This is a genomic window from Pseudomonas sp. ATCC 43928 (genome assembly GCF_005938665.2).
GTDB lineage: Bacteria > Pseudomonadota > Gammaproteobacteria > Pseudomonadales > Pseudomonadaceae > Aquipseudomonas.
Genome location: NZ_CP041753.1, coordinates 6,349,279 through 6,405,526, shown reverse-complemented (window position 1 = coordinate 6,405,526; position 56,248 = coordinate 6,349,279). Strand labels below are relative to the sequence as shown.

Annotated in this window: 55 protein-coding genes and 1 other RNA gene (2 of these 56 running past the window's edge); 26 read left to right on the top strand and 30 right to left on the bottom strand. The window is 60.3% G+C overall.

The genetic code is table 11. The features are described from left to right. The 3 genes from FFH90_RS29605 to FFH90_RS29595 form a co-directional block, all read left to right on the top strand. Positions 1-601, top strand: partial view of an ATP-binding cassette domain-containing protein gene (locus FFH90_RS29605; RefSeq protein WP_064621055.1) — the end only. It extends 1,310 nt beyond the left edge of the window; 601 of the gene's 1,911 nt are visible here — the last part of the coding sequence; its start codon lies off the left edge, out of view; its stop codon occupies positions 599-601. Further along, complete coding sequence (locus tag FFH90_RS29600; protein ID WP_019650132.1) at positions 601-1,191, top strand: mechanosensitive ion channel family protein; 591 nt, start codon at positions 601-603, stop codon at positions 1,189-1,191. Before FFH90_RS29605 ends, FFH90_RS29600 begins: the two co-directional genes overlap by 1 nt. 117 nt (positions 1,192-1,308) lie before the next feature. After that, positions 1,309-1,941 (top strand): LysE family transporter, encoded by a 633-nt coding sequence (locus tag FFH90_RS29595; RefSeq protein WP_018927553.1) that lies wholly within the window; start codon positions 1,309-1,311, stop codon positions 1,939-1,941. 70 nt (positions 1,942-2,011) lie between these two features. Here FFH90_RS29595 and FFH90_RS29590 read toward each other — a convergent pair whose 3' ends face one another. From FFH90_RS29590 to FFH90_RS29570, 5 genes are all read right to left on the bottom strand, one after another. Next, positions 2,012-2,755 (bottom strand): hypothetical protein, encoded by a 744-nt coding sequence (locus FFH90_RS29590; protein ID WP_018927554.1) that lies wholly within the window; start codon positions 2,753-2,755, stop codon positions 2,012-2,014. 3 nt (positions 2,756-2,758) lie between these two features. After that, positions 2,759-3,346, bottom strand: a complete 588-nt coding sequence (gene lpoB / locus FFH90_RS29585; protein ID WP_007941608.1) for a penicillin-binding protein activator LpoB — start codon at positions 3,344-3,346, stop codon at positions 2,759-2,761. A gap of 38 nt (positions 3,347-3,384) precedes the next feature. Then, positions 3,385-3,756 carry a YcfL family protein gene (locus FFH90_RS29580; protein WP_018927555.1) on the bottom strand — a complete coding sequence of 124 codons (372 nt, stop codon included), beginning with the start codon at positions 3,754-3,756 and terminating at the stop codon, positions 3,385-3,387. Between the two features lie 15 nt (positions 3,757-3,771). Next, complete coding sequence (locus FFH90_RS29575; RefSeq protein WP_064621052.1) at positions 3,772-5,166, bottom strand: COG3014 family protein; 1,395 nt, start codon at positions 5,164-5,166, stop codon at positions 3,772-3,774. Positions 5,167-5,373: 207 nt separating this feature from the next. Next, positions 5,374-6,771 (bottom strand): COG3014 family protein, encoded by a 1,398-nt coding sequence (locus FFH90_RS29570; protein WP_064621051.1) that lies wholly within the window; start codon positions 6,769-6,771, stop codon positions 5,374-5,376. 153 nt (positions 6,772-6,924) lie between these two features. On the opposite strand from FFH90_RS29570, the gene FFH90_RS29565 reads away from it, so the two are divergent. After that, positions 6,925-8,823, top strand: coding sequence for an FTR1 family protein (locus FFH90_RS29565; protein ID WP_086944363.1), 1,899 nt, complete (start codon positions 6,925-6,927; stop codon positions 8,821-8,823). A gap of 106 nt (positions 8,824-8,929) precedes the next feature. Continuing rightward, positions 8,930-9,385 (top strand): YaiI/YqxD family protein, encoded by a 456-nt coding sequence (locus tag FFH90_RS29560; RefSeq protein ID WP_064621049.1) that lies wholly within the window; start codon positions 8,930-8,932, stop codon positions 9,383-9,385. 49 nt (positions 9,386-9,434) lie between these two features. Here FFH90_RS29560 and elbB read toward each other — a convergent pair whose 3' ends face one another. Further along, a complete protein-coding gene (gene elbB, locus FFH90_RS29555) occupies positions 9,435-10,103 on the bottom strand; it encodes an isoprenoid biosynthesis glyoxalase ElbB (RefSeq protein WP_018927560.1) in 669 nt (222 codons plus the stop codon). 114 nt (positions 10,104-10,217) lie between these two features. Here elbB and FFH90_RS29550 point away from each other — a divergent pair, with 114 nt between their 5' ends. Further along, the gene (locus tag FFH90_RS29550) at positions 10,218-11,453 is read left to right on the top strand and encodes a sterol desaturase family protein (protein WP_111453026.1); all 1,236 of its coding nucleotides are present in this window, start codon (positions 10,218-10,220) and stop codon (positions 11,451-11,453) included. Here the strand turns inward: FFH90_RS29550 and FFH90_RS29545 are convergent. After that, positions 11,434-12,066, bottom strand: coding sequence for a DedA family protein (locus tag FFH90_RS29545; protein ID WP_064621046.1), 633 nt, complete (start codon positions 12,064-12,066; stop codon positions 11,434-11,436). The two genes, FFH90_RS29550 and FFH90_RS29545, sit on opposite strands and share 20 nt — an antisense overlap. A gap of 208 nt (positions 12,067-12,274) precedes the next feature. Here FFH90_RS29545 and hemB point away from each other — a divergent pair, with 208 nt between their 5' ends. Together hemB and ppk1 are read left to right on the top strand one after the other, a co-directional pair. After that, entirely contained in the window at positions 12,275-13,288 is a 1,014-nt protein-coding gene (gene hemB, locus FFH90_RS29540; RefSeq protein ID WP_138866486.1) for a porphobilinogen synthase, read from the top strand. 18 nt (positions 13,289-13,306) lie between these two features. After that, positions 13,307-15,529 carry a polyphosphate kinase 1 gene (ppk1, locus tag FFH90_RS29535; protein WP_018927564.1) on the top strand — a complete coding sequence of 741 codons (2,223 nt, stop codon included), beginning with the start codon at positions 13,307-13,309 and terminating at the stop codon, positions 15,527-15,529. Positions 15,530-15,710: 181 nt separating this feature from the next. On the opposite strand, the gene ppx is transcribed toward ppk1, so the two are convergent. The 5 genes from ppx to FFH90_RS29510 form a co-directional block, all read right to left on the bottom strand. Beyond that, positions 15,711-17,213 carry an exopolyphosphatase gene (ppx, locus tag FFH90_RS29530; RefSeq protein ID WP_138866485.1) on the bottom strand — a complete coding sequence of 501 codons (1,503 nt, stop codon included), beginning with the start codon at positions 17,211-17,213 and terminating at the stop codon, positions 15,711-15,713. A gap of 227 nt (positions 17,214-17,440) precedes the next feature. Further along, entirely contained in the window at positions 17,441-18,178 is a 738-nt protein-coding gene (locus tag FFH90_RS29525) for an amino acid ABC transporter ATP-binding protein (RefSeq protein ID WP_064621044.1), read from the bottom strand. Continuing rightward, positions 18,165-18,815: an amino acid ABC transporter permease gene (locus FFH90_RS29520; protein ID WP_138866484.1), complete on the bottom strand. Its 651-nt coding sequence runs from the start codon at positions 18,813-18,815 to the stop codon at positions 18,165-18,167. The genes FFH90_RS29525 and FFH90_RS29520 overlap by 14 nt, the downstream gene beginning before the upstream one ends. Continuing rightward, positions 18,812-19,492 (bottom strand): amino acid ABC transporter permease, encoded by a 681-nt coding sequence (locus FFH90_RS29515; RefSeq protein ID WP_018927567.1) that lies wholly within the window; start codon positions 19,490-19,492, stop codon positions 18,812-18,814. Before FFH90_RS29515 ends, FFH90_RS29520 begins: the two co-directional genes overlap by 4 nt. Positions 19,493-19,514: 22 nt before the next feature. Further along, positions 19,515-20,300 carry a transporter substrate-binding domain-containing protein gene (locus FFH90_RS29510; RefSeq protein ID WP_018927568.1) on the bottom strand — a complete coding sequence of 262 codons (786 nt, stop codon included), beginning with the start codon at positions 20,298-20,300 and terminating at the stop codon, positions 19,515-19,517. A gap of 257 nt (positions 20,301-20,557) precedes the next feature. Between FFH90_RS29510 and FFH90_RS29505 the strand changes: the two genes are divergently transcribed. The 5 genes from FFH90_RS29505 to FFH90_RS29485 all read left to right on the top strand — a co-directional run bounded on the left by FFH90_RS29505 (position 20,558) and on the right by FFH90_RS29485 (position 25,795). After that, positions 20,558-21,265 carry a FadR/GntR family transcriptional regulator gene (locus tag FFH90_RS29505; protein WP_064621043.1) on the top strand — a complete coding sequence of 236 codons (708 nt, stop codon included), beginning with the start codon at positions 20,558-20,560 and terminating at the stop codon, positions 21,263-21,265. Between the two features lie 120 nt (positions 21,266-21,385). Continuing rightward, positions 21,386-21,715, top strand: a complete 330-nt coding sequence (gene trxA / locus FFH90_RS29500) for a thioredoxin TrxA (protein WP_003206727.1) — start codon at positions 21,386-21,388, stop codon at positions 21,713-21,715. Positions 21,716-21,962: 247 nt separating this feature from the next. Beyond that, positions 21,963-23,222, top strand: coding sequence for a transcription termination factor Rho (rho, locus tag FFH90_RS29495; RefSeq protein ID WP_007899384.1), 1,260 nt, complete (start codon positions 21,963-21,965; stop codon positions 23,220-23,222). Between the two features lie 138 nt (positions 23,223-23,360). Beyond that, positions 23,361-24,827, top strand: a complete 1,467-nt coding sequence (gene ubiD / locus FFH90_RS29490; protein ID WP_019580527.1) for a 4-hydroxy-3-polyprenylbenzoate decarboxylase — start codon at positions 23,361-23,363, stop codon at positions 24,825-24,827. Further along, positions 24,827-25,795, top strand: coding sequence for a CDP-6-deoxy-delta-3,4-glucoseen reductase (locus tag FFH90_RS29485; RefSeq protein WP_019580528.1), 969 nt, complete (start codon positions 24,827-24,829; stop codon positions 25,793-25,795). The genes ubiD and FFH90_RS29485 overlap by 1 nt, the downstream gene beginning before the upstream one ends. A gap of 14 nt (positions 25,796-25,809) precedes the next feature. Here FFH90_RS29485 and FFH90_RS29480 read toward each other — a convergent pair whose 3' ends face one another. Continuing rightward, the gene (locus FFH90_RS29480; protein WP_019580529.1) at positions 25,810-26,253 is read right to left on the bottom strand and encodes a hypothetical protein; all 444 of its coding nucleotides are present in this window, start codon (positions 26,251-26,253) and stop codon (positions 25,810-25,812) included. A gap of 385 nt (positions 26,254-26,638) precedes the next feature. Between FFH90_RS29480 and FFH90_RS29475 the strand changes: the two genes are divergently transcribed. Next, a complete protein-coding gene (locus FFH90_RS29475) occupies positions 26,639-27,307 on the top strand; it encodes a gamma-glutamylcyclotransferase (protein WP_138866483.1) in 669 nt (222 codons plus the stop codon). Here FFH90_RS29475 and glpT read toward each other — a convergent pair. Continuing rightward, entirely contained in the window at positions 27,283-28,632 is a 1,350-nt protein-coding gene (gene glpT / locus FFH90_RS29470; RefSeq protein WP_018927575.1) for a glycerol-3-phosphate transporter, read from the bottom strand. The genes FFH90_RS29475 and glpT overlap by 25 nt on opposite strands. A gap of 203 nt (positions 28,633-28,835) precedes the next feature. After that, positions 28,836-29,813 (bottom strand): NADPH:quinone oxidoreductase family protein, encoded by a 978-nt coding sequence (locus tag FFH90_RS29465; protein ID WP_018927576.1) that lies wholly within the window; start codon positions 29,811-29,813, stop codon positions 28,836-28,838. Positions 29,814-29,963: 150 nt separating this feature from the next. Between FFH90_RS29465 and FFH90_RS29460 the strand changes: the two genes are divergently transcribed. Beyond that, the gene (locus FFH90_RS29460) at positions 29,964-30,371 is read left to right on the top strand and encodes a flagellar basal body-associated protein FliL (protein WP_019580533.1); all 408 of its coding nucleotides are present in this window, start codon (positions 29,964-29,966) and stop codon (positions 30,369-30,371) included. Between the two features lie 60 nt (positions 30,372-30,431). Here FFH90_RS29460 and FFH90_RS29455 read toward each other — a convergent pair whose 3' ends face one another. From FFH90_RS29455 to FFH90_RS29440, 4 genes are all read right to left on the bottom strand, one after another. Then, positions 30,432-31,550 (bottom strand): ABC transporter permease, encoded by a 1,119-nt coding sequence (locus FFH90_RS29455; protein ID WP_138866482.1) that lies wholly within the window; start codon positions 31,548-31,550, stop codon positions 30,432-30,434. Then, on the bottom strand, positions 31,550-34,273 hold the full coding sequence (gene rbbA, locus FFH90_RS29450) for a ribosome-associated ATPase/putative transporter RbbA (RefSeq protein ID WP_138866481.1): 2,724 nt from the start codon (positions 34,271-34,273) through the stop codon (positions 31,550-31,552). Before rbbA ends, FFH90_RS29455 begins: the two co-directional genes overlap by 1 nt. Continuing rightward, a complete protein-coding gene (locus FFH90_RS29445; protein ID WP_138866480.1) occupies positions 34,270-35,235 on the bottom strand; it encodes an HlyD family secretion protein in 966 nt (321 codons plus the stop codon). The genes rbbA and FFH90_RS29445 overlap by 4 nt, the downstream gene beginning before the upstream one ends. 129 nt (positions 35,236-35,364) lie before the next feature. Then, a complete protein-coding gene (locus FFH90_RS29440) occupies positions 35,365-35,814 on the bottom strand; it encodes an EVE domain-containing protein (protein ID WP_064621039.1) in 450 nt (149 codons plus the stop codon). A gap of 200 nt (positions 35,815-36,014) precedes the next feature. Between FFH90_RS29440 and FFH90_RS30090 the strand changes: the two genes are divergently transcribed. After that, entirely contained in the window at positions 36,015-36,164 is a 150-nt protein-coding gene (locus FFH90_RS30090; protein ID WP_018927582.1) for a hypothetical protein, read from the top strand. A gap of 35 nt (positions 36,165-36,199) precedes the next feature. Here the strand turns inward: FFH90_RS30090 and FFH90_RS29435 are convergent, their stop codons facing one another. From FFH90_RS29435 to FFH90_RS29420, 4 genes are all read right to left on the bottom strand, one after another. Further along, positions 36,200-36,805 (bottom strand): 5-formyltetrahydrofolate cyclo-ligase, encoded by a 606-nt coding sequence (locus FFH90_RS29435; protein WP_138866479.1) that lies wholly within the window; start codon positions 36,803-36,805, stop codon positions 36,200-36,202. A gap of 87 nt (positions 36,806-36,892) precedes the next feature. After that, positions 36,893-37,071, bottom strand: a non-coding RNA gene (ssrS, locus tag FFH90_RS29430) — 6S RNA. Between the two features lie 30 nt (positions 37,072-37,101). After that, entirely contained in the window at positions 37,102-37,419 is a 318-nt protein-coding gene (locus FFH90_RS29425; protein ID WP_007940358.1) for a cell division protein ZapA, read from the bottom strand. After that, complete coding sequence (locus tag FFH90_RS29420) at positions 37,416-37,625, bottom strand: TIGR02449 family protein (protein WP_007940359.1); 210 nt, start codon at positions 37,623-37,625, stop codon at positions 37,416-37,418. The genes FFH90_RS29425 and FFH90_RS29420 overlap by 4 nt, the downstream gene beginning before the upstream one ends. A 125-nt stretch (positions 37,626-37,750) precedes the next feature. Between FFH90_RS29420 and FFH90_RS29415 the strand changes: the two genes are divergently transcribed. The 8 genes from FFH90_RS29415 to gcvH all read left to right on the top strand — a co-directional run bounded on the left by FFH90_RS29415 (position 37,751) and on the right by gcvH (position 46,786). Further along, complete coding sequence (locus tag FFH90_RS29415) at positions 37,751-38,305, top strand: YecA family protein (RefSeq protein WP_007940361.1); 555 nt, start codon at positions 37,751-37,753, stop codon at positions 38,303-38,305. Positions 38,306-38,332: 27 nt separating this feature from the next. Further along, positions 38,333-39,667 (top strand): Xaa-Pro aminopeptidase, encoded by a 1,335-nt coding sequence (pepP, locus tag FFH90_RS29410; RefSeq protein WP_019650155.1) that lies wholly within the window; start codon positions 38,333-38,335, stop codon positions 39,665-39,667. After that, positions 39,664-40,851: a 2-octaprenyl-6-methoxyphenyl hydroxylase gene (gene ubiH, locus FFH90_RS29405; protein ID WP_064621037.1), complete on the top strand. Its 1,188-nt coding sequence runs from the start codon at positions 39,664-39,666 to the stop codon at positions 40,849-40,851. The genes pepP and ubiH overlap by 4 nt, the downstream gene beginning before the upstream one ends. 115 nt (positions 40,852-40,966) lie before the next feature. Further along, on the top strand, positions 40,967-42,184 hold the full coding sequence (locus tag FFH90_RS29400) for a 2-octaprenyl-3-methyl-6-methoxy-1,4-benzoquinol hydroxylase (protein WP_168206211.1): 1,218 nt from the start codon (positions 40,967-40,969) through the stop codon (positions 42,182-42,184). 131 nt (positions 42,185-42,315) lie between these two features. Continuing rightward, a complete protein-coding gene (locus tag FFH90_RS29395; RefSeq protein ID WP_096479394.1) occupies positions 42,316-43,320 on the top strand; it encodes an extracellular solute-binding protein in 1,005 nt (334 codons plus the stop codon). A gap of 176 nt (positions 43,321-43,496) precedes the next feature. Further along, positions 43,497-45,113, top strand: coding sequence for an iron ABC transporter permease (locus FFH90_RS29390; RefSeq protein WP_111453018.1), 1,617 nt, complete (start codon positions 43,497-43,499; stop codon positions 45,111-45,113). A gap of 156 nt (positions 45,114-45,269) precedes the next feature. Next, the gene (gene gcvT / locus FFH90_RS29385) at positions 45,270-46,352 is read left to right on the top strand and encodes a glycine cleavage system aminomethyltransferase GcvT (RefSeq protein ID WP_138866477.1); all 1,083 of its coding nucleotides are present in this window, start codon (positions 45,270-45,272) and stop codon (positions 46,350-46,352) included. A 50-nt stretch (positions 46,353-46,402) separates the two neighbouring features. Continuing rightward, positions 46,403-46,786: a glycine cleavage system protein GcvH gene (gcvH, locus tag FFH90_RS29380; RefSeq protein ID WP_138866476.1), complete on the top strand. Its 384-nt coding sequence runs from the start codon at positions 46,403-46,405 to the stop codon at positions 46,784-46,786. Between the two features lie 47 nt (positions 46,787-46,833). On the opposite strand, the gene FFH90_RS29375 is transcribed toward gcvH, so the two are convergent. Further along, the gene (locus FFH90_RS29375) at positions 46,834-47,973 is read right to left on the bottom strand and encodes a DegT/DnrJ/EryC1/StrS aminotransferase family protein (RefSeq protein ID WP_138866475.1); all 1,140 of its coding nucleotides are present in this window, start codon (positions 47,971-47,973) and stop codon (positions 46,834-46,836) included. A gap of 153 nt (positions 47,974-48,126) precedes the next feature. On the opposite strand from FFH90_RS29375, the gene gcvP reads away from it, so the two are divergent. Beyond that, positions 48,127-51,000: an aminomethyl-transferring glycine dehydrogenase gene (gene gcvP, locus FFH90_RS29370; protein WP_138866474.1), complete on the top strand. Its 2,874-nt coding sequence runs from the start codon at positions 48,127-48,129 to the stop codon at positions 50,998-51,000. 76 nt (positions 51,001-51,076) lie between these two features. Here gcvP and FFH90_RS29365 read toward each other — a convergent pair whose 3' ends face one another. The 5 genes from FFH90_RS29365 to FFH90_RS29345 form a co-directional block, all read right to left on the bottom strand. Beyond that, positions 51,077-51,397 (bottom strand): DUF2388 domain-containing protein, encoded by a 321-nt coding sequence (locus FFH90_RS29365; RefSeq protein ID WP_007940372.1) that lies wholly within the window; start codon positions 51,395-51,397, stop codon positions 51,077-51,079. 68 nt (positions 51,398-51,465) lie between these two features. After that, positions 51,466-51,903: an NfeD family protein gene (locus tag FFH90_RS29360; RefSeq protein WP_064621031.1), complete on the bottom strand. Its 438-nt coding sequence runs from the start codon at positions 51,901-51,903 to the stop codon at positions 51,466-51,468. 11 nt (positions 51,904-51,914) lie between these two features. Next, positions 51,915-52,829, bottom strand: a complete 915-nt coding sequence (locus tag FFH90_RS29355; protein ID WP_007940374.1) for an SPFH domain-containing protein — start codon at positions 52,827-52,829, stop codon at positions 51,915-51,917. Between the two features lie 99 nt (positions 52,830-52,928). Beyond that, a complete protein-coding gene (locus tag FFH90_RS29350; RefSeq protein ID WP_028939117.1) occupies positions 52,929-54,713 on the bottom strand; it encodes a GspE/PulE family protein in 1,785 nt (594 codons plus the stop codon). A gap of 103 nt (positions 54,714-54,816) precedes the next feature. Then, a complete protein-coding gene (locus tag FFH90_RS29345; RefSeq protein WP_028939116.1) occupies positions 54,817-55,155 on the bottom strand; it encodes a hypothetical protein in 339 nt (112 codons plus the stop codon). Between the two features lie 126 nt (positions 55,156-55,281). On the opposite strand from FFH90_RS29345, the gene FFH90_RS29340 reads away from it, so the two are divergent. Further along, positions 55,282-55,752, top strand: coding sequence for an Lrp/AsnC family transcriptional regulator (locus FFH90_RS29340; protein ID WP_018927598.1), 471 nt, complete (start codon positions 55,282-55,284; stop codon positions 55,750-55,752). 55 nt (positions 55,753-55,807) lie between these two features. Here the strand turns inward: FFH90_RS29340 and FFH90_RS29335 are convergent, their stop codons facing one another. After that, positions 55,808-56,248 carry the end of an inorganic triphosphatase gene (locus tag FFH90_RS29335; protein WP_138866473.1) on the bottom strand. 927 nt of this gene lie beyond the right edge of the window, so only the last 441 of its 1,368 coding nucleotides appear in the window; the start codon falls outside the window, past its right edge; it ends in the stop codon at positions 55,808-55,810.

The following is a 56,248-nucleotide window of genomic DNA, read 5'->3' as shown; positions in this document are numbered from 1 at the left end:
GCGACTGGCCCTGGCGCTGATCGCCTGGGGCCGACCGAACCTGTTGCTGCTCGACGAACCGACCAACCACCTGGACCTGGAAATGCGCCTGGCGCTGACCATGGCGTTGCAGGAATTCAGTGGCGCGGTTCTGGTGGTCTCCCACGATCGTCATTTGCTTAAAAGCACCACCGACAATTTCTATCTGGTGGCAGACGGCAAGGTCGAGGAGTTCGACGGCGACCTGGAAGACTACACCCGTTGGCTGGTGGAGTACCGTCAGCGCAACGTGCCGGTCAGCAATACCCCGGTCAACCCGGACAAGACCGACAAGAAAGCCCAGCGCCAGGCCGCCGCCGCGTTGCGTCAGCAACTGGCACCGCACAAGCGCGAGGCCGACAAGCTCGAAGCCGAGTTGGGCAAGCTGCACGAGAAACTGGCGAAGATCGACGCCAGCCTCGGCGACAGCGATATTTACGAGCCGGCACGCAAGAACGAATTGCGTGATCTGCTGGCCGAGCAGGCCCGGCTGAAGGTGCGTGAAGCCGAGCTGGAAGAAGCCTGGATGGAAGCGCTCGAATTGCTCGAAAGCATGCAGGCGGAGCTGGAGGCGCTGTCTTGATGGAGGCCTTCAAGCTGCCGTTGCCGGCGATGTGGGTCGAGCCGCTCTGGCTGGTCGTGCAAATCCTGCTGATCCTGCTGGCCGGCTATGTCGCTCAGCGCGTCGTCGCTAAAGGCCTGACTCGCTTGGGCGAGCGTTACCCGTTCCCGCCGCAGTTCTTGATGCCGCTGCGCGGTGGTTTGCGTTGGCTGATCATGGGTAGCGCGCTGATCTTCGTGCTGGAGCGTCTTGGGGTGTCGGCCACGGTGCTCTGGACCGCGTTGTCCGGCTTCGTGGCGGTGGCTGCCGTGGCGTTTTTCGCCATGTGGAGCGTGCTGTCCAATCTGTTGTGCGCGATCCTGATCTTCACCGTCGGCCCATTCCGAATCGGCGATGTGGTCGAGTTGGTGGACACCACCGACAAGCCGGGCGTCAAGGGCCGGGTGGTGGCGATCAATCTGCTCTACACCACGCTGATCGAAGCCGAAGAGCTCGGTACCGGCAGTGCCATGGTGCAAGTGCCCAACAGCCTGTTCTTCCAGCGCTCGGTTCGACGCTGGCGCGGTACTGATGTATTTCCTTCAAACGGGTTCGAAAAGCAGGCTCGATAGGACGCTACCGCCGTCAACGCTGGTCGGCAGTCACTCTGTCCTGCAAAAAATCGGTAGTCATTGGTCGTAAGGCGCATTAGCTTAGACGTTTGTCACGAGTCTGAGTCGAGGTGTGCAATGCTGCTTCAAACATGGCTGGCATTTTTTGCCGCCTGCTGGGTAATCAGTCTTTCCCCCGGTGCCGGCGCCATTGCGTCGATGTCCAGCGGCCTGCGCTACGGTTTCTGGCGCGGTTACTGGAACGCCCTGGGTCTGCAACTGGGCCTGGCGTTGCAAATTGCGATTGTCGCTGCCGGTGTCGGTGCGATCCTCGCGGCCTCCGCCACTGCCTTTTATGCGATCAAATGGTTCGGCGTGGCTTACCTGGTCTACCTCGCGGTCAAGCAATGGCGCGCGCTGCCCAATGAGATGAGCGACGACGCTGCCATTCGGCAGATCGGCAAGCCGATGGCGCTGGTGTTCCGCGGTTTTCTAGTGAACGTCAGCAACCCCAAGGCTTTGGTGTTCATGCTCGCGGTGCTGCCGCAATTCATCGATCCCCATGCGCCGCTAGTGGCCCAGTACCTGATCCTCGGCGTGACCATGATCTGTGTCGACCTGATCGTCATGGCCGGCTACACCGGGCTGGCGGCCAAGGTCCTGCGTTTGTTGCGCACGCCCAGGCAGCAGAAACGCATGAACCGCACTTTTGCCGGGCTGTTCATCGGCGCGGCGGCATTCATGGCGACTTTGCGCAAAGCAGCGACATAAAGCTTCAGGCACAAAAAAGGCGACCTATTGAGGTCGCCTTTTTCATTACTACAGAGTGGCCAGTCTGAGATCAGTGCAGAATCACCGGCGCCGTATCTCGCGGCAGGTTATTACGCAGCGGTGCCTGCCCCGGCTGCTCGTAACCGCCACCACCGAGCTGTTGGCTCAGTTGTGAAGCCACGTCTTCACCCAACGCCTTGGACACGTCACGCACCACCCGTGGGCGGTTCAGGGAAACCCGGATGTCCCGGCCATTCACCAGTTTGGTGTCCTGACCTTCGCCCATCGCCGTGAAGGCCGAGGTGATCTCGAAGGTCTTGGTGTTGATCAGGCTGAAGTCCGCCACCAGCGTCAACGCCAGCACCGCCGAGTAACTGTCGGTGTTGGCCAGCTCGTTCATGTCGCGGGTGAAGTCGATGTCTGACACGGTGCCGAACAGCACATAGTCGGCACCCTTGAAGCTACCGGCCTTGATGCGCTTGATCACGTCATACACGTCGCCTTTGGACGATGCCGTGTAAGGCGTGCCCTGCACCAACTGGAACATCCCGGTGCGCAGGATCTCGCCCTTGATGTCGCCGGTGAATTTGCGCAACTCGCCTTGCTCGATGTAGCTGTTGGTGGCTTCGTACTCTTCGTAACTGGAAGAACCACTGGCGCCGTAATAGCTCTGGCTATGGTTACTCTGTGCCGAAACAGTGTGGACGTATTGCTCCACGCGCTCCTGGTACGCCAGATCCGCTACTGCAACTTTCGGGGCCGCTTGCACGCTGAATGCGCAAGCCAGGGCCATCATGCCAATCCATGTGCGCATCGATTAACGCTCCGTGGTTTTGCGGATCTCTTTTTCGTCCATCCACTCGGCCAGACCGCTTTCAACGTCGATCAATTGCAGGCTGAATTTGTAGAAGACGTCCTTGTAGTCGCTGCTGCGCTTGACGATCGAGCTGATCGAACCTTCAAGACGGTATTGGGCGGCAATCATGTTGCCGGTCTTGGCCACGGTGCTCTTCTTGTACAGGCCGCTCTGGTTTTGCAGCTTGAGCTGGTCGACCTGGCTCTGCATTGCGGTGTTGTCGCTGGCGAAACGGGCGACGCCGGACTTCATCAGCTGGGTCTTGATGCTGGTAGTGATTTCGCGGGTATCGATGTACTCGCTGGTCTTGTTCTTCACGTCGTAGACCTGAACCACCGGACGGCCTTGCAGGATGCCGGACTGGGCCAGGGAGCGGGTCATGGATTCGGCGATCATCTGCAGGTCGGTGGAGCCGAACTCGTTGGTCACGGTTTCCACGGCTTTGGTGTCGCCGTAGCTGATGTTTTTGCTGCCCAGCGTCGGCGAAGTGTTGGCGCAACCGCTGGCCAGGAGGGCGATGACGGCGATGAACGAAAAGCGTGCAAACATGGGAATGCTCTCTAGAACTGAACGAATAGGTGTCGGGCTTAAGGCGTTTTGATTTCGAGACGGAAATCCACGGCTTTGGCGGTTGGCGCAATGGCCTGGATGAAACTGGTCTGCTCGCCGTACATCATCTGGCTTTTCCAGGTTTCCTCTTCGGCAACCGGGAAGCCTTCAGGGCCGAGCCAGGCAAAGCGGTAGTAGAAGGTCTTGTTGTTGTAGCTGGTGTTGCTCAGCTGTGCGTTGACCGTCATAAAGCCGTTTTCCCGCGCCACGCGCATGGCGCCGACCACGATGTTCTTGAGCTTGCCCATGGCCACGACCTTGCTGGCAGCGCTGCCTGGCTCCGGTGGTGGCGGGGTGGCGCAGCCGGCCAGCAAGGCCAGGGCGACGACAGTGATGAGTTTGAAGCGCATGCAAAGACTCCGTTCTTAAGGTTGTTTGAGGCTGGCCACGGTGGTCGGGTTGGCGCTCGGGATCACATGAGCGGCCTGGCCGCTGGCGAATACCTGATTGCCCACGGCGCGCAGGCTGATGACCTGATAGCGCTGATCCACAGTGATCTTGACCACCGAACCGCCCACGGCGCTCGGCAGGGTGACTTGGTGCTCGCCTTTCTTCAAGCGTAGACGCACGACTTGAGTGGTGTCTGGCAGGGTACGCCATGTACGGGTATCGGCACCTTCGAGCACCGCTGAAGAGATCCCGACCGCAAGACCCGCCAGTGGGTTGGATTCGTTGATCTTCTTCTGAGCCACGCCTTTGGTCACGGCACGGACGGTGGTGCGCAGGATGATGCCCGGCATGTCATCACGCAGCGCGCGGCGGGACATGGCGGTGGTGCTGTTGAGTTGCGTCAGGTTCACCTGCTGACCGTCTACGCCGATCTGGGCGAAGGGAGCGGTCGAGGTGTCCGGCTTGATGACCGGGAACGACAGCGGTGTGATCACCACCTGGTTGCTGATCGGCAATGGCAACGGAATGCGGATCGAGTCGCGGGACGGCGCCAGGCCGCTTTGCACGACGATCAGGATGTCGCTGTCCTCGTCCTTGGCGGGTTTGTCGAGATTCACCAGCGCCTGTTCCAGCAGCGGGGTGTTCGGGCGCAATTCGGCGGCCTTGCGATAGCCCGGTGCAGCCAGGTCTTTCTCGCCCAGGGCTTCATAGACGAAACCGGCCAGGTAATGGCTGAACGCACTCTGGTAGCTGTTTTTCAGGCTGACCACTTCTGGCGCGTCGAGGCTGGCCACCGGATAACCCTGGAGATCCTTGTACTGGGTTTTGACGCCTTCCTTCTCGGCCTGCTCTTCGCTCTTGAGGTATTCCTTGTCGCGCAGGTCGGCGATCACCGCTTCACGTTCGTGAGTTTTCTTGATCGCGGTGCGCGCGCCGTCGAAGTCGTTCACCGCCAGCAGGTTGAGGGCCATCTGCGTGGTCAGCATGACTTTCTCGTAGTCGTAGCCTTCGTAGCGACGGACTTTGTCATTGACCAGGAAGCTGCCGAACTGAGCCAGGTACTTTTCGGTGTCGAGCTTGACCGAGTCTTCCCACTTGCCCACCACCTGATCGGCGCTGCTCCAGGCATTCTGGCTGCCGGACAAGTCGCCCTTGGCGCGCAGCAGTTCACCCTTCTCGAAGTAATAGAGCAGGTCTTTGTCGGCGCCGGTGTTGTTCTTTTCCAACAAGGTCAAGGCGCCGTCGACGTTGCCGGCAGCCAGTTGCTGGTTGGTTTGTGCCAGTTCGGAATCGTAGTTGCGAAAAGCCGAACAGCCGGAGAGCAAGGTGACAGCGCTGAGCGCGATCGAGGTAAGGGCGCGAGAGGCCATAGGGGGTACTTCTTCCCTGAGTATAAGCAGCCGCGCGTGCTGGTCGGGCTGTTGGGACCCATCGGCAGGGAGACTGGCGCCCTGCCAATTCCTCATAAAAAGAGGAGCTTAAATGCCGTATCGCGATAACGACGGCGCGGCATTATAAACAGGGATGCTGGCTATGTAATGGCTTTTTAATTGTATGTTTTCACAACGTGCCATTACTTATTTCTGGCCTGATACCGGCGCTGGCGAGGTTTGCACATAAGTCTTTCCGACGACGAATGCCACGGTGTTTATTGTGCGCAGGTTGATGACTTGAAAGTCGCGGTCGATGCGCAGGGTTACCGGCGGGGTGCCGGGCGCGTTCGGCGCGCTGAACAGGTGTTCACCTTTTTTCAGCCGCAGACGCGCGACCAGGGTTTTGTCCGGCAAGGTACGCCATGTGCGGGTGTCGGCCTCCTCGAATGGGTCTTCGCGCGTGACCACCAGCGATGCTTTGGCCGGGTTGCGTTGGTTTTCCTCAGCCTGGCCGATAGCCGCCATGTTGGCGCGGAACATGGCCCGCGAGATGATGGCGGGCATGTCATCACGCAAGGTGCGCAAGGCCATGTCGGTGACGCTGTTGAGTGCGGTCAGCGGCCGTTTTCGACCATCGACGATGATGTGGTCGAATGCTGGCGTGATGGTGTCCGGGATCATCACCGGGAAAGAAATCGGGGCAACGATCACCAGGTTTTCGTTGAGCCGTACCGGAATCGGCACGCGCACCGAGCTGCGTGCCGGTGCCAGGCCGCTTTGGACAATGATTAACACATCACTTTCATCGGCTTTTGCCGGCGGTTTGTCGAGATTGCGCAACGCCTGCTCGAGAAACGGCAGGTTCGGGCGCAATTCAATTGCCTGGCGATAGCCCGGCGCGGCGAGATCGCGTTCGCCGAGGGCTTCATAGGTGAAGCCAGCCAGGTAATGACTGAAGGCACTCTGATAGCCGTTTTTCAATTCGATGACGGCTGGCGCATCGAGGGTGGTCACCGGGTAGCCTTGCAGATCCTTGTAACGCACCGAAATGCCCTGGGCCTTGGCCTGCTCTTCGAGCTCTTCGTATTGCCGCTCGCGCTGGCGGGCAATCAGTGCTTCGCGTTCGTGGGTTTTCTTGATGTCGGCGCGGGCGCCGTCGAAGTCATTCGCAGCCAATTGGTTGAGGGCCATTTGCGTGGTCAGCATGACTTTTTCGTAATCGTAACCTTCGTAGCGACGCAGTTTGTCGTTGACCAGCATGGTGCCCATTTCATTGCCAAACCGTGTGAGCAGTTTCATGGCCCCGGAGGGCACCGCTTCTTCGCGCTGGAATACCATCTGGTCAGCGCTGCGCCAGGCTTTCTGGCTCTCCGGCAGCGCATTGGCGACACTAAGGATGGCGCCTTTCTCGAAGTAATAGAGCAGATCCTTGTCTTCCCAGGGATTGTGCAGCTCCACTAGGTCCAACGCACCCTGGAGGTTGCCCACCAATAGTTGGTCATTGGTCTGTTGCATCTCCTGATCATAATTTCGGTACGCGGCACAGCCACTCAGTTGTAGGGCGAAACTCAGCAGCAAAGAGAACAACAGGCAGGAGCGCATGGACGATGATTCTTCCCTGATCGGATACCGCGAGGAGATAGCAGTTTGCCGCCCAATGTACACGCCGTTATGCAGGAAATACCAACAAAGCTTGAGCGAAACTCATTGGAAGTGAACAATGTGTTACTTCGTATTTCCATTTGAGATTTATTCATGACTGGCTTCTCTCGTTTTCTGGCGTGGCTCGTGCTGCCGATGATCGCGTTCTGCAGCTTCAATGCGCTGGCCGAAACCGCGGAGGGTGCGCCCAAGGCCCTGCATTTGCTCGATTACATTGCCGCCGATTACCCGACGGCGGTCGAGGGAGGCAAGGTTATTGATGAGGCTGAGTATCTCGAACAGCAGACATTCCTGGGGGAGCTGCAAGGGTTGATCGCCGATTTGCCGGCCAAACCCCAGCGTGCCGAACTGGAGCAGGGCGTCAACGGTCTGCGCACCGCGATCGCCGCTCGCAAGGACGGCGCGGACGTCACCCGTCAGGCGCGGCAACTGGGGGCAAAACTGGCGGTGACCTATGAAGTCAGCCAGGCTCCGGTCATTACCCCGGACCCGACCCGCGGCGCGCCGCTGTATGCCCAGCAATGCTCGGTGTGCCATGGCGATACGGGCATCGGTGACGGCCCGGCAGGTGTCGGCATGACGCCACCGCCGACCAATCTGCGCGATGCCGCGCGACTGGACCGTCTGAGCCTCTACGCGCTTTACAACACGCTGGGTATGGGCGTCGAAGGTACTGACATGCCGGCCTTCGCCGATCAGCTGGATGATCGTCAGCGTTGGGACCTGGCGACCTACATCGCCGGCTTCAGCGCCGATCCGGCCGCGGCAAAATCCGAAAAAACCTACAACATCGCCGACCTGGCGCGTCAGACGCCAGCCGAAGTGCAGGCCGTCGAAGGTCCACAAGCGGCCGCGACCTTCCGCGCGCAACGAGCGCAACCGCCACAGGTCAAGCGTGGCCCGGGGCAATTGCTTGAATACACGGCGGCCACGCTGGACAAGAGTATCGCCGCCTATCGCGCCGGCGAGCACGATCAGGCCTACGACCTGTCGGTGGCGGCGTACCTGGAAGGCTTCGAACTGGTTGAAAGCTCTCTGGACAACGTCGACGCCAACGTACGCAAAGACACTGAAAAGTCCCTGATGGCTTACCGTCAGTCGTTGCAGGACGGCTTGCCGGTGGCCCAGGTCGAGCAACGTCTGGAAGTGGCCAAGGCCAAGCTGAAAGAATCCGCTGGCCTGCTCGGTAGCGATGGCTTGAGCTGGTCGCTGAGCTACATTTCCGGTCTGTTGATTCTGTTGCGAGAAGGTCTGGAAGCCATTCTGGTGCTCGCGGCGGTCCTCGCGTTCCTGCGCAATACCGGCCAGCAATCGGCGGTGCGCAGCGTCAACATCGGTTGGGGCCTGGCGCTGTTGGCCGGGCTGGCGACCTGGGCGGTGGCGGCGTATGTGATTGACGTCAGCGGGGCCCAGCGTGAGCTGCTGGAGGGGGCCACTGCGCTGTTTGCCAGTGTCATGGTGCTCTGGCTCGGCGTGTGGATGCACGACCGTCGCCACGCAGCGGCCTGGCAGGATTACATCAAGAGCAGCCTGGTGAGCGGCGGTGGGCGTTTCGGGTTTGCGATCCTGGCGTTCTTCTCGGTGTATCGCGAACTGTTCGAAGTGATCCTGTTTTACGAAACCTTGTGGTTGCAGGCGGGGCCTGCGGGGCATAACGCCGTAATGGCTGGCGGCGCGACGGCGCTGGTTATGCTGGTCGGTCTGGCCTGGGTGATTCTGCGCGGCTCGGCAAAGCTGCCGCTGGCACTGTTCTTCGGCATCAATGCCGGATTGCTGTGCGCGTTGTCGGTGGTGTTTGCCGGCCATGGCGTGAAGGCGTTGCAGGAAGCCGGGGTCTTCGGCACGCGGCCGGTACCGTTCTTTGACTTCGACTGGTTGGGGATCCACGCTGATGCGTATTCGCTGAGTGCCCAGGCTGTGGCGATCATCGCGATCATCGTGCTGTACAGTCGCAGCCGGATGGCCGAGAAGCGGCAGTTGCCGGCGTCTTAAAAGCATTCGCTGCGCTCATATTCGCGGGCAAGCCCGCTCCCACAGGTTCAGCGCTAACCTTATGGGAGCGGGCTTGCCCGCGATGCTTTTCAATAGAGGAAATCCAATGCGCGTATGGATCGATGCTGACGCCTGCCCTCGGGCAGCCAAGGATCTAGTGGTGAAGTTCGCCCTCAAGCGCCAGTTCGAAGTGGTACTGGTGGCCGGTCAGCCGCAGATCAAGCCGGGCCTTGCGCTGGTGAAACTGATCGTGGTGCCCAGCGGCCCGGATGCCGCCGACGATTACCTGGTGGAACACGCGGTGCCGGGGGAGTTGGTGATTTGCAGCGATGTGCCGCTGGCGGATCGGCTGGTGAAGAACGGCGTTGCGGCGCTGGATCCGCGGGGTAAGGAGTTCGATGCGCAGAACATGGGCGATCGACTCGCGGTGCGTAACCTCTTCACCGACTTGCGCGAGCAGGGGCAGATGAGCGGCGGCCCGGCGCCGTTCGGCGAGCGCGAGAAACAGGCGTTCGCCAATGCGCTGGACCGGATATTGACCCGGTTGTCGCGTAAAGCTTGAGCAAGACGGTAATGATCGTTCCCACGCGGAGTGGGAACAATCACGAGTGTTACTCGTCGTTTTCGTGGGTCAGTTCCAGTACGCGGTCGACCAATTTGTTGATGCCGGAAGCGGCTTCGCTGATCGATTGCGCGAGCATGTACGCCGGCGTGCTCACCAGCTTGCGCGCCTTGTCTTCGACAATGTCGGTCACGGCGCACTCGGCGTGGGTGGCGCCCATCTTGTTCATCGCGGCGGCGGTATCGGCATCGTTGCCGATGGTGCAGGTCACGCCCGGGCCGTAGATTTTTGCCGCCAGGGCCGGCGAGATGCAGATCAGCCCCACCGGTTTGCCAGCCTCGGCGAACGCTTCGGTCAACGCCAGGACGTCAGGTTGAACGCTGCAGCCGGCGCCTTCGACGGCAAAGTTCGACAGGTTCTTGGCCGCCCCGAAACCGCCGGGAACGATCAGCGCATCGAAGTCTTCGACGTCCGCTTCACGGATATCCTTGATGTTGCCCCGGGCGATACGCGCCGATTCCACCAGCACGTTGCGCGATTCGGGCATTTCTTCGCCAGTCAGGTGGTTGACCACATGCAACTGCGCGATGTTGGGTGCAAAGCACTGCACCTGGGCGCCGCGCTGGTCCAGCCGCAGCAGGGTGATCACGCTTTCGTGGATCTCGGCGCCGTCGTACACGCCACAGCCGGAAAGGATCACTGCAATTTTTTTGCTCATGGGCTTTTCTCCAGATTCATGGCGTTAAATGTCCACTAATTTGTCACTCGTTGCCATAGGGTTAATTCGCGGCTACACCTAATCTCTGCTGAACGATTCCGATCAGGTCGCGTCATGAACTTCATTCTGTATGCGGTGCCGTTTTTCTTTGGGCTGATTGCGGTCGAGTTGTTGGCCGACCGTTGGCGCGGGGTGAGCAATTACCGCGTGGCAGACGCGATCAACAGCCTCAGCACCGGCGTATTGTCGACTACCACGGGCCTGTTGACCAAAGGTGTCGGCCTGGTCACTTATGCCTTCGCCCTGGAACATCTGGCCTTGATCGAGCTGTCGGCCGACAGTGTCTGGGTCTGGGTGTTTGCATTCGTCTTCTACGACTTCTGCTACTACTGGCTGCACCGGATGGGCCATGAGCGCAACATCCTCTGGGCCGCGCATTCGGTGCATCACCAGAGCGAGGACTACAACCTCTCCACGGCCCTGCGCCAGACCAGCACCGGGTTTCTGTTGAGCTGGATCTTCTACCTGCCCCTGGCCGTGCTCGGCGTGCCGCTGCTGGTGTTCGTCAGCGTTGCGGCGTTGAACCTGTTGTACCAGTTTTGGGTGCATACCCGGCATATTCCCAAGCTTGGCTGGTTCGAGTGGTCCTTCGTCACGCCGTCCAATCATCGGGCTCACCATGCACAGAACGCTCTCTACATGGATCGCAACTACGGCGGGGTGTTCATTATTTGGGACCGTCTGTTCGGCTCGTTCCAGGAAGAGGACGATAACGAACCGGTGATATTCGGCGTGACCACGCCGCTGGCGAGCTGGAATCCGTTGTGGGCGAACGTGCAGTTTTACGCGCAGTTGTGGGATGACGCCCGGCGCGCCGAGCGCTGGTGGGACAAGCTGCGGATCTGGTTCATGCGCACCGGTTGGCGGCCGGCGGACGTGGCGGCCAAATACCCGATGAACAAGCCGGACCTGGCTCAGTTCCGCAAATTCGAGGTGCCGCTGGACGGACGTCAGCAGTGGTATGTGGCGCTGCAGTTCTGCGTCTACATCGCCTTGGGCAGTTACTTGATGAATTTGGAGCAGAGCCTGCCGACCGCAGCCCTGGTGTTGGGTTGGGGCGCCGTGGCGTTGGGGTTGTTCGTGTTGGGTGCAGCCCTGGAGAATCGCCCGCAGGCGTTGAAGCTGGAGCTGTTGCGGCTGGTGTCGAACCTGCCGCTGGTGTGGCTGGCACCGATGGTCGGGCTATGGCCGGGCAGCGCGGTGGGCTGGGTGGTGCTGCTCAGTTACAGCCTGCTCAGCGGCATCGGTCTCTACTGTTGTAGAAACCGCGTCACTCGATGGGCGTCGTAGGTTCGTTGGACTTGGCCTGTTCGGCTTTCAGTGCCTGCTCATCGGCGTAGATCTTTTTCGCCAAGCGGGCATTCTTGAAGCGTCGCCGCAGCCACAGGACAAAGCCCAGGACCAGCAGGGCGCCCAGCACCCACAGCTCGTACTTCTTGACACTGCCCAGCATACCTTCGAGCACCGCGCCGAAGTGATACGCAGCCGCTGCCAGCGCCGCAGCCCAGATGGCCGCGCCAATCCCGTTGAGCAGCAGATAGCGTCCCGGCGGATAGCCCGACAGACCGATTGCCACCGGCATCACGGTGCGCAAACCATAGACAAAACGGAAGCTCAGCACCCAGATGTCCGGGTGCTTGCGGATATGTTCCAGTGCCCGATCGCCCATCAATTGCCAGCGCGGTTTGCGCGCCAGCAATTTGCGCCCGTGCTTGCGCCCCAGGAAGTACCACAGCTGATCGCCGGCATAACTGCCGAAGAACGCCACGACCACCACCAGGTTGATGTCCATGTACCCACGGAACGCGAGGAAGCCTGCGAGTACCAGAATGGTTTCGCCTTCGAAAAACGTGCCGAGGAACAGGGCAAAGTAGCCGAAGTCATGTAGGAATTGTTGGAGCATTGTCTGGGTGCTGGCGAAATGAACGCGCAGCCTAACCCTTCGTGCACATTCATGAAAGTGTCCAAATGTGTCTCGACGTGAACATTTCCTACAAGGACAATGGAATGCGGCTACCTGTCACAGGGGTGCACACAACTGTCATACGTTGGTCATAATGGCCGCTTATAACTGTCACGCTCGCCCGCCAGCGCGGGCTCAGGAGTCTGCCGTGAGCTTTACCCCCGCCAACCGTTTGTTTCCTGCAACCCGCCTGCGTCGCAACCGTCGTGATGATTTTTCGCGTCGTCTGGTCCGTGAAAACGTACTGACCGTCGATGACCTGATCCTGCCGGTATTCGTGCTGGACGGTGAAAGCCGTCGCGAAGCAGTGGCGTCGATGCCGGGCGTCGAACGCCTGACCATCGATCTGTTGCTGGAAGAGGCTGCCAAATGGGTCGAGCTGGGCATTCCGGCGCTGGCACTGTTCCCGGTGACACCACCGGAACTCAAGTCACTGGATGCCGCCGAAGCCTGGAACCCCAACGGCATCGCCCAGCGCGCTACCCGCGCTCTGCGTGCGCAGTTCCCGGAGCTGGGTGTGATCACCGACGTCGCCCTGGACCCGTTCACCACTCATGGGCAAGACGGCATCCTCGACGAAGAAGGCTACGTGCAGAACGACATCACCGTCGACGCACTGGTTAAACAGGCTTTGTCCCACGCCGAAGCCGGCGCTCAAGTGGTGGCTCCGTCAGACATGATGGACGGGCGCATACAGGCGATCCGCGAGGCGCTGGAGCTGGCGGGTCACGTCAATGTGCGGATCATGGCCTACTCGGCCAAGTACGCCAGTGCCTACTACGGCCCGTTCCGCGATGCGGTGGGTTCGGCGTTGAACCTGGGCAAGGCCAACAAGGCCTCCTATCAGATGGACCCGGCCAACAGCGACGAAGCCCTGCACGAAGTGGCGGCCGACTTGTCAGAAGGCGCAGACATGGTCATGGTCAAGCCAGGCATGCCGTATCTGGATATTCTTTATCGGGTCAAGGAAGCGTTCAAAGTGCCGACCTTTGTGTATCAGGTCAGCGGCGAATACGCCATGCACATGGCGGCGATCCAGAATGGCTGGTTGAGCGAAGGGGTTATCCTCGAATCCCTGACCGCTTTTAAACGTGCAGGCGCAGATGGCATCCTGACTTACTTTGCCGTCCGTGCTGCTCAATTGTTACGAGAGCAAAAATAGCCCTCCCAGGAACATTCGATGAATACCGAAGGACTCACTGAAGTTGCCGTAAAAGACGCTCAACCTGTGGTGGAGCAAATCGCTGAAACTCCGCCGGAGCTGGAGCCCGCTCCACCTGCGGTGGTGGCCGAGCCCGTTGTGGCGGCGCCAGCGATTGCCATTCCCGGTCTGGATGACAGCAGCCTGTACATCCATCGCGAGCTCTCGCAACTGCAGTTCAACATCCGCGTGCTGGAACAGGCGCTGGATGAGTCCTACCCATTGCTGGAGCGGCTGAAGTTTCTGCTGATCTTCTCCAGCAACCTGGACGAGTTCTTCGAGATTCGTGTGGCCGGCCTGAAGAAGCAGATCACCTTCGCCCGTGAACAGGCTGGCGCCGATGGCCTGCAACCGCATCAGGCCCTGGCTCGCATCAGCGAATTGGTGCACGGTCACGTCGACCGCCAATACGCGATTCTCAACGACATTCTGTTGCCGGAACTGGAAAAACATCAGGTCCGCTTCATCCGTCGTCGTTATTGGACTACCAAGCTCAAGACTTGGGTCCGCCGTTATTTCCGCGACGAGATCGCGCCGATCATCACCCCGATCGGCCTCGACCCGACGCACCCGTTCCCGTTGCTGGTGAACAAGAGTCTGAACTTCATCGTCGAGCTCGAAGGCATCGACGCCTTCGGTCGCGATTCCGGCCTGGCGATCATCCCGGCGCCGCGTCTGCTGCCGCGGATCATCAAGGTGCCGGAAGAAGTCGGCGGCCCGGGTGACAACTATGTATTCCTGTCGTCGATGATCCACGCGCACGCCGACGACCTGTTCCAGGGCATGAAGGTCAAGGGCTGCTACCAGTTCCGCCTGACCCGGAACGCCGACCTCGCGGTCGATACCGAAGACGTGGAAGACCTGGCCCGCGCCCTGCGCGGCGAGTTGTTCTCCCGTCGCTATGGTGATGCGGTGCGGCTGGAAGTGGCCGACACCTGCCCGAAACACCTGTCCGATTACCTGCTCAAGCAGTTCAACCTGCAGGAGACCGAGCTGTATCAGGTCAATGGTCCGGTCAACCTGACCCGGCTGTTCAGCATCACCGGCCTGGACAGTCATCCGGAGCTGCAATACACGCCGTTCACCCCGCAGATCCCGAAACTGCTGCAGAACAGCGAGAACATTTTCAGCGTGATCAGCAAGCAGGACATCTTGCTTCTGCACCCGTTCGAGTCCTTCACCCCGGTGGTCGACTTGCTGCGTCAGGCGGCCAAGGATCCACACGTGTTGGCGGTTCGCCAGACGTTGTATCGCAGCGGCGCCAACTCGGAGATCGTCGATGCGCTGGTGGATGCGGCGCGTAACGGCAAGGAAGTGACGGCGGTGATCGAATTGCGCGCGCGGTTCGATGAAGAATCCAACCTGCAGCTGGCCAGCCGTCTGCAGGCGGCCGGCGCCGTGGTGATTTACGGCGTGGTCGGCTTCAAGACCCACGCCAAGATGATGCTGATTCTGCGTCGCGAAGCCGGCGAGATTGTTCGCTACGCTCACTTGGGTACCGGCAACTACCACGCGGCCAACGCCCGTCTGTACACCGACTACAGCCTGCTGACCTCCGACGATGCCTTGTGCGAAGACGTCGGCAAACTATTCAGCCAGTTGATCGGCATGGGTAAAACCCTGCGCATGAAAAAACTGCTGCACGCGCCGTTCACGTTGAAGAAGGGCATGCTCGACATGATTGCCCGGGAGACGCAATTCGCCCTCGACGGCAAACCGGCGCACATCATCGCCAAGTTCAACTCGCTGACCGATCCAAAGGTCATCCGCGCGTTGTACAAGGCCAGCCAGTCCGGGGTACGCATCGATCTGGTGGTGCGCGGCATGTGCTGCCTGCGACCGGGCATCGCCGGGGTATCGCACAACATCCACGTACGTTCGATCATCGGTCGTTTCCTGGAGCACACCCGGGTCTTCTACTTCCTCAATGGCGGTGAAGAGCAGATGTTCCTGTCCAGTGCCGACTGGATGGAACGCAACCTCGACAAGCGCGTCGAGACTTGCTTCCCGGTCGAGGGCAAGAAGCTGATTTTGCGGGTCAAGAAAGAGCTGGAGCTTTATCTGACCGACAACACCCACAGCTGGAGCCTGCAGTCGGACGGTCGCTACGTCCGTAATACACCGACCGGCAACCAGAACCCGCGCAGCGCCCAGGCCACCTTGCTGGAGCGATTGGGCAGCCCGATTCTGGCGGTGCGTTAACGCAAACCTTGAGCGATAAAAAATGGCGATCCATGTGGATCGCCATTTTCATTTCCACCACCGTCCCTTGTAGGAGCTGGCTTGCCAGCGAATGGCTTTCAAGTCATGCATCCATTTCAAGGACGCCTTCGCCAGCAAGCCGGCTCCTACAGGACCGTGTTCGGCGACCATTTTCGGTTTTTTAGCGAACGTTCAGCACGAAGCTGACGCGGGTCAGCCATTCGGCTTCCAGGGCGAAGTCGGCCTGGGTCAACTGGTTGTCATCCAGCCAATGTTCCGGGAATAACACATCCAGGCTGTCGCCGTTGGCGTGCAGCACGACCTGTGGCATTTCCTGGGTGCCACGGATGTGGTGGAACAGAATCGCAAAGCGCAGCAGCACGCACAGGCGAATCAGCTTGATGCCGTCGTCGCCAAAATCGGCAAACCTGTCCTTGGGAATATTGCGACGGTGGCCACGCACCAGTAGCGCGAGCATCAGTTGGTCTTCGCGGGAGAATCCGGCCAGGTCCGAGTGCTCGATCAGGTAGGCGCCGTGTTTGTGGTACTGATAGTGCGCGATGTCCAGGCCCACTTCGTGGACCTTGGCCGCCCAGCTCAGCAGTTCGCGCCAGACACCGTCGTTCAGGTCCCAATCCTCGGCCACTTGATCGAAGGCATGCAGCGCCTTGCGCTCGACTCGCGCAGCTTGTTCCAGGTCGACGTGGTAGCGCTCCATCAGCGAGCTGAGCGTACGCTCACGGACATCTTCGTGATGATGACGGCCCAGCAGGTCATAGAGCACGCCTTCGCGCAGGGCGCCTTCACAGTGGTCCATGCGTTGCAGTTCGAGGGCATCGAAGATTGCTTCGAGAATCGCCAGCCCGGCGGGGAAGATCGCCCGGCGGTCGGGCTTGATGCCTTCGAAGTCGATTTTCTCGACATCACCGAGCTTGATCAGCTTGCGCTTGAGCCAGGCCAAGCCTTCGGCGTTCACCTCGCCAGTGCCATGCCCGCCGGCCTTCAGCGCCAGGCCAATGGCGCGAATGGTGCCCGAGGAGCCGATGGCTTCATCCCAGGTCAGGCGGTGCAGGGCGTGTTCGATGCTCATGATCTCCAGCCGCGCCGCGGTGTACGCCTGGGCGTAGCGGGCCGGGGTGATCTTGCCGTCCTTGAAATAGCGTTGGGTGTAGCTGACGCAACCCATTTGCAGGCTTTCGCGCAACAATGGCTCGAATCTCTGCCCGATGATGAATTCGGTACTGCCGCCGCCGATGTCGGCCACCAGGCGTTTGCCCGGGGTGTCGGCGAGGGTGTGGGAGACGCCGAGGTAAATCAGGCGCGCTTCTTCACGGCCGGAGATGACTTCTACCGGATGGCCGAGGATTTCTTCAGCCCGATGGATGAACTCTCCGCGGTTACGGGCTTCGCGCAGGGCGTTGGTGCCGACGATCCGCACGGTGCCGGGCGGCATACCGCTGATCAGTTGGGCGAAGCGCTTCAGGCAATCGAGCCCGCGTTGCATGGATTCTTCGCTGAGTTGACGCTCTTCGTCGATGCCGGCGGCCAGCTGAACCTTCTCCCCGAGACGCTCGAGAATCCGGATTTCGCCGTTCTGGGCCTTGGCCACGACCATGTGAAAGCTGTTGGAGCCTAGGTCGATTGCGGCGATCAGGGACAGATTCTTGACTTGGGATAGCGGCATGGTCAGGGGGTCTCGGTCGATAACCTCGACATCCTGCCACGATCAATCGCTCGCGCCAACGCGCAGAGTTGAAAGCCTTGATCCAACCCTGTGGCGAGGGGGCTTGCCCCCGTTCGGCTGCGCAGCAGTCGTAAAACCTGCATGCGCGGTCTATTTGGAGTTGATGTGAATGGTTTTGGGGCTACTTCGTAGCCCAACGGGGGCAAGCCCCCCTCGCCACAGGGGTGTCAGCCCGCCGCCTCCACGGTCCCAATGAAGTTCGCCAGCTCCGCCGTCTGCGGATTGGCAAACAACACCTTCGGATCTCCCACCTCATGCACCTTACCCTGGTGCATGAACACCAATTTGTCGCCCACCTCCCGGGCAAAACGCATCTCATGGGTGACCATGATCAATGTCATACCTTCCCTGGCCAGTTGCCGGACCACGCTCAACACTTCATTGACCAGTTCCGGGTCCAAGGCCGAGGTGATTTCGTCGCACAGCAAGACTTTCGGCGACATGGCCAGCGCCCGGGCGATCGCCACCCGCTGTTGCTGGCCGCCAGAGAGTCGATCCGGGAAGGCGTCGAATTTCTCGCCCAGCCCGACCCGTTCCAGCATCTGTCGCGCCAGCTCGGTGGCTTTGGCTTTCGGCACTTTCTGCACCACTTGTGGCGCAAGCATGACGTTTTCGCCGACGGTCAGGTGCGGGAACAGGTTGAACTGCTGGAACACCATCCCGACTTTCTGTCGCAGGCTGCGCAGGTCGGCGCGGGCGGCGTCGAGGTATTCGCCGTCGACTTCGATCACGCCGTCGTTGATCGATTCCAGGCCATTGAGGGTGCGCAGCAAGGTGGATTTGCCCGAGCCGCTGCGACCGATGATCGCCACCACCTGGCCTTCCTCGACACTCAGGTCAATGCCTTTGAGCACATGATGGTCGCCGTAATATTTATGCAGGGCGGAAATTCTAAGCAGAGGCATGCAGTCTCCTTTCCAGGTAGCGCGCACTGAGGGACAAGGGGTAGCAGAGCAGGAAGTAACCGAGGGCGACGAGGCCGTAGACCATGAAGGGTTCGAAGGTCGCGTTGGCGAGCATGCCGCCGGTCTTGGTCAGTTCGGTGAAGCCGATGATCGAGGTGACGGCGGTGCCCTTGACCACTTGCACCGAGAAGCCCACGGTCGGCGCCACGGCGATGCGCAGTGCTTGTGGCAGGATCACGTAACGCAATTGCTCCAGCGGGTTGAGCGCCAGGCTCGACGAGGCTTCCCACTGGCCGTTGGGGATCGAGTCGACGCAACCGCGCCAGATCTCTGCCAGGTAGGCGCTGGTGAACAGTGTCAGGGCAATTGCCGCCGCCATCCACGGTGAAATTTCCACACCGGCCAAGGCCACACCGAAGAACACCAGAAACAGCTGCATCAACAGCGGCGTGCCCTGGAACAATTCGATGTAGGTGCGGGCGACGTGGCTGGGCAGGGATTTCTTAGAAATCCGCATCACCATGATCAGCAAACCGATCAGCCCACCGCCGATAAACGCCACCAGCGACAACGCCAGCGTCCATTGCAGGCCCGTAAGCAGGTTGCGCAGGATGTCCCAGAAGGTGAAATCGCTCATTGGCTGCTCCTTGCGCTGCTCTTGGATATGTAGCGGCGACCGATCCAGTTCAGCAGCTGGCGGATCAGCAGCGCCATGCACAGGTAGAGCAGCGTGGTCAGCGCATAGGTTTCAAAGGCGCGAAAGTTGCGCGACTGAATGAAGTTGGCGGCGAAACTCAGCTCTTCGGTGGCGATCTGCGAACAGACCGCCGAGCCGAGCATGACGATGATGATCTGGCTGCTCAGGGCCGGCCAGACTTTGCCCAGTGCCGGCAGCAGAACCACGTGGCGGAAGGCTTCGAAACGCGACATCGCGAGGGCGGCTGCGGCTTCCAGTTGTCCGCGGGGGATCGCTTGAATGCCGGCGCGGATGATCTCGGTCGAATAGGCGCCCAGGTTGATCACCATCGCCAGCACCGCCGCCTGCCATTCGGAAATCTGCAGGCCCAGCGACGGCAAACCGAAGAAGATGAAAAACAACTGCACCAGAAAGGGTGTGTTGCGGATCAACTCGACGTAGACCCCGAAAATGCCGGCGAACGGGCGGATGTTCCACGCCCGCACCAGTGCGCCGATGATGCCCAGAGCGACCCCGAACACTGCGCCAACGGCCGTCAGCTCAAGGGTGAACAACGCACCGCGCAGCAGCAGGTCGGTGTTTTCCACCACCGGCAAAAAATCGAACTGATAAGCCATAAGTCGTCTCCCGAGCGAACGATCAGAGATCGGCCGGCAGCGGTTCTTTCAGCCAGGTTTGCGAGTTCTTTTCCAGCGCACCGTCAGCCTTGGCGGTGGTGAGGATCTGATTGACCTTGTCCAGCAACGCCGGCTCGTTCTTGTTCACACCGACGTACACCGGCGAGTCCTTGAGCTTCACTTTCAGGGCCGGTACGCGTTTCGGGTTTTTCTCGCTGATGGCTACCATCACCACGTTGCCGCTGGCGATCAGGTCGACCTGGCCCGCGAGGTAGGCGGCGATGGTCGAGTTGTTGTCTTCGAAGCGTTTGATGGTCACGCCTTCCGGGGCGACTTTGGTCAGCTCGATGTCTTCGATGGCACCACGGGTGACGCTGATGGTTTTGCCCTTGAGATCGTCCAGACCCTTGATGGCGGCGTCTGGCGGACCGAATACGGCGAGGTAGAACGGCGCGTAGGCGCGGGAGAAATCGATGACTTTCTCGCGTTCAGGGTTCTTGCCGAGGCTGGAAATCACCAGGTCGACCTTGCCGGTGGTCAGGAACGGGATGCGGTTGGTGCTGTTGACCGGGGTCAGTTCGAGTTTGACCTTGAGTTGGTCGGCCAGCAGTTTGGCGGTGTCGATGTCGAGGCCGCGCGGTTTCATGTCCGGGCCGACCGAGCCGAACGGCGGGAAGTCCTGGGGCACGGCGACTTTGAGGGTGCCGCGTTTGACCACATCCTCCAGACCGTCGGCGTGGGCAGGTGCCTGGCTCAGCATCAGGCTGGCAAACAGGGCGGCGAGGAGGGCGCTGTAACGCTGGGTCATGGCAAATCTCCGGATCGGCGGGAAGTGATTTCTGCGGATCGACAGAGCACGGGCCATGCCAAGATTCGGTTTCAGGGGTTGCAGGCCACGGTTTTGCTGGTGTTTCTCGGTCTTACTGGTCTGAACAGTTAGGTGGCATTTCGCACCTTGATGGCGCAATCGTGAAAACTCCCGAACCCCCATGGGGCACGACTTGCCGGACGTCGCGAATAGCTTTACAACTAGCCGCTCATTGGCCTGGTTCGTCTGAAGAAACCATGAATTCGATCTCCCGTGCAGTACCTGAAGTGGCGCTGCAAGCCATCCGCAAACTGATCACCGAGCAAGGTTTCGGGCCGGGTGATGCCTTGCCCTCGCAACGGGACCTGGCGGTGCAATTGGGGGTCAGCCGGGCGTCGTTGCGCGAGGCGTTGTCGTCCCTGAGTGCGCTGGGCGTGATCAGCATCCAGCCGGGCAAGGGCGTGTTCGTGCAGTCACCGGTCGATCTGCCCCGGGGCGAGGCGGTGCCGGGCTGGCCATTCGCGGCCCAGGCATCGCCGCTGGACATCTTCCAGTTGCGCTATGCGCTGGAGGGTTTTGCCTCGGGTTTGGCGGCCGTGACCCTGAGCACCGAGGATCTCGATGCCCTGGAAGACAACGTCGCCGCCATGCGCAACGAACTGCGTGCCGCCAACTTCGATGCAGCGGCGCGACTGGACTTCGAGTTTCACCGGCGCATCCTCCTGGCCAGCGGCAATCAGGCGATGCTGAGCATCCTGACAGCCAGCGCCGACATCTTTCTGGAGAGCCAGAAGCTACCGTTCATCCGGGCCGAACGGGCCATGGAAACCTGGCAGGAACACCGTAAAATCCTCCGCGCACTGGCCCGTCGAGCCTCTGGCGCCGCGCAGAAGGCCATGCAGGAGCATGTGCGCAACGCCGCCCTGCGCACCGGAATTGCCTTCGTCGCTCCCGCCACCTCGTGACTTGAGCTATACCCAAATTCATGGGGCACCATAGCGAGACTCAATCATCTGCGGCTTCCTGAACGGGGGAAGGGCAGCTATGATGGGCCACGTTTTTTTGCTTACAACCTGGAGACTTCCATGAGCAGCGATCTTATCAAACACGTTAGCGACGCTAGCTTCGAGGCCGACGTACTCAAGGCCGAAGGCGCTGTACTGGTCGACTACTGGGCTGAGTGGTGCGGCCCTTGCAAAATGATCGCTCCTGTCCTGGACGAAATTGCCGAGACCTACAAAGGCAAGCTGACCGTTGCCAAACTGAACATCGACGAGAACCAGGAAACCCCGGCCAAGCATGGCGTGCGTGGTATCCCGACGCTGATGCTGTTCAAGAACGGCAACGTCGAAGCCACCAAGGTCGGTGCGCTGTCGAAGTCGCAATTGGCCGCTTTCCTCGACGCCAACATCTAAGCGTTGTTATAAAGCGTCATGAAAAGGCCCCGCATTATGCGGGGCCTTTTCGTTATTGAGGGCTAGACGCTCCGAAACTCAGGTGGTACATTCGGCCCCGCACTGGTTTCTCCACTGCCCCCTGCTAGCCGTCGCCGACGCACTCCTTTTCGAATAAGTACGCGATCCTGTCGCCTTCTCTGCGGCGCGGCCTCATTAAGCCAAAAGCTTAATTTCCCCCCTCCATAAATGATTACGTCATTCCTATATGAATCTGACTGAACTCAAGCAAAAGCCGATTACCGAACTGCTCGAATTGGCCGAACAGATGGGCATAGAAAATATGGCCCGTTCGCGCAAGCAGGACGTGATTTTCTCCCTGCTCAAAAAGCACGCGAAAAGCGGCGAGGAAATCTCCGGTGATGGCGTGCTGGAGATTCTCCAGGACGGCTTCGGCTTCCTGCGCTCCGCTGACGCTTCCTATCTCGCCGGCCCGGACGATATCTACGTCTCGCCGAGCCAGATCCGTCGCTTCAACTTGCGCACCGGTGACACCATCGTTGGCAAGATCCGTCCTCCGAAGGAAGGCGAGCGGTATTTCGCGCTGCTCAAGGTCGACACGATCAACTACGATCGTCCCGAGAACGCGAAAAACAAGATTCTCTTCGAGAACCTGACCCCGCTGTTCCCGACCGTGCGCATGAAGATGGAAGCCGGTAACGGTTCCACCGAAGACTTGACCGGTCGTGTCATCGACCTGTGCGCCCCGATCGGCAAAGGCCAGCGCGGCCTGATCGTTGCTCCGCCGAAAGCCGGTAAAACGATCATGCTGCAGAACATCGCGGCAAACATCGCGCGTAACAATCCTGAAGTTCACCTGATCGTGCTGTTGATCGACGAGCGTCCGGAAGAAGTGACCGAAATGCAGCGCACCGTGCGCGGCGAAGTGGTTGCCTCGACGTTCGACGAGCCGCCAACCCGCCACGTGCAGGTTGCTGAAATGGTGATCGAGAAGGCCAAGCGTCTGGTCGAGCACAAGAAGGACGTGGTGATTCTGCTCGACTCCATCACCCGTCTGGCGCGTGCCTACAACACCGTGATCCCGAGCTCCGGCAAGGTGCTGACCGGTGGTGTCGATGCCCACGCCCTGGAGAAACCGAAACGTTTCTTCGGTGCTGCACGGAACATCGAAGAAGGCGGCTCGTTGACCATCATCGCTACCGCGCTGGTTGAAACCGGTTCGAAGATGGACGAAGTGATCTACGAAGAATTCAAAGGCACCGGCAACATGGAATTGCCTCTGGATCGCAAGATCGCCGAAAAACGTGTGTTCCCGGCCATCAACATCAACCGCTCCGGTACTCGCCGCGAAGAGTTGCTGACAGCCGACGACGAACTGCAGCGTATGTGGATCCTGCGCAAACTGCTGCACCCGATGGATGAAGTCTCTGCCATCGAGTTCCTGGTCGACAAGCTGAAACAGACCAAGACCAACGACGAGTTCTTCCTGTCGATGAAACGCAAGTAAATCGAACAGGCCAAAAAGCCGGGGAAACCCGGCTTTTTGCTATCTGATTTTTGATCAACGGCAGTTCGTGGTTCTGAACTGAGGGGTTCGGCGCTAAACTGCCACCCCCGAACGCCACGGCCAAAACGAGGCTCACGCATGCAGTATCGCGACTTGCGCGACTTTATCAGCGGTCTGGAACAGCGCGGCGAACTCAAGCGCATCCAGGTTCCGGTGTCCCCAGTGCTCGAAATGACCGAGGTCTGCGACCGCACATTGCGCGCCAAAGGCCCGGCCCTGCTTTTCGAAAAGCCCACGGGTTATGACATCCCTGTGCTCGGCAATCTGTTCGGTACGCCTGAGCGCGTGGCGCTGGGCATGGGTGCAGAGGCGGTGAGCGAGTTGCGCGAAATCGGCAAGTTGCTGGCGTTCCTCAAGGAGCCCGAGCCGCCGAAAGGTTTGAAGGACGCCTGGTCCAAGCTGCCGATCTTTCGCAAGATCATCTCGATGGCGCCGAAAGTCGTCAAAGACGCGGTGTGCCAGGAAGTGGTCATCGAAGGTGACGATGTCGACCTCGCGATGTTGCCGGTGCAGACCTGCTGGCCAGGCGATGTCGGCCCGCTGATCACCTGGGGCCTGACTGTCACCAAAGGTCCGAACAAGGATCGCCAGAACCTCGGCATTTACCGTCAACAGGTGATCGGTCGCAACAAGGTGATCATGCGCTGGTTAAGCCACCGTGGCGGCGCGCTGGATTACCGCGAATGGTGCGAAAAACACCCCGGCCAGCCGTTCCCGGTGTCCGTGGCGCTGGGCGCTGACCCGGCCACCATTCTTGGCGCCGTGACGCCGGTGCCGGACAGCCTCTCCGAATACGCTTTCGCCGGTCTGCTGCGGGGCAATCGCACCGAACTGGTGAAATGCCGCGGCAACGACCTGCAAGTACCGGCCACGGCCGAAATCATCCTCGAAGGCGTGATCCATCCGGGCGAAATGGCCGATGAAGGTCCGTACGGCGACCACACCGGCTACTACAACGAAGTCGACAGCTTCCCGGTGTTCACCGTCGAGCGCATCACCCATCGGATCAAGCCGATCTACCACAGCACCTACACCGGCCGTCCGCCGGATGAGCCGGCGATTCTCGGTGTGGCGCTGAACGAAGTGTTCGTACCGATCCTGCAGAAGCAATTCCCGGAGATCACTGACTTCTACTTGCCGCCCGAAGGCTGCTCGTACCGCATGGCCATCGTGACCATGAAGAAGTCGTATCCCGGCCACGCCAAGCGGGTAATGCTCGGTGTCTGGTCGTTTTTGCGACAGTTCATGTACACCAAGTTCGTTATCGTCACCGACGACGATATCAACGCACGGGACTGGAACGACGTGATCTGGGCCATTACCACGCGCATGGACCCCAAGCGCGACACGGTGATGATCGATAACACGCCGATCGACTACCTGGACTTCGCCTCGCCGGTCTCCGGCCTGGGTTCGAAGATGGGGCTCGATGCCACGCATAAATGGCCAGGCGAAACCACCCGTGAGTGGGGCCGGGTCATCGTCAAGGATGAAGCCGTTACCCAACGGATCGATGCCATCTGGAATCAGTTAGGAATAGATTGATGCGTGTAACCTTGCAGCCCTCCGGAGCAGTGCTTGAGATTCTGCCCGGCGAGCGGATTCTCGATGGCGCGCGGCGCCTGGGCTATGAATGCCCGCAAAGCTGTCGTAACGGCAATTGCCATGTGTGCGGCGCATTGCTGGTGGAAGGGCGGGTCGAACAGGCTGGCGATGTGCGCGACCATGGCGAGTTCTACACTTGCATTGCAGAGCCGCTGGAAGACTGCATCGTGTTGTGGGATGGCGTGCTCGCGCTGGGAGAACTGCCGGTGCGCAGCGTGTCGTGTCAGGTCATTGAATGCAGGGACGTCGGTGGCGATACCTGGCGCGTGCGTCTGCGTGCGCCAGCGGGCAAGCCACCGCGCTATCACGCCGGCCAGTATCTGATGATCGAGCGTGAGAATGGCGAGAAATCCGCTTTTTCCCTGGCCTCTGCACCGCATTCCGGTCGCGACCTGGAAATTCATGTGCTGGCGCGCGAAAGCAGCGCGCTGAGCCTGATCGAACAGCTCCAGCGCAACCCGATGGTGCGGATCGAGATGCCGTTCGGCGACACCCATCTGGCGGAACTGCCGAACGGTCCTCTCGTACTGATTGCTGCCGGTACCGGCATGGGCCAGATCCACAGCCTCATCGAACATTGCCGCGCCACGGGCTTCAAGCATCCGGTGCACCTGTATTGGGGCGTACGTCGTCCCGAAGACTTTTATGAGATCGAACATTGGGATGAATGGCTGAAGCTGCCCAATCTGTTCCTGCATAAAGTCGTCAGCGATCAATGCGGCTGGCAGGGGCGTTGCGGCATGTTGCATGAGGCGGTGTGTGAAGATTTCCCTGATCTGAAAGCACTGCACGTCTATGCCAGCGGCTCTCCAGCCATGGTCTATGGCACGCTCGATGCTTTGGTCGAAGCGGGGATGGATGCCCATCAAATGCGTGCCGATGTATTTGCTTACGCCCCGCGATCATAGGTGCGTGAACCGTTCTAGAAGCGCACCCCGGTTGTCACCATGGCGGCATTGAAGCCGAGCAACACCAGCTCGGCTGCCAATGGTCCGTAGTGTGCCCCGACTGAAGGAATGATCACCGGCGCGACCCCGAAGTGATTCAGAGGGATCTTGTCCTGAGACTTGCCGCTGTAACCTTGCAACAGACCACCGGTAAGTTTTATGTACACGGGATAGTCAGCGCTCTCGTAGCGTTTGCCCGCATACGCATAATATGAACGCTGGCTGAACGAGTTGCGAAAAGTTGCGCCACCAAACAACCAACCGGACGCTTGCTCGCGCTCAAGACCGATGAGGTCCTGATTGTTATTGTGGTCGGAGTCGGGGGAGAAGTGTCTGGTATAGACGCTGGCCTGCAAATACCAGGAGCCGGTGTCTTTCGCAGAGGTGTCCTCGGCCAGCGAGTGCTGCGCCGTGAGCATTAGAAGTAACCCGTAAATCCATGGTGTTTTCATTGTTCAGGCCTTTGAGGCAGTTTGGTTTGCGTCTTTGGGTGGCCGTTATACGCGACGTAAAGCTGCAATGGGTAGGCGGTAAATCCGAAGGGTTTGTAGGCATTTTCTCCTAGGTGAGCTTTATCCTAGACGCGCCGAATGCTTATGTATATTTCGTTCTGGTATTTAAGAATTCTCTTAAATGATATTAGGGTATATCGCCAAGCCCTCCAGCTTCAGTATTGGAATTTTTATAGGGGGCGCAAGGTCATAGGGCGCTTAGTACTTTTCGTTTTAGTATTACTGCTATATGTTCTATGAAGTGAAAGTTGTTTATATTTTGTAATAATTGCTGGACCAAAATTTTATTGCCATGAGCGCCATTGAATCTGCTTTTTTGAATCTGGCTTACCCTCCGCGGCTCGATCTGGGGCCGCAGCTTACACACGAACAATTGCTCAGCTCGATGCAGTCGACCATGGCGCGCCATAAGGGTGGGCCGGTCTGGTTATTCGCGTATGGTTCGCTGATCTGGCGGCCTGAATGTGCGGCGGTTGAGCGGGTGCGCGGCCGGGTGCATGGCTACCATCGCGGTTTGTACCTGTGGTCCCACGAGCATCGCGGCACGCCGGAAGTGCCGGGGCTGGTATTTGGCCTGGATCGCGGTGGTTCGTGCAGCGGGTTCGCCTATCGTTTGCCCGAAGAACAACTCGAGGCTTCACTTTATGCACTCTGGCAGCGCGAGATGCCATTCCCTTCCTATCGTCCACACTGGCTCAACTGCCGTCTTGAAAACGGAAACCAGGTTCAGGCATTGGGATTTGTATTGGAGCGGCACCTGCCCAGCTATGCCGGCAACTTGCCGGATCACGTGCTGAGCCAAGTATTCGAGAACGCTTGCGGGCGCTATGGCACTACTCGCGAGTATGTCGAGCAGACCGCCCACGCCCTGCGTAGCCACGCCATGCCAGACCGGAATCTGGAGGCGCGGCTCAAGCGCTGTAAATCAAAGGCAGGTCAGGCGAGCGCTTCGCGGCCCTGACTGGCGACGTTTTTGTGGCCCAGGGTGGGAGCCAGGAACGCCATAGCCAGCAGGCAGGCAACGACCAACAGAATGAAGCCGCCATTCCAGCCGAAATAGTCCACGGTGTAGCCCATCATGGCACTGGCCGCGACGGAACCACCCAAGTAACCGAACAGGCCGGTAAAGCCTGCGGCCGTACCCGCGGCCTTCTTCGGCACCAGTTCCAGCGCCTGCAGGCCGACCAGCATCACCGGGCCGTAGATCAGGAAGCCGATGGCGAACAGCGAGATCATGTCGATCATCGGATTGCCCGGTGGATTCAGCCAATACACGATCGTCGCAACGGTCACCAACGCCATGAACACCATGCCGGTCAGGCCACGGTTACCACGGAAGATCTTGTCCGACATCCAGCCGCACAGCAGCGTGCCGGGAATGCCCGCCCACTCGTACAGGAAGTAAGCCCACGAGGTCTTGTCGAAGTCGAAGTGCTTGACCTCTTTGAGGTAGGTCGGCGCCCAGTCCAGAATGCCGTAGCGCAGCAGGTAGACGAAAACGTTAGCCAGTGCGATGAACCAGAGCATTTTGTTGCGCAGCACGTATTTGACGAAGATGTCCTTGGCGCTGAATTCCTCTTCGTGACTGGCGTCGTAGCCTTCCGGGTAATCGTTTTTGTACTTCTCAATCGGCGGCAGGCCCGTCGACTGCGGTGTATCGCGCATCACAATGAAGGCAAACACGGCGACCAACAGCGCCACGGCAGCCGGTACGTAGAACTTGCTGTGCCAGTCGTTGAACCAGCCCATGCCGAGAATCGCCAGCGGGCCGATCAAGCCACCGCCAACGTTATGCGCGGTGTTCCAGACCGAAACCACGCCGCCACGCTCTTTCTGTGACCACCAATGCACCATGGTTCGCCCGCTCGGCGGCCAGCCCATGCCTTGCGCCCAGCCGTTGATGAACAGCAGGATGAACATCATGGTCACGCTGGAGGTGGCCCAAGGTGCGAAACCGAAAACGAACATCACCGCGGCGGACACCACCAGGCCAAAGGGCAGGAAGTAACGCGGGTTGGAGCGGTCGGACACGATGCCCATCAGAAACTTGGACAGGCCGTAGGCGATTGCAATCGCCGACATCGCCACACCCAGCTGGCCTTTTGTATAGCCTTGGGCGATCAGGTCCGGGAACGCCAGGGTAAAGTTCTTGCGCAGCAGGTAGTAACCGGCATAGCCAATGAAAATCCCGGCGAAGATCTGCCAGCGAAGGCGTCGGTAGGTGCTGTCTATTTTTTCTTCAGGCAATGGAGCCTGATGTGCGGCAGGACGAAAGAAAGCAAACATTCAAGAGCTCCAGATTTCTTGTTTTGACTGCGGATGCGAATGTTACAGTTTCGTTACCGAAAATAGCACCGGTTCGCATCGGCAAAACAGCGGAAATGTTGGAGATTGCATGTTCCTTTATGAACATGTCGCTCAGGTATAAATGAGAGTCGGTACGGGGATGACGGAGCCAGGTCGCAGGCTGCGACCTGGCTTGAAAACGATCAACGAACCTGCACGACCACCTTCCCGACCGCTTTGCGCTGGCCAAGATCATTGATCGCCTGCGCCGCATTGCTCAGTGGATACACCTGCGACACCAGCGGCTTCAATTTGCCTTCGGCGAACCAGTGAAACAACTGCTGGAAGTTCGCCGCGTTGTCCTGTGGTTGGCGCTGGGCAAACGAGCCCCAGAACACGCCGACCACTGCAGCACCTTTGAGCAGTGCCAGGTTCACTGGCAGTTCGGGGATACGTCCACTGGCGAAACCGACCACCAGAAGACGACCGTTCCAGGCGATGGCGCGGATGGCCTGGTCGAACAGGTCCCCGCCCACCGGGTCGTAGATCACGTCGGCGCCCTGGCCGTCGGTCAGGCGTTTGATTTCGTCCTTGAGGCTGGTTTCGCTGTAGTTGATCAGCTCATCGGCGCCGGCGGCTTTGGCCACCGCGAGTTTTTCCGCACTGCTCGCGGCGGCGATCACCCGGGCGCCCATGGCTTTGCCGATTTCCACGGCGGCGAGGCCGACGCCGCCGGACGCGCCGAGCACCAGCAAGGTTTCGCCGGGTTGCAGGTTGCCTCGTTGCTTGAGGGCGTGCATCGAAGTGCCGTAGGTCATGCTGAAAGCGGCGGCAGTGTTGAAGTCCATCGATGGCGGGATCGGCAGCACGTTGTAGCCCGGCACCGCGACCTGCTCGGCGAAACTGCCCCAGCCAGTCAGGGCCATGACCCGGTCACCGACCTTGAGGTGGCTGACCTTTTCCCCCACCGCGCTGACCACGCCAGCCGCTTCGCCACCCGGTGAAAACGGGAAGGGCGGTTTGAACTGGTATTTGCCCTCGATGATCAGCGTGTCCGGGAAATTCACCCCGGCCGCGTGCACGTCCAGCAGGATTTCGTTTTTCTTCGCAACAGGACTGGCGACGTCTTCCAGCACCAGCGATTCGGCAGGGCCGAAGGCTTTGCACAGCACGGCTTTCATCAGGGCTATTCCTTTGGGAGTGATGGCCGATAAGTGTAGGTGTGTGAGTTAACGGGTCAACGAGCATGCCCGACCCTGATAGTCAGCCATAAGCTTGTGCTTGAGCGGCGGGTCGTTATGCTAGGCCGCAAACCGGATAAGGAGCGAATTGTGAAAGCGTGGATCATGTTGATGCTGGCCCTGTCTCTGCCTGTGGCAGCGATGGCCGAAGAAGCCAAAGAAGGTGAAGCCCCGAAGGTCAACTACATCACCCTGAGCCCGCCGTTCGTGGGCAACTATGGGTTGGATGGCACGCCGAAGCTCAAGGTCTACAAGGCCGATGTGGCGCTACGGGTGACTGGTGACGAGGCGACCAAGGCGGTGAAGGCCAATGAGCCGTTGATCCGCAATCAGCTGGTGGCGTTGTTTGCCCAGCAGACCACTGAAACCATGAACAACGTCGAAGCCAAGGAAAAGCTGCGTCAGGAAGCCTTGAAGCAGACCCAGCAAGTGATGAACGACGAAACCGGCAAGCCGGTGGTTGAGGATCTGTTGTTCAACAACCTCATTATCCAGTAAGGCTTTTGTTGTCTGGGGCGGCCCCTTCGCGGACTTGCTCGCGAAGGGCGACTCGGCCCTTCAGGACGCCAGGCTCTTGCGAAACCGCAGCAGTGCAATGGTAAAGAACAGCAGGCCGATGGCGCTTAATGCCAGCAAGTCCGGCCAGACCACGCCGATGCCGGCGTCGCGAAACAGTATCGCGGCGCTGAGGCTGACGAAGTGCGTCGATGGCGAGCCCTGCATCACCCATTGCAGCCATTGCGGCATGCTGTCGAGGGGCGTACTGCCCCCGGAAAGCAGCAACATCGGGATAATCACCGGAATCGCCAACAAGCCGAACTGCGGTGTCGAGCGGGCGAGGGTCGCGAGGAATATCCCCAGCGCCGTGCTGGCGAACAGATAAACCGCCGTTACCAGCAAGAAAAAGCTCAGGGAGCCGGCCAGCGGCACGCCGAGGGCGCCTTTGACAATCACTTCCAGCGACACCCAGGTGCACAGCACCACCACCAGCATGTTGCTCCAGACTTTCGCCAGCATGATTTCCAGTGCCGTCAGCGGCAGCACCAGCAAATGGTCGAGGGTGCCGTGTTCGCGTTCACGCAGCAGCGCCGTGCCCGTCAGGATGATGGCCAGGATCGTGATGTTGTTGACGATCTGAATCACCGCCAGGAACCAGCCACCTTCCAGATTGGTGTTGAACAACGCTCGTGTTGTCAGCCGCACGGGTGTCTGGCTCGCCGCATCGCCCTGGCCACTGTAGGTCAGCAGCTCGCGCTGGAAAATCCGCCCGATATAGCCTGCGCCCATGAACGCCTGGCTCATGGCCGTGGCGTCAACGTTGACCTGCACCGCCGGCTGGTGGCCGCCTAGCAGATCGGCCTGAAAATTGGCTGGAACATTGATCACGAAGGTGTACCGCCCGTTGTCCAGCACCTCGTCCAGTTGACCATAAGGCAGCGGCACCGGCGGTTGAAATTCCGGCGGCCGCAGAACCTGGGCCAGTTGGCGTGACATGGGGCTGTGATCTTCATCGACCATGGCCACACTGGCGTTGTGCACACCGATCACTGAGCCCGCGGCCGGCATGTAGATCGCCACTGTAAAGGCGTAGAACAGGAACAGCAGCAATACACTGTCGTGTCGCAGGCTGGTGAGTTCCTTGAGGCCAAGACGCAGGATGTGCGCGAGTTTATGCATCAGACCTCCTGCTTTTTCAGCATGGCCAGGCTGAGCCCGGTGAACCCGAGAAAGAACCCGAACAGCGCCAGGCATTGTGGCCACAACTGCCGGATATCCAGCGCCTTGGTAAAGGTGCCAACAGCGATATCGAGAAAATAGCCTGCCGGAAACAGCATCCCCATGACCGCGGCGGCGCCATCAAGGGACGACCGTGGCACGATCAGACCGGAAAACTGGATGGTCGGCAGACTGGTGATGATCATGGTGCCGAGAATGGCGGCGATCTGGGTTCGGGTGAACGCCGAAATCAACAGACCCATGCTGGTGGTCGCCAGCACGTAGAGCAACCCGCCGAAGGCCAGGGTCAATGCGCTGCCCTTGAAAGGGACGCCGAACAGCCAGCGGTTCATGGCTGTCAGCACGGCGAGATTGATCAGACTGACGGCCAGATACGGCACCTGTTTACCTAACAGGAACTCCAGGCGGGTCAGCGGTGTGGCGTAGAAGTTGGTGATCGAGCCCAGTTCCTTCTCCCGCACAATGCCCAGCGCAGTCAGCATGGCCGGGATAAACGCCAGGATCAGCGCCATCACTCCAGGGCCGATGGCGTTGACGCTGACGACATCCTGGTTGTAGCGGAAACGGGTTTCCAGTTTGGCTGGCGCTTGCCGGGATGGTGCGGGACTGGACTGATCCGCAAGTTGCTCCAGGTTGGCCTGGTGTACCGCTTCCACATAGTTGCGGCTGGTTTCAGCGCGAAACGGCATACCGCCGTCGAGCCAGGCCGCCACCGTAGGCTGGCGACCGGCGAACAGATCCCGACCGAATCCGGGGGGAATCTCCAGCGCCAGTTTGATTTCCGAGCGTTGCAGTCGTCGATGCAACTGCGCCGGATCGCTTATCGGGGGTTGTTCGTCGAAGTAACGGGAGCCGCGGAAGGCCTCCAGATAAGCCCGGCTTTGCGGGGTCTGGTCCTGGTCGTAGACCGCGAAGGCGAGTTTCTCCACGTCCAGGGAAATGCCATAGCCGAAAATCACCATCATGAGCATCGCCCCGAGCAGCGCGAAGGCCAGGCGTACCCTATCGCGCAGCAGTTCCTTGCCTTCACGGCTCGCCAATGCCCGCAGTCGCCCAAAGCTGAAGCGACGGTCTTTCATCGATGGGGTGGGTGCGAGCGTTGTGTCGATGGGCGTTGGTGGCGCCTCTGTCGCGCCCGGGCTCTGGGCCTTTTCCAGACAGGTGACGAACGCGGCCTCAAGTGTCTGGCCGTTGAACTGCTGTTGCAGTGCTGCCGGGGTGTCGCAGGCCAAAACCTTGCCTGCGTGCATCAATGAGATGCGGTCGCAACGCTGGGCTTCGTTCATGAAATGGGTGGACAGGAAGATCGTCACGTCCTGTTCACGGGACAGTTCGATCAGCAGTCGCCAGAAATCGTCCCGCGCCGCCGGGTCGACGCCGGAGGTAGGTTCGTCGAGGATCAGCACTTCCGGGCGATGCAGCACCGCCACCGCCAGGGATAATCGTTGACGCAGACCCAGCGGCAATGCACCGGACGGCTGATGGGCGACGCTGGTTAGGCTGAAGCGCTGGATCAGTTCGTCGATGCGCTGAGTGCTGTCGGCCTGGGGCAGATCGAACAGTCGCGCATGCAAGTCCAGGTTCTGCCGAACGCTGAGTTCGCCATAGAGCGAGAAGCTCTGAGACATGAAGCCGACGCGCTTGCGGGTGGCCAGATCCTTGGCGTTCACTGGGTTGCCCAGCAGCGTGGCACTGCCTTCGCTGGCCGGAATCAGTCCGGTAAGCACTTTCATCGTGGTGGTTTTGCCGCAGCCGTTGGAGCCCAGAAACCCGAAGATCTCGCCGCGGCCGATGGCGAAGCTGACTTTATCCACAGCGGTGAAATCGCCGAAGCGCAGGGTCAGGTCATGGGCTTGGATGGCGATGTCGGCCGTAGCATTGGTTCGGGGAGGGATCACTAGCGGCTGGTTGTCGTGGCCGGTGTCACCCTGAAAGTGGGTGAAGGCTTCATCGAGCTTGCCGCTGGGGGTTACCGCCGCCAGATCGCGGCTCAAACCGGCGGCGATCAGTTTGCCGTCATCGAGCATCAGGCAGTGTTCGAACTGTTCGGCCTCTTCCATGTACGCGGTGGCGACCAGTAGCGTCAGTTGCGGGCGTTGGCGCCGAACATCATCGATCAACTCCCAGAAATGCCGTCGGGACAAAGGGTCGACGCCAGTGGTCGGCTCATCGAGGATCAACAAATCCGGCTCATGGATCAGTGCGCAACAGAGTCCGAGCTTCTGTTTCATTCCGCCCGACAGCTTGCCGGCCGGGCGCTCGGCAAACCGCAGTAGATCGGTGGCCAGCAGCAGGCTGTGCATGCGCTGATCGCTTTCGGCCGCGGACAGCCCGAACAGCGTGGCGAAGAAGTGAATGTTCTCGCGGATCGACAGATCAGGGTACAGGTTGCCGCCCAGACCTTGAGGCATGAACGCGATGCGCGAGTAGAGGCTGTTGCGGTGGCGCCGGTCCTGGATCGAGCCACCGAGCACTTCCAGTTGGCCCTCCTGTAGCGTCTTCACGCCGGCGATCAATCCCAGCAGGCTGGATTTGCCGGCGCCATCCGGGCCAATCAACCCACATCGGGTACCAGTGGGCAGACTGAGCGTGATGTCGGTCAGTGCATGCCGTTCGCCATAGCGGTGCTGAAGGCGAGTGGCATGCAGTGCCAGGCCGGTCATTGAAGATTGGCCGGCCAGTCAATGGGAGCGGTGCGCACGTAACCATTGCCGGGCATCCCCGGTTTGGCCTGGGGCACGGCGCTGGGACGGGTCAGGCGTAGCTTGACCCGAAACACCAGTTTCTGACGTTCGTCGCGAGTCTCGACTTCTTTGGGCGTGAACTGCGATTTGGCCGCCACGAAGCTGATTTTTGCCGGCAGTGGTTGGTCGGGCAGGGCGTCCAGCAGGATCCGCGCTTCATCGCCGACCGCCAGGCGTCCGGCGACGGAGGCTGCAAGATAGAGGTTCATGTATTGATCGTTCGGGTCAATCAGCAGCAACACTCGCCCTCCGGCGCCGAGCACTTCCCCGGGTTCGGCCATGCGAAGCTGAATGATCCCGTCGATGGGGGCTCGCAAACTGCTGTCGTCGATTTCGCTGTTTAACTGAGCCACTTGCGCCTTTGCCGCGCCAATGGCTGCGCCGACGGCGGACACCTGGGCGCGGGCCGCAGTAACAGCTGCGTTGGCGGTGTCGAAGCGTGACTGCTGTTGGTCGATGATCTGGCCGCTGGCGAAACCGCGATTGAACAATGCCTGGGAGCGCTTGAGCTCTTGCTGGGCAAGCAGTTGCTCGCTCTGGCGCAGTTTCACATTGGCCTGGGCCGCGGAAAGATTTTCCCGGGCGCGTATCACTTCGGCTTCAGCCTGGTTGCGCTGTGCTTCGAGGGTACGGGTGTCCATGCGGGCCAACAGTTGCCCCTGGGTTACCTTGTCGCCTTCGTCCACCAGCACTTCAGCCAATCGACCGGGTGTTTTGCTGGCGATCTGCACTTCAGTGGCTTCAAGTCGACCATTGCCGACAGACAACCCTTGGGGCAGTCGGTTAACGGTCGACCGCCAATAACCAAACCCTCCGGCGGCCAGCAATACAGCCCCCAGTAAAAAAACGAAGAAAAGCGAAGAGCGGCTGTGCGTCGACATGTCTGCATCCTGCGTCTATTGCGTCCCAGTCTGACAGGAAAGTGCTAGTGCGACTTGATGTCAGTCAACTGAGGGGTAAGCCTGACCGTTTGGCAAGGTAAGCCAGAGTCACAGGCTGTAGCGCAGTATTTAGCGCAGATTAAGCACCACTGCCCATTGCTCGGCTGTCACCGGCATTACCGACAGGCGCGAGCCTTTCTGCACCAATGGCATTTCGGCCAGCGCCGTTTGCTGTTTCAGATAATCCAGCTTCAGCACCTTGGAAAACGTTTCGACGTGAGCGACATCGATCGCGCTCCAGGCGTTTTTCTCGGCAGTGGCCTTCGGATCGAAGTAATGACTCTCGGGCTCCAGCGCCGTCGGGTCCGGATACGCCGCCTCGACGATCTTTCCGACCCCGGCAATCCCTGGCTCAGGGCAGCTGGAGTGATAGAAGAAAAACTCGTCGCCGACTGCCATGGCCCGTAAAAAGTTGCGCGCCTGGTAGTTGCGAACCCCGTCCCAGCGCGCTCGACCAAGCTTCTCCAGGTCTTTGATGGAGAGTTCGTCGGGCTCGGATTTCATCAGCCAATAAGCCATGGTTTTGCTCCTTGCGAGGTGGGTGGGCAAGTGGTCAGGCAATTTTATGACAAACCGACAGTCGGTTGACGCCAGCGTTTGCGTGTCGGTTCACGTTGTCGCAAAATGCCGGCCTTCTTAGCTTGACGCTGCTGCACGGCCTACACCTACAACGGAAACCGCTGCTGTCATCGTGTTGATGTGCCTTTGGGGGGCAGTCGATGAAACGCAAACCGGATTTACTATGGATTTTGGTTATTTTATTCGGCCTTGGTGTCGTGACCACCGGCTATGCCCAAAGCCTGTGGAACAACAAACCCGATGCTCCCGTCGAGATCGCGCAGCAACAGCCGTCGGCGTTCAAGCGCTGAACCTGTCGCCTGGACGCCGCTGAGATCAGTGGCGTCTAGCCCGCGAAATACCACGCCTTGTCAGTGACCGTGCCCTGCAACGGTACATCCCAGCTCGCCTGAGCCAATCGTTGAACCTTCTGACATTCATGGGCCAGGCCCAGCAGCGTCGGCTTGCGCCAATTCTTGCGACGCGCCAGGTACGCCAGGCTTCGGTCGTAGAAGCCGCCGCCCATACCCAGGCGTCCGCCGACATCGTCAAACCCCACCAGCGGCAACAACACCAGATCCAGCGCCCAGACCTTGCGTTGCCGGGCGATATTGGCCCGTGGTTCGGGAATGCGGAAGCGGTTGGGTTTGAGTTTTTCGCCGGGACGAATCCGCTGGAACACCATTTTGGTTCGCGGCCAGGCGCTGAGTACCGGCAGGTACGTCGCCTTGCCCCGACGTTGCGCGGCACGCATCAGCAGGCGCGGGTCGATTTCACCGTCGGTGGGCAGGTACAGGGAGATGTGTTTTGCGCGGCGGAACAGTGGGTGCTGGGCCAATTGCTTATACAGCCCGCGAGCGGCCTCGCGCTGCTGACTGGGGGTCAGTGCGCGGCGGGCCTTGCGCAGCATGCGTCGAAGTTGCGGTCGGGGCAGCAGCGCAGGTTCGGTCATGGATTCAGGCTTCAGAAAGTGCGAGTACTAAAAGCGTACCCGTAAACATGCCGATGCCGGTATGAAAACCGGCATCGGATTGAAATCAGGCTCCCCGGATGAACCGCTGCTGACTTAGCCCTTGAACCCGAAAGTTCAAGGTGGAAGATGCAGTAGGCTTTAAGGCTTTCCGTCTAGCGGACATGCACACCAGCCCAACGTGCAACCTCCAGGGTAGTGCGAATCGGCTCAGGGACGTGGTCAACTGGCAAGCACCCCAGGGAGTGATGCGAGTATAACTCAAGCGGCCTGGCGAATCAGCCCTTGGTGACATCCGGATCGGTCGACAGCGCCAGATCGACGCGGTCCAGCAGGTCGCGAACCTGTTCGCGGGTCGAGCCGCTGACCTGAACATCCGGACGTTCTTCCTTGTGCAGAAGGTCGTGCGTGATGTTCAGCGCAGCCATCACGGCAATGCGGTCGGCGCCGATGACTTTGCCGCTGCTGCGGATTTCGCGCATCTTGCCGTCCAGGTAACGGGCGGCGCTGATCAAGTTGCTGCGCTCTTCCTGGGGGCAGATGATCGAATATTCTTTGTCGAGGATCTGCACGGTAACGCTATTGCTTGAACTCATGAGTCTTGCTCCAGGGCCTTGAGGCGCGAAATCATCGATTCGACCTTACGCCGGGCGATTTCATTTTTTTCAATGAGGTGCGCGCGTTCCTCGCGCCAGGTCTTTTCTTGAGCTAGTAAGAGTGCGTTTTGACTCTTTAGTTGCTCGACTCGGGTAATCAGCAGCTCGAGTCTGGCCATCAGCGCTTGCAGGTCGGTGTCTTCCATTGTGTCCACGTGTTCGTCTGATGGGAGGTAGCTGGCGGACAGCCTTTAATAGTCTTGGCGAGTCTGTCGATGTAGGATACAAGGCCTTCATTCTAGACATAGCGCCGTCTGGCGCCTAGCTACCCATGCCCATTCAGAATTCTCCGTACCAAGCCTTCGCCACCCTGCTGAGTACCAGCGGCCATCCCGTCTCGCCTGCCGAGTTGCACGGCCTGCTGCTCGGCCGTAGCTGCGCCGGTGCCGGTTTCGATGCCGACAGCTGGCTGGCAGACGCCGCCGAGCTGCTCGAAGGCGAGCCGCAAGACAACGTTCGCAACGCCTTGATCGGCCTGCAAGAGATGGTCAAGGGCGAGCTTACCAGCGACGACATGACCGTTGTTCTGCTGCTGCCGAGCGACGACGCGCCGCTCACCGAGCGCGCAGCCGCGCTGGGCCAGTGGTGCCAGGGCTTTCTCACTGGCTTCGGCCTGACCCGTCGCGAATATGCCCTCAGCGCTGAAGCGACTGAAGTGCTGCAGGATCTGGCCGCCATTTCTCAGGTGCAAGACGCCCTGGAAGAGTCCGACGACGGCGAAAGCGACTACATGGAAGTCATGGAGTACCTGCGCGTCGCACCGTTGCTGCTGTTCACTGAAACCAAGAAAACCGACGAAGCAGCCGCCAAACCGTCGTTGCATTAATCGCGAGCCAGGAAAAGCCATCTGCCCATGATTCATATCCCGAAATCGGAATACAGCCGTCGCCGCAAGGCCCTGATGGCGCAGATGGAACCCAACAGCATCGCCATCCTGCCCGCCGCCGCGGTTGCCATTCGCAACCGTGACGTCGAGCACGTTTACCGTCAGGACAGCGACTTCCAGTACCTCAGCGGCTTTCCCGAGCCTCAGGCCGTTATCGTTTTGATTCCCGGTCGCGAACATGGCGAGTACATCCTGTTCTGCCGTGAACGCAATGCCGAGCGTGAGCTGTGGGACGGCCTGCGCGCCGGCCAGGAAGGCGCGATCCGCGACTTCGGCGCCGACGACGCTTTCCCCATCACCGACATCGACGACATCCTGCCGGGCCTGATCGAAGGCCGCGACCGGGTGTATTCGGCCATGGGCAGCAACCCGGAATTCGATCGGCACCTGATGGACTGGATCAACGTGATCCGCTCCAAGGCGAATCTCGGTGCCCAGCCGCCGAACGAATTCGTTGCCCTGGATCATCTGCTGCACGACATGCGCCTGTATAAATCGGCGGCAGAAGTGAAGGTGATGCGCGAAGCCGCGCGGATTTCCGCCCAGGCGCATATCCGGGCGATGCAGGCCAGCCGTGCCGGTTTGCATGAGTTCAGCCTCGAAGCCGAGCTCGATTACGAGTTCCGCAAGGGCGGGGCGAAGATGCCGGCCTATGGTTCGATCGTCGCCGCCGGGCGCAACAGCTGCATCCTGCATTACCAGCAGAATGACGCGGTGCTCAAAGATGGCGATCTGGTGCTGATCGACGCCGGTTGCGAGATCGACTGCTATGCCAGCGACATCACCCGCACCTGGCCGGTCAACGGCAAGTATTCACCGGAACAGAAGGCGATCTACGAGCTGGTGCTGGCTTCCCAGGAAGCGGCGTTTGCCGAAATCGCACCGAACAAACACTGGAATCAGGCGCATGAAGCCACGGTTCGCGTCATTACCGCGGGCCTTGTGAAGTTGGGCCTGTTGCAGGGCGAGGTCGATGAACTGATCGCCAGCGAAGCCTACAAGGCGTTTTACATGCACCGCGCCGGCCACTGGCTGGGCATGGATGTGCATGATGTCGGCGAGTACAAGGTCGGCGGCGAATGGCGCGTGCTGGAAGTCGGCATGGCGCTGACGGTCGAGCCGGGCATCTACATTGCCCCGGACAACCAGAACGTGGCGAAGAAATGGCGCGGCATTGGCGTGCGCATCGAGGACGACGTGGTGGTCACCAAAACCGGTTGTGAAATCCTGACGAGCGGCGTACCGAAAACGGTCGCCGAGATCGAGGCCTTGATGGCCGCCGCACGGACACAAGCGGCATGAGTCGAGTCAATCTGGCAATCATCGGCGGCGGCCTGGTTGGCGCCAGCCTTGCGTTGGCGTTACAGGCCGGGGCCAAGGCCCGTGGCTGGAAGATCGTGCTGATCGAACCCTTTGCCCCCGGCGATACGTACCAACCGAGCTATGACGCTCGCTCTTCAGCGTTGTCGTTCGGCGCCCGGCAGATTTATCAACGGCTGGGCGTGTGGCAGGAAATTTCCCGCCGCGCCGAGCCGATCAAGCAGATTCATGTCTCCGACCGTGGGCGTTTTTCCACCGCGCGGTTGTCGGCGATGGAAGAGGGCGTTCCAGCACTGGGTTATGTGGTGGAAAACGCCTGGCTCGGCCAATGCCTCTGGCACAGTCTGGACAAGGACGTGATCAGTTGGCGTTGCCCGGCGGAAGTCACCGCCATGGAGCCGCTGACCGACGGCTATCGCCTGACGCTCAACGATGAAACCCTGGTGGAATGCGACCTCGCGGTGTTGGCCGATGGCGGCCGTTCGGGCCTGCGTGAACAGCTGGGGATCGGCATCAAGAAGCGCCCGTACAACCAGAGCGCGCTGATCGCCAACATCACTCCGAGCGAAGCGCACAACGGCATGGCCTTCGAACGCTTCACTGACGACGGCCCAATGGCTTTGTTGCCGCTGCCGGAAAACCGTTGCGCCCTGGTCTGGACCCGTCTGGGCATGGACGCGCAACGGTTGGCGGCCCTTGATGACCGCAGCTTTCTCAACGAGTTGCAGGGCGTGTTCGGTTATCGCCTCGGCACGCTGAAACAGGTCGGCGCCCGCAATTTATATCCGCTGTCGCTGATCGAAGCCGAGGAGCAAGTCCGCCCACATCTGGCGATCCTCGGCAACGCCGCGCACAGCCTGCACCCGATTGCCGGACAAGGCTTCAACCTGTCCCTGCGCGATGCCCAGGCCTTGGCCGACACCTTGCTGAGCAGCGAGACCGCGCTCGGCGATTTCACCACGTTGCAGGCTTATCGCGAGCGCCAGCGTCTGGACCAGAACCTGACCGTGGGCTTCTCCGATCAGGTCACCCGGTTGTTTGGCAGCACCCAGCCGCTGGTTTCCCTGGGGCGCAACATCGGCCTGCTCGGTCTCGATCTGCTGCCGCCGGCCAAGCGCTGGTTCGCCCGGCAGGCCATGGGCCTGGGTACACGTCCCGATGTTTAAGCGGGCGCACCTGCACATCAATATTCATGACGACGCGAGCACTTCGGTGACGCGCGTCGAGAGAACCCTTTACCTGCGGCTCAAGCCGCAAGAGAGACAGGCCTAAAGCATGGAAATGCGCGCAGATCTGCTGATTGTCGGGGCCGGAATGGTCGGCAGTGCCCTGGCGCTGGCGTTACAAAACAGCGGGCTCGAAGTCCTGCTGCTGGACGGCAGCCCTTTGAGCGTCAAACCCTTCGATGGCCAAGCGCCGTTCGAGCCGCGGGTGAGCGCCCTGTCGGCGGCCAGCCAACGAATACTCGAACGCCTGGGCGTGTGGGACGGCATCGCCAACCGGCGCAGCAGTCCTTACACCGACATGCACGTCTGGGATGGCAGCGGCACCGGGAAGATCCATTTCTCGGCGACCAGCGTACATGCCGACGTACTCGGGCATATCGTCGAGAACCGTGTGGTTCAGGACGCCTTGCTCGACCGGCTGCACGACTGCGACCTCGGGATGCTGGCCAATGCGCGTCTGGAGCAGATGCGCCGTTCCGGTGACGACTGGCTGCTGACCCTGGCCGATGGCCGCACCTTGCGGGCACCGTTGGTGATCGCGGCGGATGGCGCCAACTCGGCGGTGCGGCGCCTGACCGGCGTTGCGACCCGCGAATGGGATTACATGCACCACGCGATCGTCACCAGTGTGCACTGTTCCAAACCGCATCAAATGACCGCGTGGCAGCGTTTCACCGACAACGGCCCGCTGGCGTTTCTGCCGCTGGAACGGGACGGCCAGCAGGATTGGTGCTCGATTGTCTGGTCGACCACGCCGAGCGAAGCCGAACGCCTGATGGCACTGGACGACGAAAGCTTCTGCAAGGAGCTGGAGCGGGCCTTCGAAGGCTGCCTCGGCACGGTGCTCAATGCCGACCCGCGTCTGTGCGTGCCGCTGCGTCAGCGTCATGCCAAGCGGTACGTGGCTGAAGGCCTGGCGTTGATCGGCGACGCGGCCCATACCATCCATCCACTGGCCGGGCAGGGCGTGAACCTCGGTTTCCTCGATGCCGCTGTATTGGCCGAAGTACTGCTGCAAGCGGCCGCGCGCGGTGAGCGATTGGCGGATGTGAAAGTGCTCAGTCGCTATGAGCGTCGGCGCATGCCCCACAACCTGGCGTTGATGGCGGCGATGGAAGGGTTCGAACGGCTGTTCCAGGCCGATCCGTTGCCGGTGCGCTGGTTGCGCAATACCGGGTTGAAGATGGTCGACCAAATGCCCGAGGCCAAGGCGTTGTTCGTGCGTGAAGCGCTTGGGTTGATCGGGGATCTGCCGGCGTTGGCCAAGGCCTGAAGCCCACTCGCCACATTGTCATTCATTCGATTGTGCAACATCTGGTAACTCCTCCGCCCAGTGTTCGATTGAGAAGCGAAATGTGAGTCCTTATCATTTGGCCTCACTTCCCATTTCGAGAGACCGCTTCCATGTTGGCACCCAAGCGTCTACTGACCGCACTGGCCCTGACCCTGATAGGCAGCACCGCCGCCCAGGCTGCCGACGCGGTGGTGGTTTACTCCTCGCGTATCGATGAGCTGATCAAACCGGTCTTCGATGCCTACACCCAGAAAACCGGCGTACAGGTGAAGTTCATCACCGACAAGGAAGCGCCGCTGATGCAGCGGATCAAGGCCGAGGGCGAAAACGCCACTGCCGACCTGCTGCTGACCGTCGATGCCGGCAACCTTTGGCAGGCCGAGCAGATGGGCATCCTCCAGCCGTTCACCTCCAAGGTGATCGACGCCAACATCCCGCTGCAATACCGCGCATCCTCCCATGCCTGGACCGGCCTGAGCCTGCGGGCGCGGACCATCGCCTACTCCACTGACCGGGTGAAACCCGGTGAGCTGACCACCTACGAGGCGCTGGCCGATAAACAGTGGGAAGGCCGCCTGTGCCTGCGCACGGCGAAGAAGGTCTACAACCAGTCCCTGACCGCCACCATGATCGAAGTCCATGGCGCCGAGAAAACCGAGAAGATCCTCAAAGGCTGGGTCAACAACCTGTCCACCGACGTGTTCTCCGACGACATCGCCGTGCTGGAAGCGATCAATGCCGGTCAGTGCGACGTCGGCATCGTCAACACTTACTACTATGGCCGTCTGCACAAGCAGAAGCCGGACCTGCCGGTGAAACTGTTCTGGCCGAATCAGGGCGACCGTGGCGTGCACGTCAACCTGTCGGGTATCGGCCTGACCAAACATGCACCGCACCCGGAAGCCGCCAAGGCGCTGGTGGAGTGGATGACCACGCCTGAAGCGCAGAAGATTTTCGCTGACGTGAACCAGGAGTTCCCGGCCAACCCTGCCGTTCAGCCTTCGGCTGAAGTCGCGAGCTGGGGCAAGTTCGTGGCCGATACCTTGCCAGTGGAAATCGCCGGCAAGCGTCAGGCTGAAGCGATTCGGATGATGGATCGGGTCGGCTGGAACTGAGTCTGTCGATATACTGCGCCACCGAATGAAGTGGCGGCGTCCCTGCCGGCCTGATCGTTCCAACGCTCTGCATGGGAATGCATCCACCGACGCTCTGCGTCGAGGCGTGACGCAGAGCGTCACAAGATGTGTGCCCACGCAGAGCGTGGGCACAATCATTTAAACGAGAACTGTCCTTGGCCCACCCCGCCCAACGCCGCTGGTATCCCCTGGTCTTCGTCATCGCTGCGCTGGTCCTGCTGCCCCTGAGCGTCCTGCTTCTTTCCTGGCAAACCATCGATCAGCAGATCTGGTCCCACCTGTGGGACACGCAGATGCCGCGGCTGCTGGGCAATACCCTCACGCTGGTCGTCGGCGTTGGCATCGGCGTGACGCTGTTGGGCGTCAGCCTCGCCTGGCTCACCAGTCTCTGTGAGTTCCCGGGGCGGCGGTGGCTGGACTGGGCGTTGATGCTGCCGTTCGCGATTCCTGCCTACGTGCTGGCCTTCGTCTTCGTAGGCCTGCTGGATTTCGCCGGGCCGGTGCAAACCCTGTTGCGCGAATGGTTCGGCAGTGGTCTGAGGCTGCCGCGAGTGCGTTCCACCGGTGGCGTGATTCTGGTGCTGGTGCTGGTTTTCTATCCCTACGTTTACCTGTTGGCGCGCACTGCATTTCTGGCTCAGGGCAAAGGCCTGATGGAGGCGGCGCGAGTCCTTGGGCAATCCCCGTGGCAGGCGTTCTGGCGAGTGGCGTTGCCCATGGCTCGTCCGGCGATCGGCGCGGGGGTGGCGTTGGCGCTGATGGAAACCCTGGCGGATTTCGGTGCGGTGTCGGTGTTCAACTTCGATACGTTCACCACCGCCATTTACAAGACCTGGTACGGCTTTTTCAGTCTCTCCACCGCCGCGCAACTGGCCAGCCTGCTGCTGTTAGTGGTGATGGTGGTGTTATATGGCGAACGCCGTGCCCGCGGCGCCAACCGGGCGGGCAACGAACGGCCGCGGGTCAAGGCGCTGTATCACCTGCATGGGGTCAAGGCGCTGGCGGCGATGAGCTGGTGTGGTCTGGTGTTCGCCTGCGCCTTCGTCATTCCCGTGCTGCAACTGCTGGTGTGGTTCTGGCAACGCGGGCGCTTTGATCTGGACGAGCGTTATGCCGGGTTGATCGTGCATACCTTGTACCTGGGCGGCATGGCGGCGTTGATCACCGTCAGCGTCGCGCTGCTGCTGGCCTTTGCCCGTCGATTGGCACCGACCCGGGCGATCCGTTCCGGCATCAGCCTGGCTAACCTCGGCTATGCACTGCCGGGCTCGGTGTTGGCGGTGTCGATCATGCTGGCGTTCAGTTATCTGGATCGCGAACTGGTGATTCCGCTGTCGGGCTGGCTTGGTGGCGCGGGCAAACCGTTGCTGCTGGGCAGTCTGTCGGCGTTGTTGCTGGCCTATCTGGTGCGATTCATCGCCGTGGCTTACGGGCCGCTGGAAAGCAGCCTGGCGCGAATACGGCCCTCTTTGCCCGAAGCAGCACGTAGCCTTGGCGTCAGTGGGCCACGACTGTTTTTCAAAGTGTATCTGCCGCTGCTGCTTCCGGGCACGTTGAGCGCTGCGTTGCTGGTGTTCGTCGACGTGCTCAAGGAAATGCCCGCGACCCTGCTGATGCGCCCGTTCGGCTGGGACACGCTGGCGGTGCGGATCTTTGAAATGACCAGCGAAGGCGAGTGGGCGAGGGCCTCGTTGCCGGCACTGACCCTGGTTCTGGTCGGGCTGTTGCCGGTCATCGGATTAATCAGAAGGTCGGCGCATCGAAACGGCTAGGTGTCAGTCCTACACCTTGCGGCTACAATGCGCGGCATTCGGTGCGGTCCGTCTTTCAGACCGGGTTGCTGAAATCGGCTGAAAGCCTTTATTTCAAGGCATTTCACCCCGTACAGCGGCTGTCCGCACCTTCGCCACGCCCGGAAGGAGAAACCCATGGGACAGCGCACGCCTCTGTATGACCTTCATCTCGCCCTCGGCGCGAAGATGGTCGATTTTGGCGGTTGGGATATGCCTCTGCATTACGGCTCGCAGGTCGAGGAACACCATCAGGTGCGCCGCGATTGCGGGGTTTTCGATGTATCCCATATGACCGTGATCGATGTCGACGGCCCCCAGGCCAAGGCCTGGCTGCAATACTTACTGGCCAACGACGTCGAGCGCCTGCACAGCCCCGGCCGTGCCTTGTACAGCGCCATGCTCAACGAGCACGGCGGTATCGTCGATGACATGATCGTCTATCGCCTCGATGACGGATATCGGCTGGTGGTCAACGCCTCCACCCGCAATCAGGACCTGGCCTGGATGCAGGCTCATCTCGGCGACTTCGATGTGCAGCTCAACGAGCGTTCCGAGTTGGCGATGCTGGCCATTCAAGGCCCTCACGCCCGGCACAAGATTGCCGAATTGGTGACCCAGTCCCGCGCTGCGCTGATCCAGCAGCTCAAATATTTCGAAGGTCAGGCCGACGGTGACTGGTTCATCGCCCGCACCGGTTACACCGGTGAGGATGGTCTGGAAATCGTGCTGCCGGCCGATCAGGCGCCGGGTTTCTTCAACGATCTGGTGGGCGCGGGTATTTCCCCGATCGGCCTTGGCGCGCGCGATACCTTGCGGGTCGAAGCCGGGATGAACCTGTACGGTCAGGACATCCATCAAGACGTTTCACCGTTGGCCTCCAACATGGCCTGGAGCATTGCCTGGGAACCGGCCTCGCGCCAGTTCATCGGGCGCACGGCCCTGGAAGCCGAACAGGCCAATGGCGTACAACACAAACTGGTCGGTCTGGTCCTTGAAGAGCGTGGCGTTTTGCGAGCGCATCAGGTGGTTCGCATCGCCGATGTTGGCGAAGGGGAGATCACCAGTGGTAGTTTCTCTCCTACGCTTAGCAAGTCGATTGCACTGGCGCGCGTGCCGGCGGCCACCGCCGACCGCGCTGAAGTGGAAATCCGTGGCAAGTGGTACCCGGTTCGAGTGGTCAAGCCGACCTTCGTACGCCATGGCAAAACCTTGATCTAACCTTTTTTGGCGGTCAATGACTGCCGACATTTTTCTTGAGGACACAGAACATGAGCGAAATTCCTGTCGACCTGCGTTTTGCCGAAAGTCACGAATGGGCCCGTCTAGACCATGATGGCGGCGTGAAAGTGGGTATTTCAGACCATGCTCAGGAAGCCTTGGGTGATGTGGTGTTCGTCGAGCTGCCGGAAATCGGCAAAGTGTTCGCTGCCGGTGAGGCTGCGGGTGTCGTCGAGTCGGTCAAGGCTGCGTCGGATATCTACTCGCCGGTCTCCGGCACAGTCATTGCCGTCAACGAAGAGTTGGCCAACAGCCCGGAACTGGTCAACAGCGCGCCTTATGACAGCTGGTTCTTCAAACTCGAGCCAAGCGATACCTCTGAGCTGGACAAGCTGCTCGACCCGATGGGCTACAAGGCCGCCATCGGCGAGTAATACCCGCTTTGCAGGAGCTGTCTTCGGCAGCTCCTGCAAAGGCCGAATCAAGTCCGCAACACGGCTTTCACCGCAGCCACCGAACGCTCGACATCCGCTTTATCCATGGCCGTGAACATCGGCAGCGAGACGATCAGTCGTCCGACCCGTTCGGCGACCGGGAACATGCCTTCCTTGAACCCGCGTTCGCGGTAAAGACTCAGCAGGTGGATCGGCGGGTAGTGATAGCCGATACCCACTCCCAGTGCCTGCATCTGCTCCATGAAAGTGGCCCGTGCCGGTTTGCCATCCTGGCGTTCCGGGAGCACCAGTTGGAACAAATGCCAATTGCTGTTCTCGAAATCCGCCGGGGGCAGTTGAGCACCGTACTGCGCTTCGAAGTCCTCGCCGAAGCAAGCGAAGTAATGTTTGGCCAGCTCACGACGATGAGCGGTGATCGCTTCGATGTGGGCAAACTGCCCCAGGCCAATGGCTGCCGCGACATCGGTCATGTTGAACTTGCCGCCCAGCACATCAACGTCCAGCCCGTCGAAACCGCTGCGGGTGACGCCCTGCAAGCGGTACTTTTCCGCCAGCCGCGCTTCCTCGGCGTTGTTCAGTACCAGGCAACCGCCTTCTGAACAGGTGACGTTCTTGTTCGCCTGGAAACTGAAGGACACGAAATCGCCAGTCGCACCGATTCGCTGGCCGTTCCAGCTCGAACCCAATGCTTGGGCGGCATCTTCCACCACTCGCAAACCATGCTTTTTTGCAATCGCGTAAAGGCGCGTCATGTCCATGGGCAGTCCCGCGAGAAACACCGGGATGATGGCTTTGGTGCGTGGGGTAATCGCTGCTTCAAGCTGCGTCAGGTCTATATTGCGGGTGACTGGGTCGATGTCGGCAAACACCGGCGTGGCGCCAACTTCCAGAATCACGTTGGCGGTGGCCACCCAGGAAATCGGCGTGGTGATCACTTCATCACCCGGTCCGACGCCGGCAATTCGCAATGCGATCTCCATGGTGCAGGTGCCGGAATTGAACGTACGCACTGGGCGCCCGCCGAAATATTCCGAGAGTTGCGCTTCAAAAGCCTGGACCTTGGGGCCGCTGGTAATCCAGCCCGAGCGCAGCACATCGCCGACAGCGGCAATCGTGGCTTCATCGATGGTGGGTTTGGAGAAGGGCAGGAAAGACAGTTGGCTCATAAATGTGGATACCCGATCAGCGAACGTTTGTAGGCGCCGAGCATAATGATCCGGATTGACCGACAGCGCCACGCCATCCGTGCCGGTATCGACTGCTATGCTGGTTTGACCGAGTTGCATCGACGCTGAGCGCCAGTCATGAGAGAGCCCGTCATGTCCCAGTTGCCGTCCTTGAGCCAGTTACGCGACCCCAATACCTTCCTGCGCCGCCACCTCGGGCCCGATGCCGCCGAGCAGCAGGCGATGCTCGACAGCCTGGGCCTTGGCAGCCGCGTCGAGTTGATCGAGCAGACGGTGCCGCCGGGAATCCGCCTCAACCGACCGCTGGACCTGCCGCCGGCCCTCGATGAGGTAGCCGCACTGGCCAAACTGCGCGGCTACGCCGAACAGAACCAGGTCTGGACCAGCCTGATCGGCATGGGGTATCACGGCACCCTCACGCCGGCCGTCATCCTGCGCAACGTTCTGGAAAATCCCGGTTGGTACACCGCTTACACGCCTTACCAACCGGAGATTGCCCAAGGCCGGCTCGAAGCGCTGTTGAATTTCCAGCAACTGACCATCGACCTGACCGGTCTGGAACTGGCCAACGCCTCGCTGCTGGATGAAGCCACGGCGGCCGCCGAGGCCATGGCGCTGGCCAAGCGTGTCGCCAAGTCCAGAAGCAATCTGTTCTTCGTCGACGAAAACTGTCACCCGCAGACGATTTCCGTGGTGCAGACCCGGGCCGAAGGGTTCGGTTTCGACCTGGTCATCGACGCTGTGGAAAACTTGAAGCAGCATCAAGTGTTCGGCGCGTTGCTGCAATATCCCGACACCCATGGCGAAATTCGCGACCTGCGTCCGCTGATCGATCATCTGCATGCCCAGCAAGCCTTGGCCTGCGTCGCCACCGACCTGCTCAGCCTGTTGTTGCTGACTCCGCCGGGAGAGTTGGGCGCCGATGTGGTGTTCGGTTCATCCCAGCGCTTCGGCGTGCCCATGGGGTACGGCGGCCCGCACGCGGCGTTTTTTGCCAGCCGCGACGAGTACAAACGGGCGATTCCCGGGCGGATCATCGGCGTGTCGAAAGATGCTCGCGGCAATGTCGCCCTGCGCATGGCCCTGCAAACCCGCGAGCAACACATTCGCCGGGAGAAGGCCAACTCGAATATCTGCACCGCCCAGGTGCTGCTGGCCAATATCGCCAGTTTCTATGCGGTCTACCATGGCCCGGAAGGGCTTAAAAATATTGCCCAGCGTGTCCATCGGCTGACCTGCATCCTCGCCGCCGGTCTGGAACGCCATGGCGTTACACGTGTGAACCAACAGTTCTTCGACACGCTGACCCTGGAGGTCGGTGGCACTCAGACCGCGATCATCGAAAGTGCCCAAGCGGCGCAGATCAACTTGCGCATTCTCGGTCGCGGGCGGTTGGGCCTGAGCCTCGATGAAACCTGTGACGAAGGCACCGTGGCGAAGCTGTTCGATGTATTTCTAGGGGCCGATCATGGGCTCAACGTCGAGGAACTGGATGCTGAGACCCTGGTGTCCGGCATTCCTGCAGGATTGCAGCGCAGTACGCCTTATCTGCGTCATCCGGTGTTCAACGCCCATCACAGCGAAACCGAAATGCTGCGTTACTTGAAGCAGCTGGAAAACAAAGACCTGGCGCTCAATCAGTCGATGATCCCGCTGGGATCCTGCACCATGAAACTCAATGCCACCAGCGAGATGATCCCGATCACCTGGCCGCAGTTCGCCAACCTGCACCCGTTCGTGCCGAAAGAGCAGGTGGTGGGTTATTCCTTGATGATCGAGGAACTGGAACGCTGGCTCTGCGCAATCACCGGTTTCGATGCGATCTGCATGCAGCCCAACTCGGGCGCCCAGGGCGAATACGCCGGGTTGCTGGCGATCCGTAAATATCACGAGAGTCGTCATCAGGGCGCGCGGGATATCTGCCTGATCCCGTCTTCGGCCCACGGCACCAACCCGGCCTCGGCGCAAATGGCCGGGATGCGGGTAGTGATCGTCGAGTGTGACGAGGCGGGTAATGTCGATCTGGAAGATCTGAAAGAAAAGGCCATCGAGGCGGGGGATAAACTCGCCTGCCTGATGGCGACTTATCCTTCGACCCATGGGGTTTACGAGGAAGGCATCAGCGAGATCTGTGAAGTTATCCACCGCCATGGCGGTCAGGTGTACATGGATGGCGCCAACCTCAACGCGCAAGTCGGGTTGGCGCGGCCGGCAGATATCGGCGCCGACGTGTCGCACATGAACCTGCACAAGACTTTCTGTATTCCCCACGGCGGTGGTGGGCCGGGGATGGGCCCGATTGGTGTCCGGGCGCACCTGGCGCCGTTTGTCGCCAATCACCCGGTGGTGCCGATCGATGGCCCGCTGCCGGGGAATGGTGCGGTAAGCGCAGCCCCTTGGGGCAGTGCAAGCATTCTGCCGATCAGCTGGATGTACATCGCGATGATGGGGCCGCAACTGGCGGATGCGAGTGAGGTGGCGATCCTCGCCGCGAATTACCTGGCGCAGCATTTGTCCGGGGCGTTCCCGGTGCTCTACACCGGGCGCAACGAGCGCGTGGCCCACGAATGTATCCTCGACTTGCGTCCGCTCAAGGTGCTGACCGGGATCAGCGAAGAAGACGTTGCCAAACGCCTGATGGACTACGGCTTCCATGCGCCGACCATGTCATTCCCGGTGCCGGGGACGTTGATGGTCGAACCGACCGAGAGTGAATCGAAGGCGGAACTGGACCGTTTTATCGATGCGATGCTGAGCATTCGCGCGGAAATCAACGAGGTGCAGAACGGCAACTGGCCGGCGGAGGACAACCCGCTGAAGCGTTCGCCGCATACCCTGGCCGACATCACCGGTGTCTGGGAGCGGCCGTACAGCATCGAGCAGGCGGTGACGCCGGATGCACACACCAAGGCCCATAAGTATTGGCCGGTGGTGAACCGTGTGGACAATGTCTACGGCGATCGCAACCTGTTTTGCGCGTGTGTGCCGGTGGATGAATACCGCTGAAGTCACTCGCTCCTACAAATCAGGGGCGAAAAAATGCCGCTCATTTAGAGCGGCATTTTTTGTTCAGCAACGAACCTTACTTCGAGGCGATGGCATTCTTCGCCAGGATGGCGTTCGCCAGTTCCATGTCCGTGGCTTGCAGGCCAGGGTTTTCAGCGCGGACTTTCTGCATGGCGGCTTCCAGATAGGGGCCGCGAATGGCGCCGTCACTGGCGACAAAGCTGCCGGCGTCGTCCTGGGCGGCGACGATCAGCTTGTGATCCCTGGAGGTCAGGTAGGACGTACCGGTGGTGGCACCGGAAGTAAGGACGTTACGCAAAAAGCTGTCATCAGCCATCGCCGAACCGACTTGAAGGGACAACACGGCGAAGGTAGCGACAGCAAGTTTGAGACGCATAAAAGGTGACTCCACTGGGTTTTAACTGCGGCCTTTGATTGCCAATAACCCAATCGAGTTCCGTGACGTTAGTCGGCCCGCTCCACCAGTAAAATCGCCCCTTGCTGCCCGATCACCCGAACACGGCTGCCGGACGCGGCATCAGGCCCTCGGGCCATCCACACACCATCGGCGACCTTGATCTTGCCGCGGCCATCGACAATCGCTTCAGTGACCACGAACACCTTGCCGATCAGCTCTTGCCCTCGCAGGTTCAGGTTCGGCTGATCGCTGGCCCGCACCACACTGCGCTGACGTCTCCACCAGTACAGGGCGGTGAGGATCGAAAAAACGGCAAACAACAGCACCTGCCATTCCCAGGGTAAACCCGGTATCAGGAACTTCAGCACGCCGACGACGGCGGCTGCCATGCCGATCCACAGCAGATAACCGCCGGCACCGAACACCTCGAGGATCAGCAACAGCGCACCCAGGGCCAGCCAGCTCCAGAACGAGAACAGTTCCATGGGCGGCGACCTCAGCCTTTCTTGCCGTCGAAGGTGGCCTTGACGATTTCGCCGATGCCGCCGACTGCACCAATCATCGAACCGGCTTCGAGCGGCATCAGGATCACTTTGCTGTTGTTGGCCGAGGCCAGTTTGCCCAAGGCATCGATGTACTTCTGTGCGACGAAGTAGTTGACCGCCTGCACGTTACCGCCGGCGATGGCTTCGGACACCACTTTGGTGGCCTGGGCTTCGGCCTGGGCCTGACGTTCCCGGGCCTCGGCTTCGAGGAACGCCGCCTGACGACTGCCCTCGGCTTCGAGAATCTGCGCCTGCTTCTTGCCTTCGGCGGTGAGGATCGCCGAAGCGCGCAAACCTTCGGCTTCCAGAATCTGTGCGCGCTTGATCCGCTCGGCTTTCATCTGGCCGGACATGGCGGCCATCAGGTCGGCGGGAGGGCTGATGTCCTTGATCTCGATCCGGGTGATCTTGATGCCCCACGGCGCAGTGGCTTCGTCGACGGTGCGCAGCAGTTTTTCGTTGATGTTGTCGCGCTGGCTGAGCATCGCGTCCAGCTCCATGGACCCGAGCACGGTGCGGATATTGGTTTGCAGCAAATTGCGCACGGCATGTTCGAGGTTGTTCACCTCGTAGGCGGCCTGGGCAGTATTGACCACCTGGAAGAAGCACACGGCGTCGATCTGCACGGTGGCGTTGTCGGCGGTGATGACTTCCTGGGGCGGAATGTCCAGCACGCTTTCCATCACGTTGATCTTGCGGCCGATGCGGTCCATCACCGGAATGATGATGCTCAGGCCTGGCTTGAGGGTGTTGGTGTAACGGCCGAAGCGTTCGACCGTCCATTCAAACCCTTGGGGCACCACTTTGAAACCCATGAAAAGAATGGCCACGACCAGCGCGACGAAGAGAATCAGTGCAATGCTCATAACGGTCCCTGTCCAGTCTGGATTGAGTTGCGATGACCAGAGTGTAGGGCAAAAGGTTTGGATGCGACTTGGGGGAAGTATCCGAGCGCAATCTGTAACCTATTTCTGCTCACTCTGCGGTGTCACCCGCAACACCTCTTCAATCGTGGTCAACCCCGCCGCCACTTTCTGCGCCCCCGACAACCGCAAACTGCGCATGCCTTCCTTGAACGCCTGACGCCGGACCGCCAGCAAGTCGGTGTCGGGGTTGATCAGCGCTTTGATGCCATCCGTCAGCTGCATGATTTCGTAAACCCCGGCGCGACCGCGATAGCCGGTTTCGCGGCATTCCAGGCAACCGATGGCGCGCTGGGCATTGGTCGGCAGTGGCGCTTGCCAAGGCCGGGTCAGGGTTTGCCAATCGTCTTCGCCCAACGTCAAGGGGGCCTTGCAGTGAGGGCATAACGTACGCACCAGGCGCTGGGCCATGACCCCGAGCACCGTGGCCTTGATCAGGTAATGCGGCACGCCGAGTTCCAGCAGGCGGCTGATGGCGCTGGGGGCATCGTTGGTGTGCAACGTCGACAGCACCAGGTGGCCGGTAAGTGCCGCCTGAATTGCCATCTCGGCGGTTTCGAGGTCGCGGATCTCGCCGATCATGATGATGTCCGGGTCTTGTCGCATCAGCGCGCGCACGCCGGCGGCAAAGGTCAGGTCGATGTTGTGCTGGACCTGCATCTGGTTGAACGCCGGTTCGACCATTTCGATCGGGTCTTCAATGGTGCAGAGGTTGACCTCCGGCGTCGCCAGTTTTTTGAGGGTGGTGTACAGCGTGGTGGTCTTGCCCGAACCGGTTGGCCCGGTCACCAGAATGATGCCATTGGGCTGGCGGATCATGTCTTGCCAGCGGCGCAGGTCCTCGGCGGAGAAGCCCAGTTGGTCGAAATCCTTGAGCAGCACTTCCGGGTCGAAGATCCGCATGACCATCTTCTCGCCGAACGCTGTCGGTAATGTCGACAACCGCAGCTCGACTTCGCCGCCGTCCGGGGTCTTGGTCTTGACCCGGCCGTCCTGGGGTTTGCGCTTTTCCGCGACGTTCATCCGCCCCAGGCTTTTCAGGCGGCTGACGATGGCCATGGTCACTTGCGGCGGGAATTGATAGACGTTGTGCAGCACGCCGTCGATGCGAAAGCGCACCGTGCCTTGCTCGCGCCGGGGCTCGATGTGGATATCGCTGGCCCGTTGCTGGAACGCGTACTGGAACAGCCAATCGACGATGTTGACGATGTGCGCATCGTTGGCGTCCGGCTCCTGGTCGCTGGCGCCGAGGTTGAGCAATTGTTCGAAGTTGCCCAGGTTGCTTGTCTTCTGATCGGCGTTGGTGGCGCCGGTGACCGATTTAGCCAGGCGGAAAAACTCCACGCTGAAGCGCTGGATATCCACCGGGTTGGCCACCACGCGCTTGATCGGCAGTTTCAATACGTGGGTCAGGTCGACTTCCCAGCCGCTGACGAAGGGCTGGGCGCTGGCCACGGTGACGGCATCACGGTCGATGGCCACCGCCAGAATCTTGTGGCGTTGGGCGAAGGCATAGGACATCAGCGGCGTAATGGCGGCGACGTTGATTTTCAGTGGGTCGATGCGCAAGTAAGGCTGGCCGGCCTGCTGGGACAGCCACAGCGTCAGGCTTTCCAGATCGAGGTGTTTACCGGGACGGCTGAGGTCGTCCAGATGTTGGCTGGCGATGAACTCCAGCGGATGTTGCTGAGCATTGGTGGCGTGACGGCGGCGGGCGTTGAGTGCGTGTTCGGCAGAGTCCTGGCTGACAAAGCCCTGGGCGACCAGTTCACGCAGCAAATCGTTAAGGTCCAGCCAGCGGTCCTGAGTGGCAAGTTGAACGGACATGCGGGCTCCTTATGAACAACCGTTCGCAAAGGATAGCTGGGCACCCGCAGACCGTTGGGCCACTACCCGACCAACACGTGTCGGGTTTTTTCAGGGGAGGGGGTCAGCCCGCTGCCTGCGCCGGCTCCTGCCACGCCGAATCGGCCGCTTGCAGATTCACCGAGCAGACGCTGATCAGGTTACGCAGCTTTTCCGCGATCACCTGGGCTCGGTGCCAGCTCAGGCCGTCCATGACGATGTCGATTGATAGCAGATCGTCCAGGCGCTGCACGTTGACCTGCTGCGGCGTCAGAAACTGCAAGGCGAACAGATTGAGCGCGCGGCACAGCAGATCCGGCTCGGCCTCGGCCAGCAGTTGGTATTGAACGCGGCAGTGCGTGTTGCTGACGTTCCAGACATCGGCGCGGGCGGGCGCGGTGTTCACGGCTTCGAGGGGCGGCATGGTCAGGCTCCAAAATCATTGGAGGAATTTTTACATTCGGTGTGGGGTATTTCTTATCTATGATTGGGCTTGTTGACGATTTATCGAATCGATCAATTCAAGATCATATTAATTTCAGGTTTTTCTATGCATAGCGAGCTGGATGGCTACGACCGCAAGATTCTCGCGTTGCTGCAAGAGGACGCTTCGCTCTCCAGCGCGCAGATCGCCGAACAGGTGGGACTCTCGCAGTCGCCCTGCTGGCGGCGGATTCAGCGGATGAAGGAGGAGGGGATCATTCGCGGTCAGGTGACGTTGCTTGACCGCAAGAAAATCGGCCTCAACACGCAAATCTTCGCCGAGATCAAACTCAACGCCCACGGGCGCTCGAACTTCACTGAGTTCACCGAAGCGATTCGCGGTTTTCCCGAAGTGCTGGAATGTTATGTGCTGATGGGATCGGTGGATTTCTTGTTGCGGATCGTCACGGCAGACATTGAGGCTTATGAGCGTTTCTTCTTCGAGAAACTGTCGATGGTGCCGGGGATACAGGAGGTCAACTCGATCGTGGCTTTGTCGGAAATCAAATCCACGACGAGTTTGCCGGTGTTGCGTTGATTGTTGCGGTAGAGGTTTTTTGTGGCGAGGGGGCAAGCCCCCTCGCCACAGGGTGTTACAGACGCAGCAGGGTCTTCCAGGCGCGATTCTGATACACCGCAATCGCCTGCTGCTTACGCGCATCCAGCGACTCATCGGTGATCGGCTCGTTAGCCAGCAGGGCAAGCTGTTTCAACTCACCGTACAAGCGATCCATTTCCGGGATGTCCAGCACGCTACGGGCGTGGTGCAGCCAGGCCTGGATACGCTCGATGCGCGGCAGTTGTTCGGCCAGGTCTTCCGGCTGTTGCTGGTAACGCTGCAGTTGCAGCGAGTTGGCTTCTTCGCCCAGAAGGCGTGGCAGCCAGCTGCCCAGTTGCGCGGCGCCCTGGCGATTGCCACGGGTGTTGCGATCGGCAGCCCAGGTACGGGCCAGCAACCAGCGCGAAGTGTTCAGCGAGAACAGGCCCCAACGCGGATCTTCCAGCTCTTCGAGGAACTGCTCCGGCGCGGCTTT

Coding starts and splice junctions, on each gene's coding strand:
- FFH90_RS29600 (WP_019650132.1), top strand. CDS start 601: ATGGAGGCCTTCAAGCTGCCGTTGCCGGCGATGTGGGTCGAGCCGCTC.
- FFH90_RS29595 (WP_018927553.1), top strand. CDS start 1,309: ATGCTGCTTCAAACATGGCTGGCATTTTTTGCCGCCTGCTGGGTAATC.
- FFH90_RS29590 (WP_018927554.1), bottom strand. CDS start 2,755: ATGCGCACATGGATTGGCATGATGGCCCTGGCTTGCGCATTCAGCGTG.
- lpoB (WP_007941608.1), bottom strand. CDS start 3,346: ATGTTTGCACGCTTTTCGTTCATCGCCGTCATCGCCCTCCTGGCCAGC.
- FFH90_RS29580 (WP_018927555.1), bottom strand. CDS start 3,756: ATGCGCTTCAAACTCATCACTGTCGTCGCCCTGGCCTTGCTGGCCGGC.
- FFH90_RS29575 (WP_064621052.1), bottom strand. CDS start 5,166: ATGGCCTCTCGCGCCCTTACCTCGATCGCGCTCAGCGCTGTCACCTTG.
- FFH90_RS29570 (WP_064621051.1), bottom strand. CDS start 6,771: ATGCGCTCCTGCCTGTTGTTCTCTTTGCTGCTGAGTTTCGCCCTACAA.
- FFH90_RS29565 (WP_086944363.1), top strand. CDS start 6,925: ATGACTGGCTTCTCTCGTTTTCTGGCGTGGCTCGTGCTGCCGATGATC.
- FFH90_RS29560 (WP_064621049.1), top strand. CDS start 8,930: ATGCGCGTATGGATCGATGCTGACGCCTGCCCTCGGGCAGCCAAGGAT.
- elbB (WP_018927560.1), bottom strand. CDS start 10,103: ATGAGCAAAAAAATTGCAGTGATCCTTTCCGGCTGTGGCGTGTACGAC.
- FFH90_RS29550 (WP_111453026.1), top strand. CDS start 10,218: ATGAACTTCATTCTGTATGCGGTGCCGTTTTTCTTTGGGCTGATTGCG.
- FFH90_RS29545 (WP_064621046.1), bottom strand. CDS start 12,066: ATGCTCCAACAATTCCTACATGACTTCGGCTACTTTGCCCTGTTCCTC.
- ppk1 (WP_018927564.1), top strand. CDS start 13,307: ATGAATACCGAAGGACTCACTGAAGTTGCCGTAAAAGACGCTCAACCT.
- ppx (WP_138866485.1), bottom strand. CDS start 17,213: ATGCCGCTATCCCAAGTCAAGAATCTGTCCCTGATCGCCGCAATCGAC.
- FFH90_RS29525 (WP_064621044.1), bottom strand. CDS start 18,178: ATGCCTCTGCTTAGAATTTCCGCCCTGCATAAATATTACGGCGACCAT.
- FFH90_RS29520 (WP_138866484.1), bottom strand. CDS start 18,815: ATGAGCGATTTCACCTTCTGGGACATCCTGCGCAACCTGCTTACGGGC.
- FFH90_RS29515 (WP_018927567.1), bottom strand. CDS start 19,492: ATGGCTTATCAGTTCGATTTTTTGCCGGTGGTGGAAAACACCGACCTG.
- FFH90_RS29510 (WP_018927568.1), bottom strand. CDS start 20,300: ATGACCCAGCGTTACAGCGCCCTCCTCGCCGCCCTGTTTGCCAGCCTG.
- FFH90_RS29505 (WP_064621043.1), top strand. CDS start 20,558: ATGAATTCGATCTCCCGTGCAGTACCTGAAGTGGCGCTGCAAGCCATC.
- trxA (WP_003206727.1), top strand. CDS start 21,386: ATGAGCAGCGATCTTATCAAACACGTTAGCGACGCTAGCTTCGAGGCC.
- rho (WP_007899384.1), top strand. CDS start 21,963: ATGAATCTGACTGAACTCAAGCAAAAGCCGATTACCGAACTGCTCGAA.
- ubiD (WP_019580527.1), top strand. CDS start 23,361: ATGCAGTATCGCGACTTGCGCGACTTTATCAGCGGTCTGGAACAGCGC.
- FFH90_RS29485 (WP_019580528.1), top strand. CDS start 24,827: ATGCGTGTAACCTTGCAGCCCTCCGGAGCAGTGCTTGAGATTCTGCCC.
- FFH90_RS29480 (WP_019580529.1), bottom strand. CDS start 26,253: ATGCTCACGGCGCAGCACTCGCTGGCCGAGGACACCTCTGCGAAAGAC.
- FFH90_RS29475 (WP_138866483.1), top strand. CDS start 26,639: ATGAGCGCCATTGAATCTGCTTTTTTGAATCTGGCTTACCCTCCGCGG.
- glpT (WP_018927575.1), bottom strand. CDS start 28,632: ATGTTTGCTTTCTTTCGTCCTGCCGCACATCAGGCTCCATTGCCTGAA.
- FFH90_RS29465 (WP_018927576.1), bottom strand. CDS start 29,813: ATGAAAGCCGTGCTGTGCAAAGCCTTCGGCCCTGCCGAATCGCTGGTG.
- FFH90_RS29455 (WP_138866482.1), bottom strand. CDS start 31,550: ATGCATAAACTCGCGCACATCCTGCGTCTTGGCCTCAAGGAACTCACC.
- rbbA (WP_138866481.1), bottom strand. CDS start 34,273: ATGACCGGCCTGGCACTGCATGCCACTCGCCTTCAGCACCGCTATGGC.
- FFH90_RS29445 (WP_138866480.1), bottom strand. CDS start 35,235: ATGTCGACGCACAGCCGCTCTTCGCTTTTCTTCGTTTTTTTACTGGGG.
- FFH90_RS29440 (WP_064621039.1), bottom strand. CDS start 35,814: ATGGCTTATTGGCTGATGAAATCCGAGCCCGACGAACTCTCCATCAAA.
- FFH90_RS30090 (WP_018927582.1), top strand. CDS start 36,015: ATGAAACGCAAACCGGATTTACTATGGATTTTGGTTATTTTATTCGGC.
- FFH90_RS29435 (WP_138866479.1), bottom strand. CDS start 36,805: ATGACCGAACCTGCGCTGCTGCCCCGACCGCAACTTCGACGCATGCTG.
- FFH90_RS29425 (WP_007940358.1), bottom strand. CDS start 37,419: ATGAGTTCAAGCAATAGCGTTACCGTGCAGATCCTCGACAAAGAATAT.
- FFH90_RS29420 (WP_007940359.1), bottom strand. CDS start 37,625: ATGGAAGACACCGACCTGCAAGCGCTGATGGCCAGACTCGAGCTGCTG.
- FFH90_RS29415 (WP_007940361.1), top strand. CDS start 37,751: ATGCCCATTCAGAATTCTCCGTACCAAGCCTTCGCCACCCTGCTGAGT.
- pepP (WP_019650155.1), top strand. CDS start 38,333: ATGATTCATATCCCGAAATCGGAATACAGCCGTCGCCGCAAGGCCCTG.
- ubiH (WP_064621037.1), top strand. CDS start 39,664: ATGAGTCGAGTCAATCTGGCAATCATCGGCGGCGGCCTGGTTGGCGCC.
- FFH90_RS29400 (WP_168206211.1), top strand. CDS start 40,967: ATGCGCGCAGATCTGCTGATTGTCGGGGCCGGAATGGTCGGCAGTGCC.
- FFH90_RS29395 (WP_096479394.1), top strand. CDS start 42,316: ATGTTGGCACCCAAGCGTCTACTGACCGCACTGGCCCTGACCCTGATA.
- gcvT (WP_138866477.1), top strand. CDS start 45,270: ATGGGACAGCGCACGCCTCTGTATGACCTTCATCTCGCCCTCGGCGCG.
- gcvH (WP_138866476.1), top strand. CDS start 46,403: ATGAGCGAAATTCCTGTCGACCTGCGTTTTGCCGAAAGTCACGAATGG.
- FFH90_RS29375 (WP_138866475.1), bottom strand. CDS start 47,973: ATGAGCCAACTGTCTTTCCTGCCCTTCTCCAAACCCACCATCGATGAA.
- gcvP (WP_138866474.1), top strand. CDS start 48,127: ATGTCCCAGTTGCCGTCCTTGAGCCAGTTACGCGACCCCAATACCTTC.
- FFH90_RS29365 (WP_007940372.1), bottom strand. CDS start 51,397: ATGCGTCTCAAACTTGCTGTCGCTACCTTCGCCGTGTTGTCCCTTCAA.
- FFH90_RS29360 (WP_064621031.1), bottom strand. CDS start 51,903: ATGGAACTGTTCTCGTTCTGGAGCTGGCTGGCCCTGGGTGCGCTGTTG.
- FFH90_RS29355 (WP_007940374.1), bottom strand. CDS start 52,829: ATGAGCATTGCACTGATTCTCTTCGTCGCGCTGGTCGTGGCCATTCTT.
- FFH90_RS29350 (WP_028939117.1), bottom strand. CDS start 54,713: ATGTCCGTTCAACTTGCCACTCAGGACCGCTGGCTGGACCTTAACGAT.
- FFH90_RS29345 (WP_028939116.1), bottom strand. CDS start 55,155: ATGCCGCCCCTCGAAGCCGTGAACACCGCGCCCGCCCGCGCCGATGTC.
- FFH90_RS29340 (WP_018927598.1), top strand. CDS start 55,282: ATGCATAGCGAGCTGGATGGCTACGACCGCAAGATTCTCGCGTTGCTG.